The organism is Catellatospora chokoriensis, from assembly GCF_011297315.1.
GTDB lineage: Bacteria > Actinomycetota > Actinomycetes > Mycobacteriales > Micromonosporaceae > Catellatospora > Catellatospora citrea.
This window is the reverse complement of the sequence record NZ_JAAOTI010000010.1, coordinates 225,215-280,573: the sequence shown is the minus strand read 5'-3', so window position 1 is coordinate 280,573 and position 55,359 is coordinate 225,215. Positions and strand designations below refer to the sequence as shown.

58 protein-coding genes, 2 tRNA genes and 1 pseudogene (2 of these 61 only partly in view) are annotated in these 55,359 nt (G+C 71.9%); 19 read left to right on the top strand and 42 right to left on the bottom strand.

Going from position 1 to position 55,359, the window contains the following annotated elements; translation table 11 throughout:
• Window positions 1-446 carry the final stretch of an RNA polymerase sigma factor gene (locus tag HAV39_RS42715; RefSeq protein WP_239120493.1) on the top strand. 988 nt of this gene lie to the left of the window's left edge, so the window shows 446 of its 1,434 coding nt (coding positions 989-1,434); the start codon falls outside the window, past its left edge; its stop codon occupies window positions 444-446.
• Window positions 447-465: 19 nt separating this feature from the next.
• Here HAV39_RS42715 and HAV39_RS17560 read toward each other — a convergent pair whose 3' ends face one another.
• Entirely contained in the window at window positions 466-1,389 is a 924-nt protein-coding gene (locus tag HAV39_RS17560; protein WP_191840252.1) for a hemolysin family protein, read from the bottom strand.
• Between the two features lie 322 nt (window positions 1,390-1,711).
• Between HAV39_RS17560 and galE the strand changes: the two genes are divergently transcribed.
• The 4 genes from galE to HAV39_RS17540 all read left to right on the top strand — a co-directional run bounded on the left by galE (window position 1,712) and on the right by HAV39_RS17540 (window position 5,757).
• Window positions 1,712-2,686: a UDP-glucose 4-epimerase GalE gene (galE, locus tag HAV39_RS17555; protein ID WP_191840251.1), complete on the top strand. Its 975-nt coding sequence runs from the start codon at window positions 1,712-1,714 to the stop codon at window positions 2,684-2,686.
• Window positions 2,683-3,768 (top strand): galactokinase, encoded by a 1,086-nt coding sequence (gene galK, locus HAV39_RS17550; protein WP_239120494.1) that lies wholly within the window; start codon window positions 2,683-2,685, stop codon window positions 3,766-3,768. Before galE ends, galK begins: the two co-directional genes overlap by 4 nt.
• A gap of 172 nt (window positions 3,769-3,940) precedes the next feature.
• Complete coding sequence (locus HAV39_RS17545; protein ID WP_191840250.1) at window positions 3,941-5,317, top strand: SPFH domain-containing protein; 1,377 nt, start codon at window positions 3,941-3,943, stop codon at window positions 5,315-5,317.
• 8 nt (window positions 5,318-5,325) lie between these two features.
• Window positions 5,326-5,757 (top strand): GNAT family N-acetyltransferase, encoded by a 432-nt coding sequence (locus tag HAV39_RS17540; RefSeq protein WP_191840249.1) that lies wholly within the window; start codon window positions 5,326-5,328, stop codon window positions 5,755-5,757.
• Between the two features lie 88 nt (window positions 5,758-5,845).
• Here the strand turns inward: HAV39_RS17540 and cysN are convergent, their stop codons facing one another.
• The 7 genes from cysN to HAV39_RS17505 form a co-directional block, all read right to left on the bottom strand.
• Window positions 5,846-7,144 (bottom strand): sulfate adenylyltransferase subunit CysN, encoded by a 1,299-nt coding sequence (gene cysN / locus HAV39_RS17535; protein ID WP_191840248.1) that lies wholly within the window; start codon window positions 7,142-7,144, stop codon window positions 5,846-5,848.
• Window positions 7,144-8,070 (bottom strand): sulfate adenylyltransferase subunit CysD, encoded by a 927-nt coding sequence (gene cysD / locus HAV39_RS17530; protein ID WP_191840247.1) that lies wholly within the window; start codon window positions 8,068-8,070, stop codon window positions 7,144-7,146. Before cysD ends, cysN begins: the two co-directional genes overlap by 1 nt.
• Before the next feature lie 86 nt (window positions 8,071-8,156).
• On the bottom strand, window positions 8,157-8,936 hold the full coding sequence (locus HAV39_RS17525) for a 3'(2'),5'-bisphosphate nucleotidase CysQ (RefSeq protein ID WP_191840246.1): 780 nt from the start codon (window positions 8,934-8,936) through the stop codon (window positions 8,157-8,159).
• Window positions 8,936-10,579 carry a sugar transferase gene (locus HAV39_RS17520; RefSeq protein ID WP_191840245.1) on the bottom strand — a complete coding sequence of 548 codons (1,644 nt, stop codon included), beginning with the start codon at window positions 10,577-10,579 and terminating at the stop codon, window positions 8,936-8,938. Before HAV39_RS17520 ends, HAV39_RS17525 begins: the two co-directional genes overlap by 1 nt.
• Window positions 10,580-10,699: 120 nt before the next feature.
• A complete protein-coding gene (gene pth / locus HAV39_RS17515; RefSeq protein ID WP_191840297.1) occupies window positions 10,700-11,296 on the bottom strand; it encodes an aminoacyl-tRNA hydrolase in 597 nt (198 codons plus the stop codon).
• A 76-nt stretch (window positions 11,297-11,372) separates the two neighbouring features.
• Complete coding sequence (locus HAV39_RS17510; RefSeq protein ID WP_191840244.1) at window positions 11,373-12,011, bottom strand: 50S ribosomal protein L25/general stress protein Ctc; 639 nt, start codon at window positions 12,009-12,011, stop codon at window positions 11,373-11,375.
• A 381-nt stretch (window positions 12,012-12,392) separates the two neighbouring features.
• Window positions 12,393-13,373, bottom strand: a complete 981-nt coding sequence (locus HAV39_RS17505; RefSeq protein WP_191840243.1) for a ribose-phosphate diphosphokinase — start codon at window positions 13,371-13,373, stop codon at window positions 12,393-12,395.
• Window positions 13,374-13,599: 226 nt separating this feature from the next.
• Here HAV39_RS17505 and HAV39_RS17500 point away from each other — a divergent pair, with 226 nt between their 5' ends.
• Window positions 13,600-13,839 carry a helix-turn-helix domain-containing protein gene (locus tag HAV39_RS17500; RefSeq protein WP_191840242.1) on the top strand — a complete coding sequence of 80 codons (240 nt, stop codon included), beginning with the start codon at window positions 13,600-13,602 and terminating at the stop codon, window positions 13,837-13,839.
• Window positions 13,840-13,895: 56 nt separating this feature from the next.
• On the opposite strand, the gene glmU is transcribed toward HAV39_RS17500, so the two are convergent.
• From glmU to HAV39_RS17485, 3 genes are all read right to left on the bottom strand, one after another.
• Complete coding sequence (glmU, locus tag HAV39_RS17495; RefSeq protein ID WP_308440870.1) at window positions 13,896-15,326, bottom strand: bifunctional UDP-N-acetylglucosamine diphosphorylase/glucosamine-1-phosphate N-acetyltransferase GlmU; 1,431 nt, start codon at window positions 15,324-15,326, stop codon at window positions 13,896-13,898.
• Between the two features lie 34 nt (window positions 15,327-15,360).
• Window positions 15,361-15,432: transfer RNA gene (locus HAV39_RS17490), tRNA-Gln, on the bottom strand.
• 24 nt (window positions 15,433-15,456) lie between these two features.
• Window positions 15,457-16,158, bottom strand: coding sequence for a helix-turn-helix domain-containing protein (locus HAV39_RS17485; RefSeq protein ID WP_191840241.1), 702 nt, complete (start codon window positions 16,156-16,158; stop codon window positions 15,457-15,459).
• 135 nt (window positions 16,159-16,293) lie between these two features.
• Here HAV39_RS17485 and HAV39_RS17480 point away from each other — a divergent pair, with 135 nt between their 5' ends.
• Complete coding sequence (locus HAV39_RS17480; protein WP_120318001.1) at window positions 16,294-17,280, top strand: acyl-CoA desaturase; 987 nt, start codon at window positions 16,294-16,296, stop codon at window positions 17,278-17,280.
• Window positions 17,281-17,474: 194 nt separating this feature from the next.
• Complete coding sequence (locus tag HAV39_RS17475) at window positions 17,475-18,080, top strand: TetR/AcrR family transcriptional regulator (RefSeq protein ID WP_239120511.1); 606 nt, start codon at window positions 17,475-17,477, stop codon at window positions 18,078-18,080.
• A gap of 91 nt (window positions 18,081-18,171) precedes the next feature.
• Here HAV39_RS17475 and HAV39_RS17470 read toward each other — a convergent pair whose 3' ends face one another.
• The 7 genes from HAV39_RS17470 to HAV39_RS17440 form a co-directional block, all read right to left on the bottom strand.
• Entirely contained in the window at window positions 18,172-18,666 is a 495-nt protein-coding gene (locus HAV39_RS17470; RefSeq protein ID WP_191840240.1) for a DUF4383 domain-containing protein, read from the bottom strand.
• Window positions 18,667-18,716: 50 nt separating this feature from the next.
• Window positions 18,717-19,178: a DUF4383 domain-containing protein gene (locus HAV39_RS17465; protein WP_191840239.1), complete on the bottom strand. Its 462-nt coding sequence runs from the start codon at window positions 19,176-19,178 to the stop codon at window positions 18,717-18,719.
• 76 nt (window positions 19,179-19,254) lie between these two features.
• On the bottom strand, window positions 19,255-21,057 hold the full coding sequence (locus HAV39_RS17460; RefSeq protein WP_191840238.1) for an ABC-F family ATP-binding cassette domain-containing protein: 1,803 nt from the start codon (window positions 21,055-21,057) through the stop codon (window positions 19,255-19,257).
• 7 nt (window positions 21,058-21,064) lie between these two features.
• Window positions 21,065-22,021, bottom strand: a complete 957-nt coding sequence (locus HAV39_RS17455) for a 4-(cytidine 5'-diphospho)-2-C-methyl-D-erythritol kinase (protein ID WP_191840237.1) — start codon at window positions 22,019-22,021, stop codon at window positions 21,065-21,067.
• Between the two features lie 178 nt (window positions 22,022-22,199).
• Window positions 22,200-23,057 carry a 16S rRNA (adenine(1518)-N(6)/adenine(1519)-N(6))-dimethyltransferase RsmA gene (rsmA, locus tag HAV39_RS17450; RefSeq protein ID WP_239120496.1) on the bottom strand — a complete coding sequence of 286 codons (858 nt, stop codon included), beginning with the start codon at window positions 23,055-23,057 and terminating at the stop codon, window positions 22,200-22,202.
• A 56-nt stretch (window positions 23,058-23,113) separates the two neighbouring features.
• On the bottom strand, window positions 23,114-24,451 hold the full coding sequence (locus HAV39_RS17445; RefSeq protein ID WP_191840236.1) for a cytochrome P450: 1,338 nt from the start codon (window positions 24,449-24,451) through the stop codon (window positions 23,114-23,116).
• Window positions 24,452-24,481: 30 nt separating this feature from the next.
• A complete protein-coding gene (locus HAV39_RS17440; protein WP_191840235.1) occupies window positions 24,482-25,336 on the bottom strand; it encodes a TatD family hydrolase in 855 nt (284 codons plus the stop codon).
• Window positions 25,337-25,524: 188 nt separating this feature from the next.
• Here HAV39_RS17440 and HAV39_RS17435 point away from each other — a divergent pair, with 188 nt between their 5' ends.
• Window positions 25,525-26,757, top strand: a complete 1,233-nt coding sequence (locus HAV39_RS17435; RefSeq protein ID WP_239120497.1) for a hypothetical protein — start codon at window positions 25,525-25,527, stop codon at window positions 26,755-26,757.
• On the opposite strand, the gene metG is transcribed toward HAV39_RS17435, so the two are convergent.
• Window positions 26,754-28,529 carry a methionine--tRNA ligase gene (metG, locus tag HAV39_RS17430; protein ID WP_191840234.1) on the bottom strand — a complete coding sequence of 592 codons (1,776 nt, stop codon included), beginning with the start codon at window positions 28,527-28,529 and terminating at the stop codon, window positions 26,754-26,756. The two genes, HAV39_RS17435 and metG, sit on opposite strands and share 4 nt — an antisense overlap.
• 112 nt (window positions 28,530-28,641) lie before the next feature.
• Between metG and HAV39_RS17425 the strand changes: the two genes are divergently transcribed.
• Window positions 28,642-30,582, top strand: coding sequence for a hypothetical protein (locus HAV39_RS17425; protein WP_191840233.1), 1,941 nt, complete (start codon window positions 28,642-28,644; stop codon window positions 30,580-30,582).
• Between the two features lie 216 nt (window positions 30,583-30,798).
• On the opposite strand, the gene rsmI is transcribed toward HAV39_RS17425, so the two are convergent.
• Window positions 30,799-31,629: a 16S rRNA (cytidine(1402)-2'-O)-methyltransferase gene (rsmI, locus tag HAV39_RS17420; RefSeq protein WP_191840232.1), complete on the bottom strand. Its 831-nt coding sequence runs from the start codon at window positions 31,627-31,629 to the stop codon at window positions 30,799-30,801.
• An 84-nt stretch (window positions 31,630-31,713) separates the two neighbouring features.
• Here rsmI and HAV39_RS17415 point away from each other — a divergent pair, with 84 nt between their 5' ends.
• Complete coding sequence (locus tag HAV39_RS17415) at window positions 31,714-33,240, top strand: dolichyl-phosphate-mannose--protein mannosyltransferase (RefSeq protein WP_191840231.1); 1,527 nt, start codon at window positions 31,714-31,716, stop codon at window positions 33,238-33,240.
• Window positions 33,241-33,362: 122 nt separating this feature from the next.
• On the opposite strand, the gene HAV39_RS17410 is transcribed toward HAV39_RS17415, so the two are convergent.
• From HAV39_RS17410 to HAV39_RS17385, 6 genes are all read right to left on the bottom strand, one after another.
• A tRNA-Ala gene (locus tag HAV39_RS17410) sits at window positions 33,363-33,439 on the bottom strand.
• A gap of 171 nt (window positions 33,440-33,610) precedes the next feature.
• On the bottom strand, window positions 33,611-34,369 hold the full coding sequence (gene sepX, locus HAV39_RS17405; RefSeq protein WP_191840230.1) for a divisome protein SepX/GlpR: 759 nt from the start codon (window positions 34,367-34,369) through the stop codon (window positions 33,611-33,613).
• 195 nt (window positions 34,370-34,564) lie between these two features.
• On the bottom strand, window positions 34,565-35,191 hold the full coding sequence (locus HAV39_RS17400; protein ID WP_191840229.1) for a GNAT family N-acetyltransferase: 627 nt from the start codon (window positions 35,189-35,191) through the stop codon (window positions 34,565-34,567).
• Between the two features lie 31 nt (window positions 35,192-35,222).
• A complete protein-coding gene (locus tag HAV39_RS17395) occupies window positions 35,223-36,527 on the bottom strand; it encodes a molybdopterin molybdotransferase MoeA (protein ID WP_191840228.1) in 1,305 nt (434 codons plus the stop codon).
• Window position 36,528: 1 nt separating this feature from the next.
• Window positions 36,529-37,479, bottom strand: a complete 951-nt coding sequence (locus HAV39_RS17390) for a UTP--glucose-1-phosphate uridylyltransferase (protein WP_120317986.1) — start codon at window positions 37,477-37,479, stop codon at window positions 36,529-36,531.
• 9 nt (window positions 37,480-37,488) lie between these two features.
• Window positions 37,489-39,978: a GGDEF domain-containing protein gene (locus HAV39_RS17385; protein ID WP_239120498.1), complete on the bottom strand. Its 2,490-nt coding sequence runs from the start codon at window positions 39,976-39,978 to the stop codon at window positions 37,489-37,491.
• Between the two features lie 86 nt (window positions 39,979-40,064).
• Between HAV39_RS17385 and HAV39_RS17380 the strand changes: the two genes are divergently transcribed.
• Window positions 40,065-40,676 (top strand): 5-formyltetrahydrofolate cyclo-ligase, encoded by a 612-nt coding sequence (locus HAV39_RS17380; protein ID WP_191840227.1) that lies wholly within the window; start codon window positions 40,065-40,067, stop codon window positions 40,674-40,676.
• A 154-nt stretch (window positions 40,677-40,830) separates the two neighbouring features.
• Window positions 40,831-40,941: pseudogene (locus HAV39_RS42710) on the top strand (FmdB family zinc ribbon protein); the annotation flags it as partial.
• A gap of 62 nt (window positions 40,942-41,003) precedes the next feature.
• On the opposite strand, the gene HAV39_RS42705 reads toward HAV39_RS42710, so the two are convergent.
• Window positions 41,004-41,165: a hypothetical protein gene (locus HAV39_RS42705; protein ID WP_239120514.1), complete on the bottom strand. Its 162-nt coding sequence runs from the start codon at window positions 41,163-41,165 to the stop codon at window positions 41,004-41,006.
• Between the two features lie 80 nt (window positions 41,166-41,245).
• A complete protein-coding gene (locus tag HAV39_RS17370; protein WP_191840225.1) occupies window positions 41,246-41,419 on the bottom strand; it encodes a hypothetical protein in 174 nt (57 codons plus the stop codon).
• A gap of 122 nt (window positions 41,420-41,541) precedes the next feature.
• On the opposite strand from HAV39_RS17370, the gene HAV39_RS17365 reads away from it, so the two are divergent.
• Window positions 41,542-41,829, top strand: coding sequence for a translation initiation factor 2 (locus tag HAV39_RS17365; protein WP_191840224.1), 288 nt, complete (start codon window positions 41,542-41,544; stop codon window positions 41,827-41,829).
• A 4-nt stretch (window positions 41,830-41,833) separates the two neighbouring features.
• Here HAV39_RS17365 and HAV39_RS17360 read toward each other — a convergent pair whose 3' ends face one another.
• Window positions 41,834-42,319, bottom strand: a complete 486-nt coding sequence (locus HAV39_RS17360; protein ID WP_191840223.1) for a DUF2231 domain-containing protein — start codon at window positions 42,317-42,319, stop codon at window positions 41,834-41,836.
• A gap of 147 nt (window positions 42,320-42,466) precedes the next feature.
• On the opposite strand from HAV39_RS17360, the gene HAV39_RS17355 reads away from it, so the two are divergent.
• Complete coding sequence (locus HAV39_RS17355; protein ID WP_191840222.1) at window positions 42,467-42,931, top strand: Fur family transcriptional regulator; 465 nt, start codon at window positions 42,467-42,469, stop codon at window positions 42,929-42,931.
• Between the two features lie 11 nt (window positions 42,932-42,942).
• Here HAV39_RS17355 and HAV39_RS17350 read toward each other — a convergent pair whose 3' ends face one another.
• Window positions 42,943-43,797 (bottom strand): RecB family exonuclease, encoded by an 855-nt coding sequence (locus tag HAV39_RS17350; RefSeq protein WP_191840292.1) that lies wholly within the window; start codon window positions 43,795-43,797, stop codon window positions 42,943-42,945.
• 143 nt (window positions 43,798-43,940) lie between these two features.
• On the opposite strand from HAV39_RS17350, the gene HAV39_RS17345 reads away from it, so the two are divergent.
• Window positions 43,941-44,177 carry a DUF6191 domain-containing protein gene (locus tag HAV39_RS17345; protein ID WP_191840221.1) on the top strand — a complete coding sequence of 79 codons (237 nt, stop codon included), beginning with the start codon at window positions 43,941-43,943 and terminating at the stop codon, window positions 44,175-44,177.
• A 108-nt stretch (window positions 44,178-44,285) separates the two neighbouring features.
• Here the strand turns inward: HAV39_RS17345 and HAV39_RS17340 are convergent, their stop codons facing one another.
• The 9 genes from HAV39_RS17340 to HAV39_RS17300 all read right to left on the bottom strand — a co-directional run bounded on the left by HAV39_RS17340 (window position 44,286) and on the right by HAV39_RS17300 (window position 51,101).
• The gene (locus HAV39_RS17340) at window positions 44,286-44,903 is read right to left on the bottom strand and encodes a MarC family protein (RefSeq protein ID WP_155388502.1); all 618 of its coding nucleotides are present in this window, start codon (window positions 44,901-44,903) and stop codon (window positions 44,286-44,288) included.
• Window positions 44,904-44,931: 28 nt separating this feature from the next.
• Entirely contained in the window at window positions 44,932-45,798 is an 867-nt protein-coding gene (locus HAV39_RS17335; protein WP_191840220.1) for a PHP domain-containing protein, read from the bottom strand.
• The gene (locus HAV39_RS17330) at window positions 45,795-47,006 is read right to left on the bottom strand and encodes a hypothetical protein (RefSeq protein WP_191840219.1); all 1,212 of its coding nucleotides are present in this window, start codon (window positions 47,004-47,006) and stop codon (window positions 45,795-45,797) included. The genes HAV39_RS17335 and HAV39_RS17330 overlap by 4 nt, the downstream gene beginning before the upstream one ends.
• Window positions 47,007-47,008: 2 nt before the next feature.
• Window positions 47,009-47,716, bottom strand: coding sequence for a SigE family RNA polymerase sigma factor (locus tag HAV39_RS17325; protein ID WP_373311724.1), 708 nt, complete (start codon window positions 47,714-47,716; stop codon window positions 47,009-47,011).
• A 235-nt stretch (window positions 47,717-47,951) separates the two neighbouring features.
• The gene (locus HAV39_RS17320) at window positions 47,952-48,854 is read right to left on the bottom strand and encodes a PH domain-containing protein (RefSeq protein WP_120317976.1); all 903 of its coding nucleotides are present in this window, start codon (window positions 48,852-48,854) and stop codon (window positions 47,952-47,954) included.
• A gap of 5 nt (window positions 48,855-48,859) precedes the next feature.
• Window positions 48,860-49,018, bottom strand: a complete 159-nt coding sequence (locus tag HAV39_RS17315) for a hypothetical protein (protein WP_170213147.1) — start codon at window positions 49,016-49,018, stop codon at window positions 48,860-48,862.
• A gap of 155 nt (window positions 49,019-49,173) precedes the next feature.
• Window positions 49,174-49,830, bottom strand: a complete 657-nt coding sequence (locus tag HAV39_RS17310) for a DUF6758 family protein (RefSeq protein WP_191840218.1) — start codon at window positions 49,828-49,830, stop codon at window positions 49,174-49,176.
• A 63-nt stretch (window positions 49,831-49,893) separates the two neighbouring features.
• A complete protein-coding gene (locus tag HAV39_RS17305; RefSeq protein ID WP_239120512.1) occupies window positions 49,894-50,541 on the bottom strand; it encodes a TrmH family RNA methyltransferase in 648 nt (215 codons plus the stop codon).
• A gap of 26 nt (window positions 50,542-50,567) precedes the next feature.
• Window positions 50,568-51,101, bottom strand: coding sequence for a hypothetical protein (locus tag HAV39_RS17300; RefSeq protein WP_191840217.1), 534 nt, complete (start codon window positions 51,099-51,101; stop codon window positions 50,568-50,570).
• Between the two features lie 218 nt (window positions 51,102-51,319).
• Between HAV39_RS17300 and HAV39_RS17295 the strand changes: the two genes are divergently transcribed.
• The gene (locus HAV39_RS17295) at window positions 51,320-51,787 is read left to right on the top strand and encodes a MaoC family dehydratase (RefSeq protein WP_191840216.1); all 468 of its coding nucleotides are present in this window, start codon (window positions 51,320-51,322) and stop codon (window positions 51,785-51,787) included.
• Window positions 51,788-51,826: 39 nt separating this feature from the next.
• Here the strand turns inward: HAV39_RS17295 and HAV39_RS17290 are convergent, their stop codons facing one another.
• On the bottom strand, window positions 51,827-52,201 hold the full coding sequence (locus HAV39_RS17290; RefSeq protein WP_191840215.1) for a thiol-disulfide oxidoreductase DCC family protein: 375 nt from the start codon (window positions 52,199-52,201) through the stop codon (window positions 51,827-51,829).
• Between the two features lie 150 nt (window positions 52,202-52,351).
• Between HAV39_RS17290 and HAV39_RS17285 the strand changes: the two genes are divergently transcribed.
• Window positions 52,352-52,708, top strand: a complete 357-nt coding sequence (locus tag HAV39_RS17285; RefSeq protein ID WP_191840214.1) for a thioredoxin family protein — start codon at window positions 52,352-52,354, stop codon at window positions 52,706-52,708.
• Between the two features lie 27 nt (window positions 52,709-52,735).
• Entirely contained in the window at window positions 52,736-54,787 is a 2,052-nt protein-coding gene (locus tag HAV39_RS17280) for an intein-containing Rv2578c family radical SAM protein (protein WP_239120499.1), read from the top strand.
• Here the strand turns inward: HAV39_RS17280 and HAV39_RS17275 are convergent.
• Entirely contained in the window at window positions 54,774-55,097 is a 324-nt protein-coding gene (locus HAV39_RS17275; protein ID WP_120317971.1) for a DUF3817 domain-containing protein, read from the bottom strand. The genes HAV39_RS17280 and HAV39_RS17275 overlap by 14 nt on opposite strands.
• Window positions 55,094-55,359, bottom strand: partial view of a hypothetical protein gene (locus HAV39_RS17270; RefSeq protein ID WP_191840213.1) — the 3' portion only. 142 nt of this gene lie beyond the right edge of the window; the window shows 266 of its 408 coding nt (coding positions 143-408); its start codon lies off the right edge, out of view; it ends in the stop codon at window positions 55,094-55,096. Before HAV39_RS17270 ends, HAV39_RS17275 begins: the two co-directional genes overlap by 4 nt.

Here is a 55,359-nt window from a genome sequence, read left to right as displayed (position 1 = left end):
GGCTGGACGGCGGCACGGCCTACCTGGCCTCGGCCGCCGACGGCGCGCAGTGGCAGCGTCACGTGCTGCCGGGCGCGGCGGGCGCGGACCGGGTCACCGCCACCGTGCGCGGCGAGGACGTGCTGGCGTTCGCCCTGAAAGACAACAAGATCATCGGGGTGTACGCGGGCCGCGTGCCCGTACGCGTCTCCGGCGGGGCCGCCTTCGCACCCATCGGCGAGCCGGTCTACCTGCCCGACGGCCGCATCCTGGTGGCCGGTCCGGAGAGCCGGTTCTACGTCAGCGGCGACCTGGGCGCGAGCTTCGTCGAGGCGGGCGGCTCCCTGCCGCCGGTCGGCGAGCTGCGCGCCACGACCGACGGCTACGTCGCGCTCGACCTGTTCCGCGCCGGCTGGACGGCCGTCTCCACGGACGGCCTGACCTGGCACAAGCTGCCCATCCGCTGACCCGGTCGCCGCTCGGCGGTCAGGCCGGGTCGGACAGCGGCGTCGGGTCCACCGGGATCGGGTCCGCCAAGATCGGATCCGCCGGGGCCGGGTCCACCGGGGTCAGGTCCACCGGTGTGAGCCTGACCCGGGCGACCCGGCGGCCGTCCAGGGCGAGCACGGTCAGCCGGTAGGCCTCCAGGGTGGCGCTGTCCCCGGCGGCGGGCAGCCGGCCCAGCGCGCTCATCAGGAAACCGCCCACCGTCTCGTACGGCCCCGCGGGCAGCGTGATGCCAGTGCGCTCGGCGAAGTCGGCGAGGTTGAGCATGCCGTCGACCTCGTCCGGCGCGGGCCCGCCCGGGGCGTGCGCGGCGGGGGTGTCGTCGTACTCGTCGTGGATCTCCCCGACCAGCTCCTCGATCAGGTCCTCCAGCGTCACGATGCCGGCGGTGCCGCCGTACTCGTCGACGACCACGGCGATGGTGTGCCGCTCCCGGCGCATCTCCGAGAGCGCGGCGAGCACCGGCTTGCTGGCGGGCAGCCGCTTGATCTCGCGGGACAGCTCGCGCACCGAGCGGTCCGGCCGCTCGTCCCAGAGCAGGTCGCGCAGGTGGACGAAGCCCACCACGTCGTCGTGACTGCCGTCGGCGATCGGCATGCGGGTGTGCCCGGCCTCGCGGGCCTCGGCGATCGCCTCCGCGACGGTCATGCTCACCGTCAGGAACCACACCTCGGTGCGGGGCACCATCACCTCGCGCAGCGTGGCCGCGGAGCGCGACAGCGCCTTGCTGATGATGTGCCGCTCCTCCGGGTCCAGCGCGGTGTTCACGGCGACCAGCTCGCGCAGCTCAGCCTCGGTGATCTGCTCGCGCCCGGCGGTCGCCTCGACCCCCAGCACGCGGCTCGTCCAGCGGGTCAGCGCGTCGGCGGCCCGTACGATGGCCGGCGCGACGGCACGGGCCATCCGCCCGGGCGGACGTAACCGGGGCTCCCGTCGGCGCGGCTCGCGGCCATGGGCATCCCGCTGACGGGGGGTGTTCTGCCGGGGCACGGACATGGCCGCATATTAGCGTTCCCGGATCGTCCTGCCCGCATGACGAGGGGCACAGGCAGGCCGGGGACGGCGATTTCCCGGAATTCGCGGGTGCCCGGCCGGCCGACCGGCCGCACTCGGAGGCGTTGGAGCCTGTTGTTTTATGTTTGAATATGATCAGATAGCAGCAACGATACGGGTGTCACGGCGCGGGCTAGGCTGGCCCGCACCAGCAGTTGAGGGAGCGTCTTCCATGAAGTTACTGGTCACCGGGGGGGCCGGATACGTCGGCAGTGCCGTGGCGCGGCTGCTCGTCGACGCCGGCCACGAGGTCGTGGTGCTCGACGACCTCTCCCGCAACGACGCCTCCCAGGTGCCCGCGGGCGCACGCCTGGTGCAGGCGCGCATCCACGACGCCGCCACCGTGCTCACCCCCGACGCCGGGTTCGACGCCGTGCTGCACTTCGCCGGCCTGATCGCGGCCGGCGAGTCGATGGCGCAGCCCGAACTGCACTGGGACAACAACACGGTCGGCTCGCTGGCCCTGCTCGACGCGATGCGCGCGGCCGGGGTGAAGCGCCTGGTGTTCTCCTCCACCGCGGCCACCTACGGCGACCCGTCCGAGCTGCCGCTGACCGAGACCGCGATCACCAAGCCCGTCAACACGTACGGCGCGACCAAGCTCGCCGTCGACATGGCCATCGCCTCCGAGGCGCACGCCCACGACCTGGCCGCCGTCAGCCTGCGCTACTTCAACGTCGCCGGCGCGCTGGTGCTGCCGGACGGCTCGACGATCGGCGAGCGGCACGACCCGGAGACCCACCTGATCCCGATCGCGCTGCAGGTCGCGGCCGGGCAGCGGGAGAAGCTCGCCATCTTCGGCGACGACTACCCGACCCCCGACGGCACCTGCATCCGCGACTACATCCACGTCGGCGACCTGGCCCAGGCCCACCTGCTGGCGCTGGAGGCGGCCCGCCCCGGCGAGCACCGGATCTACAACCTCGGCAACGGCACCGGCTTCTCCTGCAAGGAGGTCGTCGACGCGGTGCGCGAGGTCACCGGCCACCCGCTGCCGGTGGAGATGGCCCCGCGCCGCCCCGGGGACCCGGCCGAGCTGGTCGCCTCGTCGGCGAAGGCCCGGGCCGAGCTCGGCTGGACGCCCGCGAAGCCCGACCTGCGCGACATCGTCGCCGACGCCTGGACCTTCTTCCGGAGCGGGCTGTGACCACCACCGACCAGGGCGTATGGGCCGCGCCGGGCCGGATCAACCTGATCGGCGAGCACACCGACTACAACGACGGCTTCGTGCTGCCGTTCGCGCTGCCGCAGCGGACCGTCGTCACCGCGGCGCGCCTCGACCGTCCCGAGTGGACCGTCACTTCGACGCTGACCGGGCAGACGGTCACCTTCGACCTGTCCGAGCCGGTCACCGGCTGGGCCGCATACGTGGCGGCGGTGGTCTGGGTGCTGCGCGAGGCCGGTCACGAGGTGCCCGGCGCGCGGCTGTCCATCGACTCCGACGTGCCGGGCGGGGCGGGGCTGTCCTCGTCCGCGGCCCTCGAATGCGCGGTGCTGTCCGCGCTGGCCGACCTCGGCGGGCTCGACATCCCGCTGGAGCAGCGGCCGCTGCTGGCTCAGCGCGCCGAGAACGTGTACGTCGGCGTGCCCTGCGGGGTGATGGACCAGTCGGCCTCGACGCTGTGCCGCGAGGGCCACGCGCTGTTCCTCGACTGCCGCAGCATGGACACCGAGCACGTCCCGCTCGACCTGGCCGGTCAGGGCCTGGCCGTCCTCGTCGTCGACAGCCGCGCCCCGCACCAGCTGGTCGACGGCGAGTACGCCGCCCGCCGCGCCGCGTGCGAGCGCGCCGCCGCGCTGCTCGGCGTGCCCGCACTGCGCGACGCCACCCTCGACGACCTGGCCCGGCTGGACGACGAACTGCTGTTGCGCCGCGCCCGCCACGTCATCACCGAGAACGCCCGTGTCCTGGACACCATCGCCCTGCTCCGCGAGGGCCGGTTGCGCGAGATCGGCCCGCTGATGACCGCCTCGCACGCCTCGATGCGCGACGACTTCGAGATCACGGTGCCCGAAGTGGACGAAGCCGTCGAGACGGCCCTGGCCGCCGGCGCGTACGGCGCCCGGATGACCGGCGGCGGCTTCGGCGGCTGCGTCCTCGCCCTGGTGGAGGCCGAAAAAGCGGCCACCGTGGCCGAAGCCGTCACCACCGCCTTCGCGGCCCGCGGCTTCAACCCGCCCGCCACCTTCCTCGCCCTCCCCTCCCCCGGCGCCCACCGCCTGTCCTGAGCAAAGGAAGGGCACCTTCACCACGCTCCGCGTTGCAGAAGGTGCCCTTCCTAACAGGTGACCACGGCCGAGCAGGCGGGACGGGTGCGCTGAGCCGCCATCAAGCTTCGGGACGGTGTCCTTCCCGACACCACAGTGGACGGTCTTGCGGGCATGCGGCAGGATGCCGCGCATGGCTTCCGCGGAGCGCAACACCTACCTCGACCAGGTCGTGGCCCAGTCGGCACAACTGGAGCAGGACCTGCGGGTCAAGAAGGCCCCCATGGCCCAGGCCCCGGCTCCCGGCGGTGGCGGCGACACCAGCAACCGGGCCCGGCGCAGCGCCGCCGAGGCGGCGACCACCCCGCCCACGGCCGTCGACGTACGGGTCACCGGCTTCGGCCCGTGGAAGACCGTGCTCGTGCCGCCGAACGCGTTCGTCGTGCACACCCGGCGCGGCCGCGACAAGCCGCTGCACCTGGGACTCGGCACGTCCTTCCGGTACCGGTCGGCCACCGACTCCTACCTCGTGGTGCCCGGCACCATGCAGACCATCCTGCTCAACGCCTTCTGCATCTGCCGCGAGCTGCAGGGCGTGCTCGTCCAGGCGTACGTCCAGTGGATCGTCCAGGACATCGCCACCGCCTACCGCAAGCTCGACTTCGGCGACGCCTCCGACCCGATGCGGCTGGTCAACCTCCAGCTGAAGGAGCAGGCCGAAGCGGCGATCAAGGACAAGGTCGCCACGATGAGCGTGCACGAGGTGCTCAGCGACAAGCAGCCCATCATCGAGGAGCTGACCGCCCGCCTGCGCGGCGTCGCCGAAGGGGCCGGTGACAGCGACACCGGCCTCGGCCTGCGCATCGTCACCGTGCAGATCAAGGAGGCCGTGGTCACCTCGGCCCGGCTCTGGGAGAACCTGCAGAAGCCGTTCCGCTCCGAGCAGGGCCAGCTCGCCCGGCTCGCCGAGCTCGGCGCCCAGGAGATCATCACCGGCCGGGAGCTGGCCTCCCAGCGCCTGGACCAGTTGCAGCGCCTGGAGAACGACCGCGAGCTCGCCGACCTCAAGGCCCGCAACGCCGCCGCCGCGTTCGACCGGGACGCCGCCGAACGGCTGCGCCGGGGCGAGCGCGATCAGGCCGACGCCCGCGCGCTGGCCAGCCAGGCCAGCGAGACGACGTTGCACGAGCTGGAACTGGAGCAGCAGCGGCACGCGCAGGAGACCGAGATGCGCCGGCTGCGCCTGGAGCTGGAGCAGACGCTGCAGCGCCTCACCCTGGACCACGAGCTGGCCGTCGCCCGCGACCGTGCCGAGCAGCTGCATGCCGCCGCGCTGCTGGAGCTGGAGCGCGACCGGGTCAGCCAGGACATCGCCAACGGGCGCTCGCCCGAGGCCGTGCAGGCCGAGCTGATCGCGCGGCTGCCGGAGATCGTCGCCAAGCTGCCCAAGCCGGACGAGCTGCGTACGGTCAACCTGTCCGGCGCCGACGGCGGCAGCCTGGCCGGCATCGTCGCCGAGCTGGCCGCCGCGGTCACCGCGATCCGGTCTGCGGTGGCGTCGCGCGAATGATCGCCTGGGTGAGCCCGTCCGACGCCGCGTTCGGCGCGGTCGCGGGGCTGTTCGACGACTACCGCGCGCACTACGGACAGCAGCGGGGATACGGCGCGACCCGGCAGTGGCTGCAGGAGCAGGCGGGCCCGTCGGGGCTGCGGATCAGTGCCGCCTTCGCCGAGGGACGCCCCTGCGGGCTGCTCACGGCGCTGGTGATGCCCGCGTCCCTGACGCTCGGCACGTTCTGGATGATCCGGGACCTGTACGTGCCCCCGGAGCACCGCGGCAGCGGCCACGCCCGGGCGCTGGTGACCCATGCGGTGGCGGCCGCCCGCGCCGCGCAGGCACGCCGGATCTCCCTGCAGACGGAGCACGACAACACCGCCGCCCGCGCCCTCTACCGCAGCCTCGGCTTCCACGAGGTCGACGGCTACGTCAGCTACGGCATCACCGGCTGACCCGAAGGCGCACGATGGGTGGTGGCATGCGGAACCGCACCTGCCCGGGGCCGGGCGGGTGCGGTTCCGTGGTGCGCTCGCGGCTCGGTCAGGCGGCTTCGATGATCATGCCGGCGGCGACGGTGCGGTTGGTGGCCTCGTCGATGATGATGAACCCGCCGGTGGTGCGGTTGCGGCGGTACTCGTCGGCCATCAGCGGGACCGTGGTGCGCAGCCGGACGCGGCCGATGTCGTTCAACCCGAGCTGCCCGGCGGTCTCGTCGCGGTGCAGGGTGTTGACGTCGAGCCGGTACTGCAGGCCCTTGACGATGGCGCGGGCGGTGCGGGTCGTGTGCTTGACCGTGTACTTGGCCCCGACGGTCAGCGGCTTGTCGTCCATCCAGCAGACGAGCGCCTCGATGTCCTGGGCCGGGGTGGGGGCGTTGTGCGGCCGGCAGATCATGTCCCCGCGGGAGACGTCGATCTCGTCCTCGAGCCGGACGGTCACGCTCATCGGCGGGAACGCCTCGGCGACCGGCCCGTCGGCGGTGTCGATGCCGGCGATCCTCGTGGTCATGCCGGAGGGCAGCACCATGACCTCGTCACCGGGCTTCAGGATGCCCGAGGCGACCTGCCCCGCGTAGCCGCGGTAGTCGGTCACGGTCGTGGACTGCGGGCGGATCACGTACTGGACCGGGAAGCGCACGTCGACGAGGTTGCGGTCCGACGCGATGTGCACGTGCTCCAGGTGGTGCAGCAGGCTCGGGCCCTCGTACCACGGCATGTTCGCCGACCGGGTCGCGATGTTGTCGCCGTTGAGCGCGCTGATCGGGATGATCGCGAGGTCGGTGATGTCGAGTTTCGCGGCGAAGCTGGTGAACTCGTCGACGATCCGGTCGTAGACGGCCTGGTCGAAGTCGACGAGGTCCATCTTGTTGACGCACAGCACGAGGTGCGGGACGCGCAGCAGCGAGCACAGGAAGGCGTGCCGCCGCGACTGCTCCACGATGCCCTTGCGCGCGTCCACCAGGACCAGGGCCAGGTCCGCGGTGGAGGCGCCGGTGACCATGTTGCGGGTGTACTGGATGTGCCCGGGGGTGTCGGCGATGATGAACTTGCGCCGCGGGGTCGCGAAGTAGCGGTAGGCGACGTCGATGGTGATGCCCTGCTCGCGCTCGGCCCGCAGGCCGTCGGTCAGCAGGGCGAGGTTCGTGTACTCGTCACCACGGGCCGCCGACACGGCTTCGACCGCTTCGAGCTGGTCCTCGAACAGGCTCTTGGTGTCGTAGAGCAGCCGGCCGATCAGCGTCGACTTGCCGTCGTCGACCGACCCGGCCGTCGCGAAGCGCAGCAGATCGATCCTGGCCTCCGCACGGGCCGCGGCCACGGGCTCAGCAACAGCGGTCATCAGAAGTACCCCTCACGCTTGCGGTCTTCCATCGCCGCCTCGCTGACCTTGTCATCACCACGGGTCGCACCACGCTCGGTCACCCGGGTGGCGGCGACCTCGGCGATCACCTTCTCCACCGTGTCCGCCTCGGACGCCACCGCGGCGGTCAGCGTGGCGTCACCGACCGTCCGGTAGCGGACGCGGGCCTTGAACACGTTCTCACCCGGCTTGGCCGCGATGAACTCGTTCACCGCGAACAGCATCCCGTCCCGGGACACGACCTCACGCTCGTGGGCGTAGTAGATCGACGGCAGCGGGATCTCCTCCCGCGCGATGTAGTGCCAGATGTCCAACTCGGTCCAGTTCGACAGCGGGAACACCCGGATCGACTCACCGGGGTGGTGCCGGCCGTTGTACAGCGACCACAGCTCGGGGCGTTGATTCTTCGGATCCCACTGCCCGAACTCGTCCCGGAACGAGAACACCCGCTCCTTGGCCCGGGCCTTCTCCTCGTCCCGGCGCGCACCGCCGAACAGCGCGTCGAAGCGGTACTTGTCGACCGCGTCCAGCAGCACCGGGGTCTGGATCCGGTTACGCGAACCGCCGGCGGGCTCCGTCACCAGGCCGCGCGCGAGCGCATCCGGCACCGACGCGACGATCAGCTGCAGGCCGAGCTCCTGCACGCGGCGGTCGCGGTAGGTGAGCACCTCGGGGAAGTTGTGGCCCGTGTCGACGTGCATCACGGGGAAAGGGATCCGGGCCGGAGCGAACGCCTTCTGCGCCAGGCGCAGCATCACGATCGAGTCCTTGCCACCCGAGAACAGCAGCACCGGACGCTCGAACTCCGCCACCACCTCCCGCATCACGAAGAGACTCTCGGCTTCGAGAGCGTCGAGGTGCGAGACCCGGTACGCAGCCGGCTGCTCAGACGCAGGCTGGATCATGTCCAGACCTTTCCTAGTGATTTACTCGGGAATCTAACGTACACGCGGGCGCGCTTGCCGATCAAGAAACGTCGCGCTTACCCGGATCAGGAATGCTGTGACACAGCCGACAGCAGGTCGGTGGCCAGATCCCGGCGGCAGACGAGCAGATCGGGCAGGCTCGCGTCCGACTGGTTGTAGACCAGCGGTGAGCCGTCGATGCGCGAGGTGTGCAGGCCCGCCGCGGCGGCGACGGCGACCGGGGCCGCCGAGTCCCACTCGTACTGGCCGCCGCCGTGGAGGTACGCGTCCACCTCGCCGGTGACCACAGCCGCGATCTTGGCGCCGGCCGAGCCCATCGGCACCAGCTGCGCGCCGACCTGCTCGGCGACCGCGGCGAGGAACGACGGCGGGCGGGTGCGGCTGGTCGCGATCCGGATCGGGCCGCCGGCGGCCACCGACGGGGACAGCGGCGGGTACGGCGCGGCCGGCTCGCTGCCGAGCACGCGCTGCTGCGCGGGCAGGCCGACGGCCCCCGCCGCGAGCACACCCCCGTGCTCGCCGGTGCGCCGCCACAGCGCGACGTGCACCGCCCAGTCGACGCGGCCCGGCTCGCCGAACTCGCGGGTGCCGTCGAGCGGGTCGATGATCCACAGCCGGTTGGCGGTGAGCCGGGCGGGGTCGTCCACGCCCTCCTCGGACAGCACCGCGTCGGCGGGACGCCACCGGGCCAGCTCGGTCATGAGCAGGTCGTGCGACCGCTTGTCACCGGCGGCGCGCAGGCCCGCCGGGTCGTCGAAGCCGAGTTCGTCACGCAGAGCGAGCAGCAGATCGCCGGCCTGTCGGGCCAGCCATACGGCGAACGCGCCGTCTTCCACGGGGGGCATCAATACGCTCCAGAGCTACGGGCGACGGCGGTCAGCGTACGCAGGAGGATGAGCAGGTCCATGGACATCGACCAGTTCTCGACATAGCGGAGATCCAACCGGACCGCCTCCTCCCACGGCAGGTCGGAACGCCCGGAGACCTGCCAGAGTCCCGTCATGCCGGGCTTCACCGCCAGCCTGCGCCGCACGTCGTCGGCGTACGCGGCGACCTCGCAGGGCAGCGGCGGCCGTGGCCCCACCAGCGACATCTGTCCCAGCAGCACGTTCAGCAACTGCGGCAGCTCGTCCAGCGAGTAGCGGCGCATCCAGCGGCCCATCGCGGTCACCCGCGGATCGTCCCGGATCTTGAACAGCACCCCGTCGTGCTCGTTGAGATGCCTCAGCTCGGCCAGCCGCGCTTCGGCGTCGGTATACATGGTACGGAACTTGTAGATGACGAATTCACGGCCGTCCCTGCCGACCCGCACCTGCTTGAACAGCGCCGGTCCGGCGGAGTCGATGCGCAGCGCCATCGCGATCACCAGCAGCAGCGGCGCGGACAGCACCAGCAGCAGCGCCGCCCCGGCCCGGTCCATCAGCTCCTTCACCACCCGGCTGCCGCCGGACAGCCGCGGATGTTCCACGTGCAACATCGGCAGCCCGTCCACCGGGCGGATGGTGGTCCGGCCGCCGGCCACGTCGATCAGGGCACTGGCCACGATCAGGTCGATCTCGTCGCGCTCCAGCTGCCAGGCCATCCGGCGCAGCGCGTGCCCGTCCAGCTCGGGGCAGCTGAGCACGATCACGGTGTCCGCGCCCGCGGCCCGTACGGCCGGCGCGACGTCGTCGAAGGTGCCGTACACGGGCAGGCCGACCCGGCCGTCGCTGCCGCGCGGGACGCACGCGCCGACGACCTCCAGGCCGTGGAAGCGCTCGCGGCACAGCTGCCGGGTCAGGCCGATGATGGCCAGCTCGTGCCCGACCACGATGGTCCGGCGCAGGCAGGAGCCGCGCTCGCGCCGCCGGTGCAGCCGCTTGCGGATCAGGAAGCGGGTCAGCACCAGCGTGCCGGTGGCGGCGGGCAGCGCGATGAGCACGTACGAGCGGGCGGTGGGCAGTTCCAGCGCGTACGAGCCGATCGCCGCGCTCGCGATCAGCCACAGCCCGCCGCGCATGACCCGGTCGTACTCCTGCGTGCCGACGTACAGGTAGCGCTTGTCGTAGGCCCTGGTCAGCGCCAGTGACGCGAGCAGCGCGAACGGCAGGGCCAGCGACAGCAGGACGTAGGTGCTGGTGTACGGGGTGATCGAGGTGCCGAAGCGCAGCATGTAGACGAGCACCCCGGCGGCCGCGCCGACGAGCAGGTCCGAGCCGAGCAGGGTGCGCAGGTAGCGCTGCTCCCAGCCCTTGCGGCGGTCCAGCTCGCGGACCGGGGTGCCGATGTGGGTGCTGCCGCGGTGCAGCGGGCGGCGGCCCGCGGCGGGCCGGTGCTGCGGGGTCTGCGGGCGCACCGCGACGAGGCCGACCGGCGCGGGACTGAACGGCGCCGGACCGGCGGGCGTGGGCGCGGCGGTGTAGGACAGCGCCCCGGAGGCGTCGATGTGCCGGTGGCGTTGCGGGTAGGGCCGCGGGCCGCGCCGATCGTCGTCTCGGCGCTGCTCCATGGAATGCCCCCCGTCACGACCCGGCAACACCTGCGGCCTGCGTAAATCGGGCAGGGAAGGTGCGCCTGACGGTTACAACGCGAGAAAGGGGCAAATGTGACGGCGCTGAACTGCCGGGGATCAGGCCGTGTGGTACGTCAGCTGGGCCGCGGCCAGACCGCTCTTCACGATCGACTCCACCGCGTCCGCCGCCCGGTCCACCAGGAACTCCAGCTCCTTGCGTTCCACCGCGGAGAAGTCCGACAGCACGAAGTCCGCCGGATCCTGGCGGCCGGGCGGGCGGCCCACGCCGAACCGCACCCGCAGGTACTCCTTGGTGGCCAGCGACTTGGTCATCGAGCGCAGCCCGTTGTGGCCGCCCTCGCCGCCGCCGACCTTCAGCCGCAGCTGCCCGTACGGGATGTCCAGCTCGTCGTGCACGGCGATGACCTGCTCCGGCGGCACCTTGTAGAACTGGCTCAGCGCCGCGGCGGGACCGCCGGACAGGTTCATGTAGGTCAGCGGCTTCACCAGGACCAGCCGCGGCGCGTCCACGCCGAACCCGAGCCGGGCCTCGGCCACGTCGGCGACGGCCTTGCGATGCCGGCCGAACTTCACGCCGGTGCGCTCGGCGAGCAGGTCGGCGATGAAGAACCCGACATTGTGCCGGTTGGCGGCGTACTGCGGTCCCGGATTGCCCAGGCCGACGATCAGCCACGGTGCGGCCTGCTCCATCAACACTCCCCTGAATACGCTCGTGGCGTCCTTCACGCTCTCACAGCATGAAGGACGCCACGGTCGAACGCTAAACCGATCAGGCCTCGGCAGCCACGGTCTCGGCAGCCTCGACGGCCTCTTCCTCGGCCGCCTCCGGCGCCTCGGCGGTCTCGCCCTCGAGCTGCTCGGCGGTCGGAGCCACGCTCACGACGGCGACGATGGTATCGGCCTCGGCGACCAGCTGCGCGCCGCGCGGCAGCTTGATGTCACCGGCGGTGACGTGGGAGCCGGCTTCCAGGCCCTCGATCGAGGCCTCGACGAACTCGGGCAGGTGCAGCGCCTCGGCAGCGATGGCGATCTTGTCGTGCTCGGTCATCACCAGGGTGCCCTTGGCGGCCTCGCCGACCAGGTGCACGGGGACCTCGACGGTGACCTGCTCGCCGCGCTTGACGATGATCATGTCGATGTGCTCGAAGGTGTCCTTCAGCGGGTCGCGCTGGATGGCCTTCGGCAGCGCCAGGGTCTTGGTGCCGTCGGGGCCGACCAGCTCGAAGACGGTGTTGATGCCACCGTGACGGATGGCGGCAGCGAACTCACGGGCCGGCACGGCGATGTGGCGCGGGGCCTCACCGTGACCGTAGATGACGGCGGGCACGAGGCCCGCGCGGCGGGTGCGACGCGCGCCGCCCTTGCCGAACTCGGTACGCGGCTCGGCGCTGATCTTAACTTCAGACACGATTCTTCTCCTGCTCAACGGGTCTCTGTCAGGCCGAGCGAACGAGGGCGCGCGGGGTAACCATGACCCGGAGCACCGCGTCGATCACGGCGCCATCAACAGGCTTTTCGACCCGCAGGGCACCCTCGCCGTGGCAACCCGATTACTGTACCCGATCACTTTCGGTGATTCCCGGCGGGGCGGCCCATGTCACCCCAGCTCCGCCCGCATCACCCGGACCCGCCCCCGGGGCAGCGCCGCCCGACTCCGACCGGCCGCACCACGGCCCAGCCAACGATAGACGTTGGCCTATCTGATCGAGAATTTGTAGATCAAACTCGATCTGATAGGCCAACGTCTATCGGAAACGGGGCGGCGCGTAGGGCGGCCGCGGTAAGGCTGTCAGCTGAGGCCGCCGAAGAGGGTGGTGACGGAGCCGTCGTCGAAGACCTCGCGGATCGCGCGGGCCAGCAGCGGGGCGATGGAGAGCACGGTCAGCTTGTCGAACTGCTTGTCGGAACCCAGCGGCAGCGTGTTGGTGACGATGACCTCGCTGATGCGGCTGTTCTTCAGGCGCTCGGTGGCGGGGTCGGAGTGCACGGCGTGGGTGGTCGTCACGATGACGTCCGCGGCGCCGTTGTCGAACAGGATGTCCGCGGCCTTGCAGATCGTGCCCGCGGTGTCGATCATGTCGTCGACCAGGATGCAGGTGCGCCCCGCGACCTCGCCGATGACCCGGTTCGCGACCACCTGGTTGGGCTTGAGCGGGTCGCGGGTCTTGTGGATGAACGCCAGCGGACAGCCGCCCAGGCGGTCGGTCCAGCGCTCGCCGACTCGCACCCGGCCCGAGTCCGGCGACACCACGGTCAGCTCGCGGTGGCCGTAGTTGGCCTGCACGTAGTCGGCGAGGATGTCCATCGCGAACAGGTGGTCCACCGGGCCGTCGAAGAATCCCTGGATCTGCGCGGTGTGCAGGTCGACGGTCAGGATGCGGTTCGCGCCGGCGGTCTTGAGCAGGTCCGCGATGAGGCGGGCGGAGATCGGCTCGCGGCCGCGGTGCTTCTTGTCCTGCCGGGCGTACGGGTAGAACGGCAGGACCACGGTGATGCGCTTGGCCGAGCCGCGCTTCGCCGCGTCGACCATCAGCAGCGTCTCCATGATCCAGTTGTTCACGGGCTGGCTCATGGACTGGACGATGAAGGCGTCCGAACCGCGGACCGACTCCTTGTAACGGACAAACGTCTCACCACTGGCGAAGTCGTATGCCGTCGTCGGGGTCACCCCCACGCCCAGCACCTCGCCGATCTCCTTCGCGAGCTCGGGGTAGGCCCGGCCCGAGAAGAGCATCAGATTCTTGCGGTTCTCAGTGACGATGCTGCCCATCGGCTTGCCGCCCCTTCACGATGGTCTGCGGTCAGTATCACCTTTTCGGTTCATCCTCTCCCGGCGGTTCGCCAACCAGCCAGCAAGGCCGTTCCCGGGTGCGACAGATCACGGACAGACCGCTTGCTCGGAGTTCACGCAGCTGACACCAGGGTGCCTTGCCCGGCCCGGCGGGCGGGCGCTACCTTCGTCACGTACCAGTGTCCGTACAGAAAGGCTCCGCTCGATGGCCCGGGACCGGTCCGGAGAACCGACGCTCGTTCAGCGCCGGATCCTCCTGCTGCTCGCCGCAGGCTTCACCGTGCAGACCATCACCAAACTGGTCTTCCTCAGCGAGCGCGCCGTGCACGACCACATCGCCAGCCTGAAGCAGGCCACGGGCGCGAAGAACCAGTTCTCCCTCGGGGCCGAGGCCGCCAAGCGCGGCTGGCTCGAGGGCGAGGACGAGCAGCCCGACCGCCGCTGACCCGGCCCGCACACGAAAAAGGCGCGACCCACCCGGGCCGCGCCATTCGCCGTTGTTCAGCCCTCTTCGGAGCTCGCCTGCTCGGCCCGCTCGGCCGCCTCGGCCGCCGCGCTGCCCGGACGGGACCGGCGCACCCAGCCCTCGATGTTGCGCTGGTGCGCCCGTGCCACCGCGAGCGCGCCCGGCGGCACGTCCTTGTCGATCACCGAACCGGCCGCCGTGTAGGCCCCGTCACCGATCCGCACCGGCGCCACGAACGTGGTGTCGCAGCTCGTCTTCACGTGCGAGCCGATCACGGTGTGGCTCTTGGTGCTGCCGCTGTAGTTCGCGAACAGGTTGCCCGCGCCGATGTTGGTCTGCTCGCCGATCGTCGCGTCGCCCACGTAGGTCAGGTGCGGCACCTTGGTGCCCTCGCCCAGCGACGCGTTCTTGATCTCGACGAACGTGCCGACCTTGCCCTTGCGGCCGATCCGCGCCCCGGGACGCAGGTACGCGTACGGCCCCACGGACACGTTCGGGCCGATCTCGGCCTGCACCGCGTGCGCGCGCACCACCTGGGCCTGCTCGCCCACCACCGTGTCGATCAGCGTCACGTCCGGGCCCACCACCGCGCCCTCGCCCACGCTCGTCGCCCCGCGCAGCTGCACGTTCGGCTCCAGCAGGGCGTCACGCTCCACCGTCACGGTCGCGTCGACCCAGGTCGTGGCCGGGTCGACGATGGTCACGCCGGACCGCATCAGCTCCAGGTTGATCCGGTCGCGCAGCAGCGCCCGCAGCGATGCCAGCTCGGCCCGGTCATTGCAGCCCAGCGTCTCGGACGCGTCGGCGGCCAGGTGCACGCGCACCGGCGAGCCCTGCGTCACGAACAGCTCGAAGACGTCGGTGAGGTACTCCTCGCCCTGGTCGTTGTCGGTGGTCAGCTTCGCCAGCGCGGTCCGCAGCGCGGCCGCGTCGAAGGCGTAGATGCCCGCGTTGATCTCGCGGATCGCCCGCTGCTCCGGCGTCGCGTCGCGCTCCTCGACGATGCGGGCCAGCCCGCCGTCGGCGTCGCGGACCAGCCGGCCCAGGCCGGTCGGATCGGGCACCGCCGCGCCCAGCACGGTCGCCGCGGCGCCCGCCGACTCGTGCGCCTCGACCAGTTCCAGCAGCGTCTGCGGCCGCAGCAGCGGCACGTCGCCGTTGAGCACCACCACGGTGCCGTCCAGCTCGCCGAGCGCCTCGACGGCGATGCGGACCGCGTGGCCGGTGCCGTTCTGCTGCGCCTGCAGGGCGGTGCTCACGTCCGGCGCGATCTCGGACAGGTGCGTGGTGACCTGGTCGGCGCGGTTGCCGACGACGGCCAGGGTGCGCTCCGCGCCCAGCGGGGCGGCGGCGGCGAGCACGTGGCCCACCAGGGAGCGGCCGAGCAGCGGATGCAGCATCTTCGGCAGATCCGACTTCATCCGCTTACCCTCGCCCGCAGCGAGGACGATCACCGTACGAGTCACGAGCTGCCTAACGTCGATCCGAACACGTTGCTAGCTCGGCTGCCAGGGCTCGAACCTGGAAAGCGCGCTCCAAAGGCGCGAGTGTTGCCAATTACACCACAGCCGATCGGGTCGCCTGACAGCTTAGCGCCTACCCCGCCGCCTCCGGTCGCCCACTTCTGGCCAGCCCTTCCAGCAGACCCTCGATGTGCCAGTAGAGCTCACGGCCCCGCGGAACGGTGACCACGAGGCAGCCTCTGTACTCGACGCCCTGGTTGTGGCGACCGGTCGACGGCGTATGCCGTTTCAGCGTGACGGAGCCGACGGTCCCCTCGACGAGGCGCCGTTTCTCTGCCCACCAGGCCTGCACAGCGGGCACGTCCGCCGACTCGTGGACGCTGAGCCGGTAGCGAAGATCATGGCGCGACCGGCCCGTCGACTCGACGAACCTCAAGAACAGCTCCACCAGGACGGGGTCGCTGTTGGTGAAGGTGACCTGCCAATCCGTGGGTCGCCATGGTTTGTGCTTGGCGCCCTCGCTCCAGTAGAGCACCGCGCCCACCAGCCGCAGCTCGCGTTCGGTAAGCCGCCCGACCCGCACGGCAGCTGTGCCGACAACCTTCCGATGACGTTGGTCGCGCTCCAGTCGGTGCCTGGACCACTGCGCGTCCGTCATGCGTTTCGAGTGCTCGCGCCGACGGGCCGCCCGTTCGCCTGTGTCCCGTAGCGGCACATGGCGAACCCACGTGAATGCCGTCGAGCGGGCCACGCCCAGCCGCGCCGCGATGTCGGGCACCGAGCATCCTGCCTCGCGCAACGCCACTGCCTGTGCACGTAGTTCCGCCTTGGCCACGCCGTGAATTTAGGACGTGCGTACGACAACTCCAGGGAATTTCTCAGGAGCTGCCACTGTCAAACTACGGACCCGTAGGTTACGGTGTCGTAGGTATCCCAAACCGTGCCTTCCACCCAGCTCCAGCGAGGTGCCATGACCACGACAGCCATCGACACGCCTACCGGCACCGCGACTGCTCGCGGACAGAAGCCGCTGACCGAGGGAGCCCAGTCGAAGGGCACCTTGATCGGGCTCTGGGCCTTCGTGGTCCTGCCGTTCCTGGCGCTGTTCGCGGTCGTGCCGGTCGCCTGGGGCGGCTGGCTGAACGTCACCGACGTGGTCATCTTCGCGGTGATGTACGTGGTGACCGGCCTGGGCATCACCGTCGGCTACCACCGCTACCTGACGCACAGCTCCTTCAAGGCGACGCGCTGGCTGCGCGTGACGCTGGCGGTCGCGGGCGCGATGGCCGTGCAGGGCTCGCCGACCCAGTGGGTCGCCGACCACCGCCGCCACCACCAGTACTCCGACCTCGAGGACGACCCGCACTCGCCGTGGCGGTTCGGCAACTCCTTCAAGGGCCTGACCAAGGGCATGTTCCACGCCCACGTGGGCTGGCTGTTCGCCCGCGAGCTGTCCAACCGCACCCGGTTCGCGCCGGACCTGCTGGCCGACAAGGACATCGCCAAGGTCGACAAGCTGTTCGGCCTGCTGTCCCTGACCACCGCGTTCGCGCCGGCCGTCGTCGGCGGCCTGGTGACCTGGTCGTGGCAGGGCGCGCTGACCGCGTTCTTCTGGGCCGGCCTGATCCGCATCGGCCTGCTGCACCACGTCACCTGGGCCATCAACTCGGTGTGCCACGTCTACGGCGAGCGCCCGTTCGAGATGCGCGAGGGCGACAAGGCCTCCAACTTCTGGCCGCTGGCGATCCTGTCCTTCGGCGAGAGCTGGCACAACCTGCACCACTCGGACCCGACCTGTGCCCGGCACGGCGTCATGCGCGGCCAGATCGACATCTCGGCCCGGGTGATCTGGTTCTTCGAGAAGTTCGGCTGGGCCACGAACGTCAAGTGGCCCAAGGCCGACCGGCTCCAGGCGAAGATGCTCGACCGGGACGCCGAGCTCAAGCTGGCCCGGTGACGACGGTCGACACGACCGGCGACTCCCTTCCGCTGGCGGCTCGTCCCGGAGGTTCGCCGTCCAGGCGAACCTCCGAGGACTCCCCACCAGCGCCGCCCTCATCCTCCTGGCAGGATGGGGGCGTGGCAGACGACTCCCGTGACGCCCGGCCGGCCCGGCAGGCTGCCGCCCCGAAGACCGGCTCACGGGTGCGGATGAGCTTCTCCCAGCGCCGCGAGCAGCTGATCTCCGTAGGACGGCAGCTGTTCGCCGAGCGCGGTTTCGACGCGACCTCGATCGAGGAGATCGCCTCCCGCGCCAAGGTCTCCAAGCCGGTGGTCTACGAGCACTTCGGCGGCAAGGAAGGCCTGTACGCCGTCGTGGTGGACCGCGAGGTCACCTCGCTGCTGACCCGGGTCACCTCCGCGCTGACCGCGGGGCACCCGCGCGAGCTGCTGGAGCAGGCGGCGCTGGCGCTGCTGGACTACATCGAGGAGGAGACCAACGGCTTCCGCGTGCTGGTGCGCGAGTCGCCGGTGATGTCCTCGTCGGGCAACTTCTCCTCGGTGCTCAACGACGTCGCGCACCAGGTCGAGCACATCCTCGGCGCGGAGTTCAAGACGCGCGGCTACGACCCGAAGCTGGCCGAGCTGTACTCGCAGGCGCTGGTGGGCATGGTCGCGCTGGCCGGCCGCTGGTGGCTGGAGGTGCGCAAGCCACGCAAGGAGACGGTGGCCGCGCACCTGGTCAACCTGTGCTGGAACGGTCTGTCGCATCTGGAGCCCAAGCCCGCCCTGCTGACCCGCAAGGGCGTCAAGTAGTCGCCTGCGGTGGCGGCCGCTCGGTGTCATCCGGAGCGAAGCGCAGGATGGCATCGATCAAGGCCGCGGTAGCCGGCGAGCATGACACGGCCTACTTGTTGGCGTGGGGTTTGACGGCGAACTTGTCGCCGGGGCGGGTGCTGTGGCGCAGGACCTCTTCGGCGATGGACTCGGCCGGTGTGCCGACCTTGCCGTACATCCCGGCGATCAGCATGATCGTGCCGAGGATGAACGAGACCACGCAGGTGGAGATCTCGAAGTTGAGTTTGTTCGCCGAGGTCTGCATGACGGTCAGCATGACGAGACCGGCCAGCATGAAGATGCCGCCGGCCCAGATGTTGATGAAGTGGTCGATGTTGCGGCCGATGATGGCGCCGCCGAGCACGACCACGCCGACGATGATCGACAGCCAGGCGAACGCGGGGTTGGTCTTCAGGCCGAGCGCCTCGGTGTCGCCGCGGGAGAAGAACGGTTCACCGGCGGTGCGGATGGCGCCGACGATGCCGAACACCAGCAGGTACGCACCCGACAGTCCCGCCAGGAAGCGCCACTGGGGCCTTAGTCGGTGATTGACCGGTAGATGCATAGGCCCAGTGTCCCGCCGGGAGTGTCCCGGCGGGACCGATTCGCGGCAAATCAGGCCGCGCCGACGCGGTGCTTCTCCTCAGCGGCGGCCTTGGCGGCCGAGCCGACCTTGACGTACATCCCGGCGGTGAACAGGACCGAGCCGATGAGGTACGAGACGATGCAGGTCGCCATCGTGAAGTTCAGCACGTTCGAGTCGGTGTGCATGAGTGCCAGCATCGCGGTGCCGACGAGCATGAAGCCGACGCCGACCCACATGTCGACGAATCGGTCCAGGTTGCGGCCGACCAGCGTGGCCAGCAGGACCGCGGCACCGGCCGCGATGCTCGCGTACGAGAAGGCGGGGTTGGTCTTCAGGCCGAGCGCGCTGGCGTCGCCCTGGTGGAGCAGCGGCTCGCCCTGGCTGTCGAGGTAGCCGAGCACCCCGAACGCCAGCACGAACAGCCCGGCGAGCAGGGCGAGCCCGCGGTACAGCGGGCGCAGGGAGTGGTTGACGGGCATGTGGGAAGCCATGTCGCAGCTCCGGCGGGTGCGAGGGGTCAGGGGCGGCGTGAGGTTATCAGGCCTCCCCTGACCCGCTTCATGCCAGCTATTCGGAGATCAGCTCCGCGAGGTTGAGCCACTCGTCCTCGAGCAGCCCGCGCTCGTCCTGCAGCGCCTTGAGGGTGGCGTCCAGCTCGGCGATCTTCGCGAAGTCGGTGGCGTGCTCGGCCATCTGCGCGTGCACCTTCGCCACCCGCTGGTCGAGCTTGTCGATCTGCCGCTCGACCCGCGAGACCTCCTTCTTCGCCGCCCGCACCTCGGCCGCGCTCGGACCGCCGGTGCGTTCGGCCTTCGGCTGTCCGGCCGCCGCGGCCGTGGCCCCGCCCGCCCGCGCCGCCTCGTGGTCAACGCGCTGGAGGTACTCGTCGACACCGCCCGGCAGGTGCCGGATCTTGGCGTCGCCGAACAGGCCGTACACCTTGTCGCAGACGCGCTCGACCAGGTAGCGGTCGTGGCTGGCCACGATCATCGTGCCAGGCCAGGTGTCGAGCAGGTCCTCCAGCGAGGCCAGGGTGTCGGTGTCCAGGTCGTTGGTGGGCTCGTCGAGGATCAGCACGTTCGGCTCGCCCGCGAGCAGGCGCAGCATCTGCAGCCGGCGGCGCTCGCCGCCGGACAGGTCCGCCACCGGGGTCCACACCCGGCGGTCGGTGAAGCCGAACACCTCGGCCAGCTGCGACGCCGACAGCTCCCGGTCGCCGAGCTTGACCCGCCGGGCCACCTGCTCGACGGCCTCCAGCAGCCGCAGCTCGCCGGGCAGCTCCGCGAGCTCCTGGGACAGGAACGCGGGGCGCACCGTCTGGCCGGCCCGGAAGCCGGCCGCCTCGGTGACCCCGGCCAGCAGCCGCAGCAGCGTCGACTTGCCCGCGCCGTTCGCGCCGAGCAGGGCGATCCGGTCGCCGGGGCCGACGTGCCAGGTGACGTCGTCCAGGATCAGCTTCGGACCCGCGTACAGGGTGACGTTCTCCAGGTCGTACACCTGGCGGCCCAGCCGGGCGGTGGCCAGCTTGGCCAGGGTGACCTGGTCGCGGGCCTCGGGCACGTCGGCGATGAGCGCGTTGGCGGCGTCGATGCGGAACTTCGGCTTCGAGGTGCGGGCCGGCGGCCCGCGGCGCAGCCAGGCGATCTCCTTGCGGAGCAGGTTCTGGCGGCGGGACTCGGTCACCGCGGCGACCCGTTCCCGCTCGGCGCGGGCCAGGATCCACGCGGCGAAGCCGCCGTCGTACGCCCGCACCTGCTGGTCGGCGACCTCCCAGATGTGGTTGCAGACCGCGTCCAGGAACCACCGGTCGTGGGTGACCACGACCAGCGCGCCGCGCAGGCTCTCGTTGAGGTAGCGGGCCAGCCAGTTGACGCCCGCGATGTCGAGGTGGTTGGTGGGCTCGTCGAGGATCAGCAGGTCGGTCGGGCGCACCAGCAGCGCGGCGAGCGCGATGCGCCGCCGCTCGCCGCCGGACATCGGCCCGACGGGCTGGTCCAGCCCGAGGCCGGGCATGCCCAGGCCGTCGAGGATGTTGCGGACCCCGGAGTCGCCGGCCCACTCGTGCTCGGCCTCGAACGCGGCGGGCAGCCAGGCGTCGCCGAGCACGACGTCGCGTACGGTCAGGTCCGGGGCCAGGTCCAGCGCCTGCGGCAGCGCGGACACGCGCAGGTCGCGGCGGTGGGTGACGCGCCCGGAGTCGGGGTCCTCGGCCTTGGTCAGCATCCGCAGCAGGGTCGACTTGCCCGCGCCGTTGAGGCCGACCACGCCGATCCGGTCGGCGTCGTCGAGCCCTAGGGAGACGTCGGTGAGCAGGGGACCGGTCGGGCCGTAGCCCTTGCCGACCCGGTCCAGATTGATGATATTGGCCATGGTGAGGTCAGCCTATCCGGGCGCCGTGCACGGCTCCGTACGCCTGCTGCACCCCGCGGCACAGGCCCGACTCGCGCAGCGCCTGGGCCAGGTCGGCCCCGTGTGCCTCGTCACGTGCCAGGAAGACGCAGGTCGGGCCGCTGCCGGAGACCAGGCTGGCGAGCGCGCCGGCCTTGTCGCCCACGTCGAGCGTGTCGGCCAGCGCGGGCCGCAGGGACAGCGCGGCCGCCTGCAGGTCGTTGCCCAGCGCCGCGCCGAGCACCGCCGGGTCCCGCTGGCGCAGCGCGCTGAGCAGGTCGTCGCTGCTGTTCAGCGGGGCCGGCGCGGTGCCCGCGGCGCGCATCCGGTCCAGCTCGCCGTACACCTGCGGAGTGGACAGGCCGCCGTCGGCGAACGCCACCACCCAGTGCCACCGGTTGGCGCGGGCCAGCACCGGGCTGACCGCCTCGCCGTGGCCGGTGCCCAGCGCGGTGCCGCCGTAGAGCAGGAACGGCACGTCGGAGCCGAGCGTGGCGGCGACCCGGGCCAGCTCGTCGCGGCCCAGCCCGGTGCCCCACAGCGCGTCCAGCGCGACCAGGGTCGCGGCGGCGTCGGCGGAGCCGCCGGCCAGGCCGCCCGCGAGCGGGATCGTCTTGCGCAGGTGCAGCCGGGCGTGGGCGGGCACCTTGGCGGTCGCGGCCAGCGCGTGCGCGGCCCGGATCACCAGGTTGCTGTCGTCGAGTTCCAGCTCGCCGACGCCCTCGCCCTGCATGGTCAGGCTGAGCGTGTCCCCGGCGCGCGCGGTGACCTCGTCGTACACGGAGATGGCGTGGTACACCGTGTGCAGCTCGTGGTAGCCGTCGGACCGCAGCGGGCCGACCCCGAGGTGCAGGTTGATCTTCGCGGGCACTCTCACCCGGACCGGTCCTGACAAGGCTCCCGCCAGGTCATCGTCGTCGCCGCCGAGCGTCCACGCCTCTGTCACGCCGACCAGCGTACTGGCCCCGCCGCAATCACCCGGCGGCGCAGCACCCCGCTCCCACACCCCCCGCTTCTCGCTCCGTGGGGCGGCCCCCCGACCTCCCCTTATGTAGACGTTGGCCTATCTGATCGAGTTTTCGTAGAGCAAAACTCGATCAGATAGGCCAACATCTATCAGCAAGTCAGAGTTTCGCGGCGGCCAGGGCCGCGAAGGCGTGCACGTCGAGCTGCTCGCCCCGGGTGGACGGGTCGATGCCGGCCTTGCGGAGCAGGGCCTCGGCCGCCGGTGCGCTGCCCGCCCAGCCGGCCAGCGCGGCCCGCAGCGTCTTGCGGCGCTGCGCGAACGCGGCGTCGACGACCGCGAACACCGCGTCGCGGGGCACGTCGTCGCGGGGCGGCTCGCGCCGGGTGAACGAGACCAGGCCCGAGTCCACGTTGGGCACCGGCCAGAACACCGCCGGCGGCACCTTGCCCGCCTGCCGGGACGAGGCGTACCAGGCCAGCTTCACCGACGGGATGCCGTAGATCTTGCTGCCGGGCGCGGCGGTGAGCCGGTCGGCGACCTCCTTCTGCACCATGACCAGCCCGTGCCGGATGCCCGGCAGCTCGGCCAGCAGGTGCAGCACCACCGGCACCGCGACGTTGTACGGCAGGTTCGCCACCAGCGCCGTGGGCGGCGGGTCGAACTCGGCCGCGGTGATCCGCATGGCGTCGCCATTGTGGATGGTCAGCCGGTCGGCCAGGGCGGGAGCGCGCTCGGCGGCGGTCGTGCCGAGCGCCGCCGCCAGCGGCGGGTCGATCTCGACCGCGTGCACGTGCGCCGCGAACGGGAGCAGGCCCAGCGTCAGCGAGCCCAGGCCGGGGCCGACCTCGACGGCGACGTCGGCCGGGTCCAGCTCGGCGGCGGCCACGATCCGCCGGATGGTGTTGGGGTCGTGCAGGAAGTTCTGCCCGAGCTTCTTGGTCGGCGCGACGCCGAGCCGCGCGGCCAGCTCCCGGATCTCCGCCGGGCCGAGCAGTCTTGCCTGTTCAACGGTCACGACATCAGGCTATCGGCCGCGCCCGGCCGCGGCGCGGCGCGTGCGTCCGCCGGCCGTCACCCGCCCTGGCGGCGCGTGCGCACCGTCAGCCGCAGGCCGCCCTTGGGCCGGATCGTCGCCTGCCCGGACAGTTGCACCGGCTGGTCGGAGACCGGCTCCAGGGTGACCCGGGGCACCAGGGTCGCCAGCACCAGCGCGATCTCGGCCTCGGCGAAGCGGTTGCCGACGCAGATCCGCGGGCCGTCGCCGAACGGCAGGTACGCCTCGCGCGGGATCTCCGCCCCGGGCGCGAACCGCTCGGGCCGGAACTCCTCCGGATCGGGCCAGTACGCCGGGTCGGTGTGGATCACGTAGGGGCTGAAGAACAGGATCTGGCCCGCCTTGACGGTGTGCCCGCCGAGACGGGTGTCGGCGACCGGGGTGCGGTCGAACAGCCAGCCCGGCGGCCAGCGGCGCAGCGTCTCCTTCACGACCTGGCCCAGGTAGGGCAGGTGCGGCAGGTCGGCCATGGTGGCGGGGCGCTCGCCCAGCACCTCGGCGACCTCGGCGCGCAGCCGGTCGGCGATCTCGGGGTGCCGGCCCAGCTCGTAGCACGCCCAGGTCAACGCCGTCGCGCTGGTCTCGTGTCCGGCGAAGAACATGGTCAGCAGCTCGTCGCGGATCTCGGTGTCGGTCAGCGCCGGGCCGCCCTCGGGGTCCTTCGCGCTGATCAGCATCGACAGCAGGTCGCCGCCGTCGCCGCCGCGTTCACGGCGGCGGCGGATCAGCTCGTACGACAGCCGGTCCATGCGGGCCACGCTGGCCTTGCGCCACCGGTGGGTCTTCGTCGGCAGCCAGCCGGGCAGCAGCCCGAAGGACAGCAGGTATGCGTTGAGCGAGTTGACGAAGTCGTGCACCGCGGCGAAGACCTCGTCGCCGTCGTCGTCCACGGTGAACAGCGACATCCCGACGATGCGCAGCGTCAACCGCGTCATCTCCTCGACGACCTCGATGCGCTGCCCGTCGGCCCAGGAGCCGAGCAGGCGCAACGACTCGCCGACCATGATCTCGCCGTAGCGCGCGATGCGCTGGGTGTGCAGGCTCGGCAGCACCAGCCGGCGGTGCCGGCGGTTCTCGACGCCCTCGCGGGTGAGCAGGCCGTCGCCGACGTGGCCCTGCAGCAGCCGGGTGGTGCGCCACGACTTGGCGAACTCCTGCGGTCGCTTGACCAGCATCTCGTGCACCAGCAGCGGATCGGCGACGAGCACCATGGACAGCGGGCCCATCCGCACCCGGCTCACCGGCCCGGTGGTGCGGGCCGTGCGCTGCAGGAAGCCCGGCATGTCGCGATTCATCTCGCGCAGGTTGCCGAGCAGCGGCAGGCCGGGCGGGGAGGGGATGGTCTCCGTCGTCACATCGACGAGGTTAGACGCGCCCGGGGACACTCACCAGGGGCCGAAGACCCGGTTCCCGGTGTCGGAGATCGCGTGGCACATCTCGGCCAGCGGCATGCCCTTGGCCTCGGCGAGCGCCCGCACGGTCAGCGGGATCAGGTAGGAGGCGTTGGGTCGCCCGCGGTGCGGCATCGGGGTCAGGTAGGGCGCGTCCGTCTCGACCAGGATCTGCTCCGGCGGGGTCAGCGCGGCCGCCGCGCGCAGCTGCGGCGCGTTCTTGAAGGTCACCGTACCGGCGAAGGACAGCACGAAGCCGCGCCGCACGCACTCGGCGGCGAACACCTCGTCGCCGGAGAAGCAGTGCATCACCACCGTCTCGGGCGCGCCCTCGTCGTCGAGCACGCGCAGGATGTCGGCGTGGGCGTCGCGGTCGTGGATGACCAGCGGCTTGCCGACCCGCTTGGCCAGTGCGATGTGGGCGCGGAAGCTGCGCTCCTGCGGTTTCAACCCTTCTTCCCCGGTACGGAAGAAGTCCAGGCCCGTCTCGCCGATGCCGCGCACCCGCGGGTCCTGCGCCAGCGCCGCGATCTCGGCCAGCGCGGCGTCCAGGTCGGACAGCCGGGGGGCCTCGTTCGGGTGCAGCGCCACGGTGGCGACGACAGCCGCATGGTCGGTGGCGCAGGCCACGCCCCAGCGCGAGGAGGCCACGTCGACGCCCACCTGCACCAGCCGGTCCACGCCGACCTTCGCGGCCGCGTCGATCTGGGTGGCCGGGTCGCCGCCGTCCTGGGCGACGATGTCGAGGTGGGTGTGGCTGTCCAGCACGGGATGGGGCAGTGCCTCCGGAGCGGGCGGGAAGGACTCCCAGCGGCGTTCGGCGGCCCGCGCGGCGCGATCGTTCGTCACCTGCTCATGATCCCACCCGCCCGGCACCGGTCAGGCCGCCGGTGCGCTGCCATGACCTGGCCGTCTGACCACTGCCACCGGAACCGGCCCCCGGCCACCGCTCCTGCGAGGTCGATCACCCTCCGCGCGGCCTTCTGTTCAGGCGGTGTTCACCTGGGTGGCACGCGCGGAGATTAGCGTCAGAGCCCGTGACGACCGTCAATGACACCGACCGCGGCACGGTTCTCGTGGACGGCCGCGCCTACGCCGCGGACGCGATCGCCGGTGGCGCCGCCTACGAGCTGTTCAGCGAGACGCCCGCGCCGGGCTTCCTGCGCATGGACAACCCGGGCCGGTGGGCATACCACCGGTTCGTGCCGGCCGCCGAGGTCGCCGCGGGCGCGCTGGAGCTGGCCGCGACGCACCCGGAGTCACCGCTGTGCGCGCCGCTGTCGCGTGCCGTGAGCTGGGAGCACGTGCACCGGCTGAGCCAGCGCCCGCCGCGTGACCGGCAGGCTGCCGAGCTGGTCGGCACGGTGCGGGCCAGCGCCACCGTGCGCCGGGGCACCCGGATGGTCATGCCGCTGAACCCCACCAGTGTGACCGCGCTGCTGCGCGGGCGCCTGCCGCACGGCTTCTGCTACCGCGAGTGGGACCTCGCCCACCTGCGCACCCCCGCCGAGCTGGCGGTGCTGGGCGCGGGCGGCACCGGCGCCCAGGATCCGGCCGACGAGGTCGCCTACCTGCTGCGCTGGCGGGCCGTCGACCCGCGCGACTACATGCCGTCGGCCGGGGACGCGGTGGCCGGGCTGGTGGCCATGCCGCCGCACGACCGGGTCGGCGCGGCGGTGCTCGGCACCGGGTTCGCGCCGAGCAGCAGCGAGCTGATCCCCGAGTGGATCACCGCGGACTTCGCCGACCTGCCCCTGCCCGCGCACGCGGCGCTGGTCGCGTACGTGCCGGACGGCACCGAGATCGTGCTCTACACCTTCCAGCCCGAGCAGCGCGGCTGGCTGCGCCTGGTCGGCCCGCAGTGGCGGCGGCTGCTGCACCCGCTCCGCGAGATCAGCGCGGACCAGGAGTACCTGCCGATCCCGCGCACCGAGACGGTGTTCAGCCGGCTGATCGGCACGTTCCGCGGCGAGGAGTACGAGGCCGTCGCCGACCCGCCGGAGGAGTTCCGGGTGCTGGCGATGAGCCGGGCCGCCCGCTACCCGGTCGAGTCGCTGCTGCGGCGCACCCGCTACGCGCACTGGCGCGGCGCGCCCTGCACCGTGCTCGGGGCCGACAGCACCTGGGTCCGGCTGCGCCTGTGCCGCCCCGACCCGACCAACGTGGCCGCGCTCGGCGCGCAGTGCTACGAACGGGGCGTGTACGAGGCGTGGGCGCCGGCGACCGAGGTCACCGACGCCCAGGACGTCGACATCCGCTACCCGCTCTAGCTCTCCAGCCGGGCCAGCTCCTCGTCCACAATGGACGGGTCCAGCTTCTTGAACACCGGCGTCGGCGCGCTCAGCGGCGTGCCGGCGCGCAGCTCCCGCGGCTCCCACCTGGCCCCGACGGTGTAGTCGCCGGTCAGCACGGGGTAGCCGGGGCCGCCGTCGAGATCGGACACCTCGACGATCTCGGGCATCGGCGCGTGCACGCCCTCGCCGCCGAGCAGCAGGTGGATCTTCTGCGCGGCGTGCGGCAGGAACGGCGTCAGCAGCGTGTTGCAGTCGGTGATCGCCTGCAGTGCGGTGTGCAGGATGGTGGCCAGCCGGGGCCGGTCCTCCTCCGCCTTGATCTTCCACGGCGACTGGTCGGACAGGTACTTGTTGGCCTCGCCGACGATGCGCATCGCCTCGTTGATCGCGGCCTTCTGCTTGTGGTTCTCCAGCAGGCCGCCGACCGTCGCGAAGCCGCCGCGCACCGTCTCCAGCAGCGCGGTGTCCTCCGGCGTGAGGTTGCCGGCCATCGGCACCGCGCCGAAGTTCTTCACCGCCATCGAGACGGTCCGGTTGACCAGGTTGCCCCAGCCCGCGACCAGCTCGTCGTTGTTGCGGCGCAGGAACTCGGCCCAGGTGAAGTCGGTGTCGGTGGTCTCCGGCCCGGCCACCGCGATGTAGTAGCGCAGCGCGTCGGCGTCGTAGCGCTCCAGGAAGTCGCGCACGTAGATGACGACCCGGCGCGAGGAGGAGAACTTGCGGCCCTCCATGGTCAGGTACTCGCTGGACACCACCTCGGTGGGCAGGCCCAGCTCGCCGAGCTCGCCCGGCTTGCCGCCCTTGTCGCCCTTGCCGTCGTAACCGAGCAGGATCGCCGGCCAGATCAGCGAGTGGAAGACGATGTTGTCCTTGCCCATGAAGTAGTACGAGCGGCCGTCCTCGGACTGCCACCACTTGCGCCACGCCTCCGGGTCGCCGGAGCGGCGGGCCCACTCGATCGAGGCCGACAGGTAGCCGATGACCGCGTCGAACCAGACGTAGAAGCGCTTGGTGTCCCAGCCCTCCTTCGGGATGGGCACACCCCAGTCCAGGTCCCGGGTGATCGCGCGGGGCCGCAGGTCGGCCACCAGGTTCTTGGAGAAGCGCAGCACGTTGGGCCGCCAGCCCTCGCGGGTGTCGAGCCACGAGCCCAGCGCGTCGGCGAACGCGGACAGGTCCAGGAAGTAGTGCTCCGAGTCGACGAACACCGGCGTCTCGCCGTTGATCTTCGACTTGGGGTTGATCAGGTCGATCGGGTCCAGCTGGTTGCCGCAGTTGTCGCACTGGTCACCGCGGGCGCTGGTGTAGCCGCAGATCGGGCAGGTGCCCTCGATGTACCGGTCGGGCAGGCCGCGGCCGGTCGACGGGGAGATCGCGGCCTGGGTGGTCTTCGCGATCACGTACCCGTTGTCGAACAGGGCGGTGAACAGCTCCTGCACCACGGCGTAGTGGTTGCGGGTGGTGGTCCGGGTGAACAGGTCGTAGGCGAGGCCCAGCCCGTGCAGATCCTCGACGATCATGCGGTTGTACTTGTCGACCGCCTCGCGGGGCGTGATGCCCTCGGCGTCGGCCTGCACCTGGATCGGCGTGCCGTGCTCGTCGGTGCCCGACACCATGAGCACGTCGTGGCCTGCCATGCGCATGTACCGGCTGAAGACGTCGGAGGGCACTCCGAAACCGGAGACATGACCGATGTGGCGGGGGCCGTTCGCATAAGGCCAGGCGACCGCGGCGAGAACGTGACTCATGACTAACCAGCGTAGTGAAGGCCGCCGCTGGTCCATGCACCGGTTGTCACCTCTTACGACACGCCCGGCAAATCCCCTTGTCAGGTGTCCGACTGGAGTGAAATGACCAGGTATGAGGGATAACGTGGACAGCCTCGCGCACGATGAACCCAACCAGCGGGTCGAGCCCGGTGCGGCCCCCGCCCGCGACGAGGCCCACCCCTTCCGGCCCGTCCGGCCCGGCACGCTGGTCGCCCCGCCGCCGCCCGGCCTGGTGGCGCTGTCCGCACCCGCCGACACCGACACCCCGTGGCGCCGCCCCGACGACCAGGCGTCCGCACCGCGTGTGGTGAACGCCCACCCGTCGCCGCAGCCCGTCGCGGTCGCGCCGGCATCACCCCAGCCAGTCGCCGGCGTACCGGCGTCGCCGCAGGTCGTCGCGGGCGTACCCATGTCACCGCAGCCCGTCGCGAACGCGCCCGTGTCACCGCGCATCGTGGCGGGTGTGCCGGCGTCGCCGCCGGCCGCGCCGGAGGACCTCGGGGCAAGGCCGGTCGTGCCCGAACCGCCCGACGCCCGCCAGACCGAACCCCACGAGCACCCCGTACACGAATCCGCAGCGCCCCAGCCCGCGGCACCGGACGCGGCACCGGACGCGGCGATGCCGCAGCAGGTCGAGCCCGACCCGGCGCAGGCGCGCGCCGCCGAACCGGACACGGCACCGCCGCCCGCGGAGTCCGACCCCGCGCCCGACCGCATGCCCCTGCCGGACGGCGTCGCACCATCGCCGCAGGCCGAATCCTGGCCGCAGGCCGAAGCCTCGCCGCAGACCGGGGCATCGCCGCAGGCTGAATCCTGGCCACAGACCGGAGCCTGGCCACAGGCCGAAGCCTCGCCGCAGACCGGGGCATCGCCGCAGGCCGAATCCTGGCCACAGACCGCAGCCTCGCCTCAAACAGGGGCATCGCCGCAGGCCGGCGACCCCGTCACAGTGGGCTTCGGCGAGGACCCGGCCGCCGACCCGGAAGCCGAGCACACGTCGGGGCGCGCGAATCCCGCCTGGCTCGGCGAGCCGACCGGTGGCTTCGACCTCGACCTGCCGGAGCTCGGTGGCCGGAACCCGTCCTGGCTAGGCGAGCCCACGCGCCGCCCCGACCCCGACGAACCGTTCGACCAGTACGCCCTGCCCGACGACGCGCCCTCAGCCGCCCTGGCGGCGCCCCCGGTGCCCGAGCGGCCCGCGGCGGCGCCCGGCCAGCTGCGCGGAGCACGCAACGCCGTCACGGTGGACCTGGCGAACCCGGAGGACGGTCACGCCGAACTGCCGGACAGCGACAGCGGACTGCCCGCTCCCGGTGCCGCTGCCGCCTCCGTTTCTGCGCTCGCGCCGCTGGCCGCGGGGCACCGGCCGACGGCGGCGGGAGTGCCGCACACCCAGGCTTCCGGGACCTCCGCACCGACCGAGGCGTTCACCATGCCCGTGCAGGAGGTCCCGCGGGAGAGCTGGATCGACCCCCGGCTGCACGGCGGCCGCCGTCGGCAGGAGGCCGCCCCGGCGCGCAAACGGGCGAAGCGGCCCCGCCCACCGCGGCGGGCCGGTGTCGCGATGCCGCTGCTGATCCTGTTCGGGCTGGTCGCCGCGTTCTTCAGCTGGGTCAGCGCGGAGCCGCTGTGGCTCGCGGTGGGTCACGGCAAGACCGGCACGCTGACGGTCACCAGCTGCGCCGGCAGCGGGCTCCTGCAGCGCTGCGTCGGCGAGTTCGCCACTCCGGCCCGGGACTTCACCGCCGACTCGGTCAGCGTGCTCGGCCCGCCCGGACAGGCCGAGGGGCTGAGCGCACCGGCCCGCATGGTCGGGGCCGGCAGCCACCGGGCGTACGTCACCAACGGCACCGGCGGTCTGCACCTGCGCTGGATGGTGGGGCTGTCGATCGTGCTGTTCTGCTCGATATGCATCGTCTTCGCCACGGGCGCCCTGCGCCTGCCCGGGCGCCACGAACGCCTCGCCGCCGTCGGCCTCTCCTTCGCCGGCCCCCTCCTCATCACCATCGGCTTCCTCGCCGCCACCTTCTGACCCCACCGCAGCACACCGAGCGTCCCACGCACACCGCTTTCCATAGACGCTGGCCTATTACGTCGAGTATTTGTAGATCAAACTCGACGTAATAGGCCAACGTCTATGGGCGCGGGCGCGGGTCGCGGGGCGGGCGGCGCGGGGGAGGCGGGCGAGGCGAGCGAGGCGAGCGAGGCGAGCGAGGCGGGGCCGGGGTGTGGCGGGGCTGCGGGGCGGTCAGCGGCGGGTGGAGAGGTCGTACACGTCGCGCTTGGGGAGGTGGTGGGCGGCGGCCACGGCGGCGGCGGCGTCCCGGCGGGACGAGCCCGCGGCCACGTGCGCGGCGACCTCGGCGATCAGCTGCTCGTCGGTGGGGCGCTCGGTGTTCGGCACGGCCCCGGCGACGACCAGGGTGATCTCGCCACGGACCTCCGCCAGCTCCGCGAGCTCGGCCAGCGGCGCGCGGCGTACCTCCTCGTAGGTCTTGGTCAGCTCGCGGCACAGGGCGGCGGCCCGGTCGCCGCCGAAGGCCGCCACGAGGTCGGCGAGGGTGTCCTTGACCCGGTGCGTGGACTCGAAGAAGACCAGGGTGCGCTCCTCGGCCGCGAGTGCGGCCAGCCGGGCGCGGCGCTCACCGCCCTTGCGGGGCAGGAAGCCCTCGAAGCAGAACCGGTCGCAGGGCAGCCCGGACAGCGCCAGCGCCGTGGTGACGGCACTGGGGCCGGGGGCGCAGGTGACCGGCAGCCCGGCCGTCAGGGCCGCGGCGACGAGCCGGTAGCCGGGGTCGCTGACGCTGGGCATGCCGCCGTCGGTCACCAGCGCCACCGACTGCCCGTCGCGCATCGCGTCGACCAGCTCGGGGGTACGCCGCTCCTCGTTGCCCTCGAAGTACGAAACGATCTTGCCGGGTATGACGACGTCGAGGTCGCGGGCCAGCCGGAGCAGCCGGCGGGTGTCCTCGGCGGCGACCAGGTCCACCTCGGTGAGCACCTGGCGCAGCCGCGCCGAGGCGTCCGCGGGGTTGCCCAGCGGCGCGCCGCACAGCACCAACCCGGTGACTTCCGCCATCTGTCCCCTGCCTTCGATACGTTTTTGCCGATCACCGTGAACTCAGGCGACGGTTTCCGAGTTTTTCAGCCTACGATCCTTGGCGTGACCCAGACGGCGACGGCGCCCCCGCAGGCGCCCATCACTTCCGAGCCGCACGTGCTCAATGTCGTTCGGCGCCGCCTGCTGCCCTTTGAGCAGCGGCTGAGCCCGTACGCGTGGCTGGCCGCGCTGGCGGTCACCTTTCTGGCGGGCGTGCTGCGCCTGTACAACCTGGCGAAGCCGCCGGGCAAGATCTTCGACGAGACCTACTACGCCACCGACGCCCACTGGCTGTGGGAGAAGGGGTTCGAGTGGGACGAGAAGAACGCCACGGCCGGTTACGTGGTGCATCCCCCGCTCGGCAAGTGGATCATCGGGCTGGGTGAGCAGGTCCTCGGGTACAACGAGGCGGGCTGGCGGCTGTCCGCGGCGGTGTTCGGCACCATCTCGGTGCTGATGTTCACCCGCATCGCCATGCGTTTGTTCGGCTCGGTGGTGCTGGGCGGCGCGGCGGGCCTGCTGATGGCCTTCGACGGCATGCACTTCGTGCTGTCGCGCACCGCCCTGCTCGATCTGTTCCTCATGTTCTTCCTGCTGGCCGCGTTCGGCGCGCTGGTCCTCGACCGTGATCAGCGCCGCCTGCGGTGGCTGCGCTTCGTCGAGGGCGGCGGCGACCCGCACGGGAAGGGCCGCAGCAGTCGCCCGGCGTTCGCGGTGCCGTGGTGGCGGCTGGCCACGGCGGTGCTGCTGGGCTGCGCCCTGGCCGTCAAGTGGTCGGCGCTGGCCTTCCTGCCGGTGTTCGCGCTGCTGGTGATCTGGTGGGAGGTGGGCGCCCGGCGCAGTGCCGGGGTGCGCCACCCGATCCGCGACGCCATCCTCGACGAAGGCCTGTGGGTGCTGGCCTGCATCCCGATCGTGCTGGGCGTCTACCTGGCGAGCTGGAGCGGCTGGATCCTCACCGACGGCGGTTACTACCGCAACTGGTCACCGAACTGGTTCAGCAGCCTGTTGCACTACCACCAGGAGGCGCTGCGCTTCCACGAAGGCCTCAGCTCCGAGCACACGTACCAGTCGGCGGGCCCGTGGGCGCCGATCCAGTGGCTGCTGCTGGGGCGTCCGGTGGCCTTCTACTGGTCCGGGGACCCCGGCTGCGGGGTGGAGCAGTGCGCGGCCGAGGTGCTGCTGCTGGGCACGCCGCTGCTGTGGTGGAGTTTCCTGCCCGCGCTGGGCGCGACCCTGTGGTTCGGCTTCGCCCGCCGCGACTGGCGCGCCGGGGCCATCCTGGCGATGGCGGGTGCCGCGCTGATCCCGTGGTTCTTCTTCCCGAACCGCACGATGTTCTACTTCTACGCCATGCCGGCCGAGCCGTTCCTGATCCTGGCCGTGGTGTTCGTCTTCGGCGCGATCATGACCTCGCCGCCGGGACTGCCGCAGAACGAGAACAGGCAGTTCATCGGCACGGTCGCGCTGGGCCTGTTCGTGCTGCTCGTCGTAATCATGTTCGCGCTCTTCTACCCGATCTACACGGGCGAGTCGATCCCCTACGTGGACTGGCAGCGACGCATGCTCCTCGGCAACAACTGGATCTGATCGCCGACCGCACGAAGGCCCGTGGCACGCCGCCACGGGCCTTCGCCGTCTCCGCCTGGCGGGACCGGGGTGTTCCGGGAAACGAAGAGGCCGTCTCTCCTAGGAGAGACGGCCTCTGACTCTGGTGGAGACGAGGGGATTCGAACCCCTGACCCCCTCGATGCGAACGAGGTGCGCTACCGGGCTGCGCCACGTCCCCGAGTCGGTCCGCGTAACGGACCGGCCAAGGTTAGCAGGTCCGCGGAACGATCGCGAATCCATACCCGGTGCGTCGTGGGTCACGTCCGGAGATCGGTGTTTCGGGTCGGAACCTGCGGCCCCACCACACCTTCCGACCCGAAACGGCGAGCTCGACGCGCCGGGGAAGGGGTCAGGCGGCCGGGCCGGCGTGGTACGGCTTGCCGCGTACCCCGGCCTGGCGGCCGCGGTAGGAGATGGTGGCCACCCGGGGCGGCGGAGGCGCCTCGGCTGCCAGGGTCTCGGCCTGGGCCTGCAGGGCGGCCAGCTGCTCCTGGGCCCGCAGCAGCTCCTCCTGGAGCAGCCGGGCGGCCTCGCGGCGGGCCAGGGCGCGGCGGCGCTGGGCGAGGCGGACCTGCGCCTGCTGCTCGGCGAGCCACTGTGCCTGGCGCTCCTCGGCGCGGCGGCGGCGGGCCAGCCGCAGCGCCTGGCCGCGCAGGTGGGCGACGTACAGCAGCAGGGCCGAGCCGGTCACCGACACGCTGATCAGGAACCCGGGGCTGACCAGCGCGACACCGGCCAGCTGCACCAGGTTCAGCAGCACCAGCCCGGCGAGCAGCCGCCGGCGGCGGTACACGGCCGGGCGGTGCCGCCGACGCGGCTTGGCCTTGGCCCGCTCGGCCTGGCCGACCAGGCGCAGCGGGGTGCGGGACGGGCCATTGCCGGACGCCGGTGGCGCGGAGACGGGGGCGGTGCACAGTGCCCGTGGCGGGCGGATCGGCCGCCGGCCGGGCACGGTGCGGCGGCGCCGCCGGCGCGACAGCACGCGCGCGGTTGAGATCGCCCGCTCGGCCACCAGCCGCTCGGTGGCGTCGTACCGGCGCACCAGCGCCGGAGCGAGAGCGAGCAGGCCCGCAGCAGCGAGGACGGCGAGGAGCACCGAGGTCGGCACCCTCTCCCCTCCCTGCGCCGACGACTCCTCCCCGCAGCCCGCCGGTCGGCGGACCGCCGTGGACTGGCCACCGGCGTCACCCTTGGTACGGCGGCCGGCCTATCGATCGGTCACCGTAAGACTTCCAGTGAGGGGAGCCTACGTTCGTGATCACGTGATCGCGTAACGCCACACCGTACGAAGGTGAAGTCCGGTTCAGCCGCGCCGACGCCGCCAGCGGGCCAGCAGGCCACCGTCGGAGGCCACGTCCTCCCAGGTCAGCGCGTATCCGATGTGATCACGCCAAGCGCCGTCGATGAACATGTAGTGCGGGTGGTAGCCCTCCTCGCGGAAGCCGAGCTTCTCCACCACGCGACGGCTGGGCTTGTTCTCCGGCCGGATGTTGACCTCCACGCGGTGCAGCCGGCCCGGCCCGAACGCGTGGTCGACGACGAGCGCGAGCGCCGTGGGCATGATGCCGCGCCCGGCGACCCGCGAGTCGATCCAGTAGCCGCAGTACGCCGAGGAGAACGCCCGGCGCACGATGCTGCCCAGGTTGATGTGCCCGACCAGGCGCTCCCGGCCGCGGTCGCGCAGGCAGATCGCGAACGGCATCGACTCGCCCTCGCGGGCGCCGCGGCGCATGGCTCGCCGGATCATGTGGAACGCGGCGGTCGAGTTCAGCTCGGACCAGGCCGCGGGCGGTGTGGCCTCCCATTGCCGCAGCCAGGCCTCGTTGTAGGTGCGCACCTCGACCCACGAGCCGGCGTCGCCCCGCCGGTACGGCCGCAGCACGATGTCCCCGTCGGTGAGCACCGCGGGATAACCCACCGCGCCGCTCATGCCCTCTCCTCGCTGTGCTCGCTTCGCCCCGTCATCGCCGGCGGTCCAGCAGCAGCACGTCCACGGTGGAGCCCGCGGCCGCGCTGGTCACCCGCTCACCCAGCACCAGTAGTCCGTTAGCCTCGGCCATACCGGCCAGGGTACGGGCACCGCCCGGCAGCGGCTGCACCGTGTATCCGCCACCGCGGCGCTCGGCCACCAGCGCCGGGCGGAACTCGCGCAGCCCGCCGGGCGACGCGACGGTCTCCAGCAGGTGGCCGCGCACCGACGGCCGGAACACCGGCTCGGCCCCGGCCAGCACCTGGATCACGGGCCGGGCCAGCACCTCGAAGCCGATCAGCGCGGCTCCGGGCTCGCCGGGCAGGCAGACGATCGGCACCTCCTCGGCGCTGCCGACGGTGCCGAAGCCGAGGGTGCCGCACGGGTAGAGCGACACGTCGGTGAAGGTCACCATGCCCGCCCGGCTGCCGTCGCGGCGCGACAGGATGCGCCGCACCATGTCGCCCGGCCCGGTGCCGGAACCGCCGGTGGTGATGATCAGATCCGCGCGCAGCGTCTGGTCCTCCAGCAGCGCGCGCAGCGCCTCCGGGTCGTCGTCGCAGATCCCGACGCGGTACGCGTGCGCGCCGGCCTCCGCGGTGGCCGCGGTGAGCGCGTGCGAGTTGACGTCGACGACCTGGCCGGGCTGCGAGACCCGGCCCGCCTCGACGAGTTCGTCGCCGGTGGACACGATCACGACGCGCGGGCTGGGCCGCACGATCACGTGCCCGATCCCGCTGGCGGCCAGCGCCCCGACCAGGGCCGGGGTCACCGAGGTGCCCGCTCGCGCCAGCACCATGCCCTCGGTGACGATCTCGCCGGCGCGGCGTACGCCGTAGCCGCGCTTGGCGGGGTGGTGCACCTCGACCGAGGCCATGCCCTGGTCGGTCCAGCGGATCGGCACCACCACGTCGGCGGCCTGCGGCAGCGCCGCTCCGGCGGCCACCGAGAAGCAGGTGCCGGGCGTGAGCCGGGCCGGCCGCCAGCTGGACGCGGCGAGGTCGCCCACCACGTTCAGCCGCGCGGGCCGCCCGGCCGCCGCCGCGGCGATGTCCTCGGACCGCGCCGCGTACCCGTCGATCGCGGCCTGGTCGAAGGCCGGGTACGGGTGGGTCGCCAGCACGTTGTCGGCCAGCACGTTGCCGTGCGCCTGGGTCAGGTCCAGATCCAACGCCGGCAGCGCCCGCAGCCTGCGCAGCACGCTGCCCAGGTAGTCGGCGAGTGGCGTCAGCTCGCCCGCGGCCGCTGCCGCGTCGAGATGGACGGGGTCCGGAGTGGACCTGACCGTGGCGGTCATGTCAGGCGGCCTTCCCCGCATTGCCGTCGAGGCCCGCGACGAAGGACTTCAGCCACTCCGTGAAGGCGGGGCCGAGGTCGTCGCGCTCGCTGGCCAGCTGTACGACAGCCTGCAGGTAACCCAGCGGCATGCCGGTGTCGTAGCGGTGCCCGCGGTACACGATGCCGTGCACCGGGGTGCCCTCGGCGAGCAGCAGCGCCATCGCGTCGGTCAGCTGGATCTCGCCGCCGCTGCCCGGCTTGGTGCGCCGGATCGCGTCGAAGATGGTGCCGGGCAGCACGTAGCGGCCGACGACGGCCAGGTTGCTCGGGGCCTGTCCGCGGGCCGGCTTCTCGACCAGGCCGGTGACCCGCACGACGTTCTCGACGTCGGCGTACTCGGGACCGGCGTCGGACACCGAGGCGATGCCGTACCGGTTGACCTGGTCCTCGGGGATCTCGATGAACGCCAGCACGATGCCGCCGGTGCGCGACTGCAGGTCGATCATCTGCGGCAGCAGCGGCTGCGACTCCTCGGTGAACTCGTCACCGAGCAGCACCGCGAACGGGGCGTCGCCCACGTGGGACTCCGCGTAGGAGACCGCGTGGCCCAGGCCGAGCGGCTCGCCCTGGCGGCAGGTGTAGATCTCGGCCAGTTCTGAGGTGCCGCGGACCGCAGCCAGGCGCTCCAGGTCGCCCTTGGCCTCCAGCCGCGCCTCCAGGTAGGGCTGGCGGTCGAAGTGGTCGACCATGCTGGTCTTGCCACGACCCGTGATGAGCAGGACGTCGTTGATGCCTGAGCGCGACGCCTCCTCCACGATGTACTGGAGAACGGGCCGGTCTACGACGGGTAGCAGCTCCTTGGGCACCGCTTTGGTGGCCGGGAGGAACCGGGTCGCCAGTCCGGCCGCGGGAATGACCGCCTTGGTGGCCCGCTGACCGTGCGCTTGTGCGTGGGGGGTGTGAGCCGACATGTCGCGAGACTAACGGCCCCGAGCCTGTCGAGGGGCCTGTGGGCTGCTCGACGCGCCGCCGGATGGGCACAGGACGCCGCCGGGCAGCGCTACCTGGAACGTGTCCCGCCCGGCCGCCTTGGCGGCATACAGGGCCTCGTCGGCGGCCTGGAGCACCCCGGCGCCCTGCTGCCCGTGGTCGGGCAGCACGGCGAGTCCGATGGAGACCGTGATGTTGACGTACAGGTCCGGTCCGCCGTCGCGGGCCGGCACGATGATCGGCTCGCGGCGCACCGACTCGCACAGCCGTTCGGCCACGGCGACGCCGCCCACCTCGTCGGTCTCCGGCAGCAGCACCACGAACTCCTCGCCGCCGTGCCGGAAGGCCACGTCGACCTCGCGGATCTCGTACCGGATGCGCTGGGCGAACTCGGCCAGCACGGCGTCCCCGGCGGCGTGGCCGTAGGTGTCGTTGATCTCCTTGAACCGGTCCAGGTCCAGGGCGAGCACGCACAGCCGGCGGCCGAAGCGGACGGCCCGCTCGGACTCCCGCCGCAGCGACTCGCGCAGCGAGCGGTAGTTGAACAGCCCGGTGAGCGGGTCGGTCACCGACAGCCGCTGCGCCTCCTCGTGCACCCGCACGTTGTCCACGGCGACCGCGGCCTGCCCGGCGAACGTGCGCAGGGTGACCAGATCGGAGTCGTCGAACTCGTCGCGGCCCAGCCGGTCGTAGAGGGCCAGCACGCCGCGCGCCGCGGGCAGCGCCCCGGGCTGCGGGAACGAGTTGGCCTCGCCCAGCCCCGGCGCCGAGAAGGGCACCACCATGTACGTACGGCAGTCCGGTTCGCCCGGGTCCAGCCGCGGCCCGTCCCGCTCGACACGGCCCAGCCGGGGCACGCCGGTGGCCGCGACCAGGCCGGTCAGCCCCAGCCCGTACGGCACCCGCAGGGTGCCCCGCTCGCCGGTGGTCCACTGCTCGGGCAGGCCCTCGGTGCACTGGCCGACCAGCGCGCCGGTGGCCGGGTCGGCCAGCAGCACCATGCCGGCCGACGCGCCGGTGGCGTGCCGGGCGGTCTGCAGGATGACGCGCAGGATGCGGTCCAGGTCGTGGGTGCTGGACAGGGTGTCGCCGAGCACGCCCAGGTGCCCGCGCAACTGGTCCCGGCTGGCCGTCAGCGCCGCCACGTAGGTGTGCAGCTCGCGGGTCATGTGGTTGAACGCGGTGGCCATCCGGGCGATCTCGTCGTTGCCGCGTACCGGCACCCGGGCGTCCAGGTCGCCCCCGGCGACCCGGTCGGCGGCCGCGGCCAGCTCCACCACGGGCTCGGTGGCGGTCTTCGCCAGCCACCAGGCGACCGTCACGGCCACCCCGGCGGTGATCAGGACGACGAGGGTGAGCAGCAGGTAGAGGCCGGTCGGCGGCCTTGCGGGCAGTGAGACCGCGAGCGGCAGCGGCTCCCCGGCGACAGGACCGACCCGTGCCACGAGGTGCCCGTTGTCGGCCGAGCCGGTCGCGCCGTCGCCCAGCTTGCCCCCGTACGCGCTGATGGTCGCCGCGTCCGCGCCGAGCATCGTGGTGTGCACCGGCCCGCCGCCGCCCGGCTCCTCGGGCGCGGGCGCGAGGTCGACCTCCTGGCCGAACTCCTCGCCGACCGACCCGCCGGCCGCCGGCTCGTGCGGTCCGGCCGCGACGACCTCGTTCGTGCCGGGGCCGTCGGCGGTCGGGTCGACGGGCAGTGCGCCGCCGGTGAGGTCGCCGGGCTGCCCCGCCGCCGGGCCGGGCTGCGCGCCGATGCCGCCGGGCACGGCGCCGGGCATCCCGCCGATGCCGCCCGCCCCGTCCTCCGCGTCGCCGCCGGTGAGGTCGCCGTCGGTGGCATCGCCGTCGAGGGCGTCACCGGCCCCTGGCTCGCCCAGGCCGCCGTCCGCGTCGGTCGCCAGGTCCGGGTCGGTGGCCGCGTCCGGATCCGCCGCCGCGCCCGCCGGGACACCGGTGCCGGGCAGCAGGGTCAGCTGGGCGCCGCTGGCCTGGGCCAGCCGGCGGATCAGGTCGCCGTCCACGGTGAGGGCGGCCGAGACGGTGCCGGTCGGCTCGCCGTTCGGGCCGGCCAGCGGCACCCGGGCCGACAGCGCCTCGAATCCGGCCACCGCGTCCGGGCGCACCTGCGGGTCCGGGCCCGCACAGTCGGCCCACGGCGGGGCCGGGGCCTGGGCGGTGGTGGCGCCGTCGACGCCGGTGTCGATGTGCACGCCGCCCGCGAGGCCCGCGGCGACCATGCGCTCGGCGGTGGCCAGGCGCTGGTCGGTGGGTGCGGCGGCGACGCCCTCGGCGACGGCGCGCAGCTGGCCGCAGAGCGCGCCGACCGACGTGCGCACCGAGCCGGCGGCCACGGCCAGCCGCTCGGTGGCACGTTCGTGGGACAGCTTGCTGACCATGGTGCCGACGAAGAAGGCGCCGAGCAGAACGGGGCTGAGGACCACCGCCAGGAAGGCGGTGGTGAGCCGTGCGCGCAGTGTCACACTTTCCCCCTCGGCGGCGGTGAAGTCATCGGAGTCAACGGCCAACGCCGCGCTAGGATGCGACGCTTGTACAACCTGGGGACGTTATGAGTGAATATTCCGTTTCTTCAGTGACGTCCGCGTCGGCCAAGCGCGCGGTCCGCGCCGCGGTTCTGGCGGCCCGCCGCGCGCTGACTCCGGCGGCCGTCGCCAGGGCGGATGCCGCGCTGGCGGGGTCGCTGCCGGAACTGATCGCGCCGGACGCGGCGCTGACGGTGTGCGCGTACGTGCCGATGACCGGCGAACCCGGCGGCCCGGACCTGCCGGACCGGCTCGCGGCCACGCCCGGCGTGGCCCGGGTGCTGCTGCCGGTGCTGCGGCCCGACCGCGATCTCGACTGGGCCGAGTACACCGGGCCGGGCTCGCTCGCGCCAGCGACGATGGGCCTGCGCGAGCCGACCGGCCCGCGCACCGGCGTGACCGGCATCACCATGGCTGATCTGGTGCTGGTCCCCGCGGTCGCGGTGGACCGGCGCGGCGCGCGGCTGGGCCGCGGCGGCGGCAGCTACGACCGGGCGCTGGCCAGGGTCGCCCCGGGCACACCGGTGATCGCCCTGCTGTACGACGGCGAGCTGCTCGACGAGGTGCCCGCCGAGGGGCACGACCAGCGGGTGGGCGGCGCGCTCACGCCGAGCGGTCTGCGGCGCATTCCCGGCTGACACGTGAGCGAGCGAAGCGAACGAATTAGCGGTTTGTGATGCCGCCGACGAGCGCAGCGAGGAGAAGGCATGGAAAGTGTGATCGGCGACAGCTACTTGGCACCCCGTAGGGCGGTCAGGCACTATTAGCACTCGGTATACCCGAGTGCCAGTAATGATCATGGAGGGGAACGTGCCCACCTACCAGTACGCCTGCACCGCTTGCGGTCACCAGCTGGAGGCCGTGCAGTCCTTCGCGGACGAGCCGCTGACCGAGTGCCCGACGTGCGAGGGCACTCTGCGCAAGCTGTTCTCCTCGGTCGGCGTGGTCTTCAAGGGCTCCGGCTTCTACCGCACCGACTCGCGTGGCAGCGGCACCGGCACGGCTCCGGCGGCGTCCGGCAGCTCCTCGACCTCCGCGTCGAGCAGCTCCACCAGCGGCGGCAGCTCCTCGTCGAGCAGCAGCACGCCGGCGAAGAGCACCTCGTCGTCGACCGCGAGCAGCAGCACTTCCTGAGCTTCGCCCGCAATGTCCGTTTCCGCGCTATAGTACGGCGGTGCGCCAGCCCCGCCCCCGCTGTAGCCGGCGGTCAGTCCCAGTGCGGCGGGCGCTCGTCGCGCAGCCGGTCGTCGTTGCTCCACGACCGCTCGCCCCAGCCCCGGTCCGTGTCCTCACGGGTCTGGTCGGGCAGCACGGGCGCGTCGTCCTCGAGCTCCACCACCCGGTCGTCGTCGCGCCCGCCGAAGTCAGCCTCAGTGCTCACCCCAGCAGCATAGGACCAGGCTCGCCGCGTCCGGCGGCCCGCCTCCACGGCCTCGACCACGCGAGCTCCGCCCCCGCCGGACGGCACGGGCGGGGCTCGCGCCGCTTCCGGGGCCGGTCGTCGTGAACCGGCCCGCCGACGATCAGTGGCGCAGGCCCGCGCCGTCCGCCGGCGGAGCCGACGCCGAGCATGCCGCCGCCGCGTATCCGGGGCCGCCGCCCGCAGTGCCGCCCCCGCCGGGCTGGCATCCGGAGGTCACCCCGCGCACCGTCGTCCCGCGACGGCTGCCCGAGCTGGACCACGACGCGATCGACCTCGCCGAGGAGCGCGCGGACCGCTTCACCAACGCGCTCGGCATCGCCGCAGGCGTCGTGCTGATCCTCATCGCCTGCGTGCAGTGGCGGACCTGACCGGTCAGATGGTGCTCCAGACCGCGTGGGCGCCGGTGTCGCCGGTCTTGAAGACGTAGTAGCCGGTGGCCCCGGCGGCGAGCAGGTTCAACGCGATCAGGGCCCAGCCCGTGGCGCGGGAGCCGCTGGTCGACGGCTTCTTCGCGGCCGAGTGGGTGAAGAGCACCAGCGCGATCGCCAGGACGCCCAGCAGGGTGCCCGCCCAGGCCGCCGCGTCGCCGTAGTCCTTGTGCAGGTCCACCTGGGCGAGGATCTGCGGCGGGTAGCCCTTCTCGACCAGCGTCGTGAACAGCGCCTCGCCGCTCTGGCGCGCGAACCACAGCGCGATGGGCGCGCCCACGCCGAGCAGCAGCACGGCCCAGCCGATGTAGCGGCGCACCGCCGGGGCGAACGAATAGACCACCACGCCGACGATCAGCAGTGGGGCGAACACGACTGCGGCGTGCACGAGCAGGGGGTGAGCCGGCAGGCCGAGCAGTTCGGAGAACACTGTGCCTCCACATGGATTCCGGGGTGCGTACCCAAGGTCAAGGTGAGCCTAGACCCGCCCACGTCGATGGGACAGAGCGGGATTTGGCCGTGTCGCAGACCACGTATATCGGACCTTTTCTTGAGCAGATCCAAGTTAGCTGCTGAAATGGTGTTCATGCACGGCGACATCGAGCCTCAGGCTCTCCTCCGCGCGCGGGGCCTGCGGGTGACCCGGCCGCGCCTCGCCGTGCTCGACATCCTCGGGCAGGGCGGCCACCTCGAGGTCGAGGAGATCACCCGGCAGGCCCGGCAGCGCCTCGACTCGGTGTCGACCCAGGCCGTCTACGACGTGCTCGGCGCGCTGGCCCGCGCGGGCCTGGCCCGGCGCATCGAGCCGGCCGGCTCCCCCGCCCGCTACGAGGCCCGCAGCGGCGACAACCACCACCACATCGTCTGCCGCGGCTGCGGTGCGATCGCCGACGTCGACTGCGCCACCGGCGCCGCGCCCTGCCTCGACCCGAGCCAGACCCACGGCTTCGCCCTCGACGAGGCCGAGGTCACCTACTGGGGCCTCTGCCCGGCCTGCCAGCGGCTGGCCGCCGAGGACCGGACACCCGAAGCGGCATCCTGACCCCGTCCGGCTTACGAAACGGCCGGCGAGGCGTCCTCGGCCGGCGGCACGGCCGGCGCCAGTGCTTCGACCGCCGCCCAGGTCTCCTTCACCGGCGCTTCCGCGCCCGCCGGGCACACCCGGCGGAAGTCGCACCAGCTGCACAGGCTGCCCGGCCGGGTCGGGAACGCCTCGTCGGGCGGCGTCCCGTCGGCGAGTGCCCGTTCCGCCGCGATGATGTCGCGCGCGGTGTCCTCGGCCCGCCCCACGTGCCGGGCGATGGACTCCGGGGTGTGCTCGTGCCGGGCGACCGTGCCGGTCGGCAGGTGGTGCAGCTCGACCGTGCGGCAGGGACGGCGGAACACCCGCTCGGCGGCGAACGCGTACAGCGCCAGCGCCAGCGAGCCCCGGGCGTCGTCGGCGTCCAGGCCGGTCCGGCCCGTCTTGTAGTCGACGATCACCGCCTCGCCGCCCCGGGCGTCGATGCGGTCGGCCCGGCCGCTCAGCGCCAGCACCGCCGTCTTCGCCGCCACCGTGCGCTCCACGCCCAGCAGGTCCAGGTCGGGATCCAGACCTTCGGTGTACGCCTCCAGCCAGCTCAGTGCCCGCTCGTAGACCGCCCGCTCCTGCTCGTCGTCGCGGTAGCCCTCGCGCACCCAGGTGGCCCGCAGCAGGCGCGGCAGGGCCGTGCTCGTGCGCCGCTCCTCGGGCAGATCCCACCAGTTGCGCAGCGCCGTGTGCACGCTCGCGCCGAGCGAGTTGTGCGCCCACGCGGGCCCCTTCTGCGGCGCGGGCCGATCCAGGTAGGTGTGCCGGTAGCGGCGCGGGCAGTCGGCGTATGACGCGAGCTTGCTCGGGGTGCACACGAACAGGCGCTCGGGCATCATGTCGAAGCCGAGCTGCTCCGGGACGTCCTTGCCGCGGCGGGGGTGGGGGGTTCGGCTCACTGGCAGATCGTGCCAGTCCGGTGGGACACTGGCCAGGCGACCCGCCCGGCCGGGCCGGTCGGGCGAGGTCAGGAGTGTGTGCGGTGGGACTGCTGCGCTGGCTGCGGGGCGGCGACGACAAGAGCGGCGCCACCGCGATGATGTCCGCGGGCATGGCCGAGATCGACGGCCTGTTCCGCCCCACCAAGCACAAGCAGACCGAGCACATCCAGGAAGCCGCCCGCCGGCGCGTCGACGTCGCCAACGGCACCGGCATCGACCTGGACAACGGCCTCGCCGTCATCCGCCGCACCGCCCCCGCGCCGGAACCCGCGCCCTGACCGGATTTTTATAGACGTTGGCCTATCTGATCGATTATTCGAAGATCGAACTCGATCAGATAGGCCAACGTCTATGACAAGTGGGGCACGGGAACTGTCCGGACCGCGCTACGGGTGCGCGGTGGTGAACATCTCGACGAAGGCGCCGATGGAGTCGGCCATCAGCTGGACCGCGATCGCGGCCAGCAGCAGACCGGCGATGCGGGTGAGCACCTCGATGCCGCCGGGCCGCAGCACCTTCACGATGAACCCGGAGTAGCGCAGGACCAGCCACACCGCGACCATGACCGCGATGATGCCCAGCCCGATCGCCAGGTACTGCCCGCCGCTGTCGGCCCGCTGCACGAACAGCATCGTCGCCACGATCGCACCGGGACCCGCCAGCAGCGGCGTGCCGAGCGGCACCAGGGCGATGTTCGAGGTCGACTGCTGGTCCGGGTCGTCGGCCTTGCCGGTGAGCAGTTCCAGCGCGACCAGGACCAGCAGCAGGCCGCCCGCGCCCTGCAGCGCCGGCAGCTGGATGTGCAGGTAGTCCAGGATGGTCTGGCCGGCCACCGCGAAGACCGCGATGACGCCCAGGGCCAGCGCGACCGCGTGCGTGGCGGCCTTGTGCCGGTCCCGGGCGGGCAGCGCACCGGTCAGCGCGAGAAAGATGGGCACCATTCCCGGCGGGTCGGTGATGACGAGCAGGGTGACGAAGACCTCGCCGAAGAACTTCCAATCCACACGGGATGCATAGCACGCCGGGCAAGGGTTATCGGCCGACTCCCGTGACGGGGGTGGCGCCGGTCGCACCGGCGACGATCCGCTCGAGCGCCTCGGGCGCCGTGGTGAACTCGCCGATGCGCACCTTCTTGTGCGTGCCGTGGAAGTCCGAGCTGCCGGTGACGAACAGGCCGAGCCCGGCGGCGATGCGGCGCACCTCGGCGCGCTCGGCCGGGCTGTGGTCGTGGTGGTCGGCCTCCAGTCCGTCCAGGCCGGCGGCCGCGAGCTGTGCGAACAGCTCCTCCGGCACGACCCGCCCGCGCACCCGGGCACGCGGGTGGGCGAACACGGTCACTCCGCCCGCTGCCTGCACCAGGCGCAGCGCCTCGAACACGTCGAGGTCGTCCTTGGGCAGCCGGTACGGGCTGCCGTTGCCGATCCAGCGCGGGCTGAACGCCTCCTGGGTGTCGGCGACGAGCCCGGCCCGGATCAGCGCGGCGGCCAGGTGCGGCCGGCCCACGGTGCCGCCGCCGGCATGGGCCAGGATGTCGTCCCAGTCCACGTCGATGCCGTCGGCCCGCATCAGCGCGACCATGCGTTCGGCGCGGCCCAGCCGCGACTCGCGGACCCGGGCCAGCGCCGCGACCAGGTGCTCGTCGGCGGGGTCGAACAGGTAGGCCAGCATGTGCAGCGGGATGGACTCGCCCTCGCCGTGCCAGCGGCAGCTCAGCTCCGCGCCCCGGATGAGGGTGAGGCCGGGCGGCAGCGCCTGTGTGGCGGCCGCCCAGCCGGCGGTGGTGTCGTGGTCGGTGAGCGCGACCACCCCGAGTCCGGCCGCGCCGGCCAGGCGCATCAGCTCCTCGGGGGGTGTGGTGCCGTCACTCGCAGTGGAGTGCAGGTGCAGGTCGATCGTCACTTGCCGGCGCCGTACGAAGGGATCATCGTCCAGCCGGGCTGGACGTCGGGCGGCAACGTGACCTGGAGCTTGGTGCCGTCGTTCCGGCAGGCGAAGATGCCGTCGGCGTCGGTCTGCGCCAGCACCGTCCGGTTGTCCGACCACACCACCGCGTCCACCGCGGCGATCGGGCAGTCCGCCTGCAGCACCAGGGCCTCGACCTGCGCCTGCTCCTTGTCCTTGCTCGCTGCGGCGTTGATGCGCGACTTGTCCAGGTCGATCATCTGCAGGCCGCTCGGCGTGGCCACGGCGAGCAGCCCGCCGTCGGGGGAGAGCGCCGCATGGAGCTTGACCAGCGCCCGGCCCACGAGATCGCCGCAGCCCAGCCTCGCGCCGATCTTCAGACCCTTGTTGACCGCGGTGACGTCGACCAGGCACAGCAGGTCGCCCTCGCCGCGCACGATGCCGATCGCCACGTTGGCGCCCAGACTGCCGAACACGGCGAGCAGATCCGCGTTCCAGGTCTCGGTGTACTTCGAGGGCGCCTGGGCGCTCCAGTAGTCGAAGCCCTTCTCGCTGGAGACGACGACCCGCTCGCCGAAGAAGGTCACCGGCGCGGCGGTCTCGGGCTTCACCGGTGAGGACGCGACCGTCTTGCCCCGGTCGCCGCCGCTCACCTTGGTGACCGCCATGGTCCCCTGGTCGTTGGTGGCCACCCGGCTGCCGTCGTGGCTGACCGCCCACTCCGCCTGGCCGGACAGCCGCAGCGGCTCGCTGGCGCTGTTGGGCAGCAGGCGCACCGTGTTGGCGTCGGAGTACACCCAGCCGTCGGGCACCTTCGCGATCATGGCGACGTCGCCCTCGTGGACCAGGTCCACCCGCTGGCCGTCGGTGGTCCACAGCTGCTGGCCGACCAGCAGGTCGACCGGCAGCTCCATGGTCGGCAGCTGGGTCTGGCGGGCGGCGACCGGCTGGTCGGCGCCGTAGAGGTTCTGGAAGGTGACCCGGTTCGGATCGGTTGCCGCCGTCGTCGCGGCGCCGAGCCCCTGGGCCGCGACGGCGCCACCGAGCACGGTCGCGAAGGCGAACACCGTCATCGTGCCCGTCGCCGTCCGCCGCCGCCGCGTCGTCCGGCGCGCCGTGCGAATGGCGCGGCCGGCCGGATCGGCGGCGGCAGGAAGGGTCTGCGCGCGAGCCGCGAACATCTCACGCAGCTCGTCCTCAAGCATGGTCACCGCCCAGGTTGGCCGACCGGCACGCGGGCCGGTCGAACAGCTTCCCTCCGAGGCGACGGCACCGCGGGTGCGGTGACCGGGGTGGGCTCGGCCGTCAGGATGACCTCGCCTGCGGGCAGGTCGAGCGACTCCGTGACGACCCTGCCCGCCCGCTGCTTCGGGACCGCCGGCTCCGCCGCCGCCTTCGCGGCCGGCAGCCTGCCGGTGACTCCCTCGGCAGCCAGCCGCTGCCGCAGCGTGCCCAGTGCCCGTGAGGTCTGGCTCTTCACGGTCCCGGGCGAGATCTGCAGCATCGCGGCTGTCTGCGCCTCAGACATGTCCTCGTAGAAACGCAGGACCAGCACGGCGCGTTGTCGTGCCGGCAGAGCTTTGACATGTTTCCACATCACATCGCGCTCGAGCTGTTCTTCGAGATTGTCCGGCGCTGCCCGTTCCGGTAGGAATTCGGTGGGGCGCTCGCCGTGCCAGCGTCGCCGCCACCAGCTGGTCGCGGTGTTGACGAGCACCCGGCGGGCGTACGGCTCCACCGCCTCGATCTGGCCCAGGCGCTTCCACGCCAGGTACGTCTTGGTGAGCGCCGTCTGCAGCAGGTCCTCCGCGGTGGCCCAGTCACCGGCCAGCAGGTATGCCGTGCGCAGCAGGGCAGCCGAACGTGCGGTCACGAACTCGCGGAACTCGTCCTCCATGGCCGACCGGTGGCTCACAGACGCACCTCCCATCGCAGGCGTTCGTCTCGGACGCCTGACCGAGGCGCGTCGAACGCGCCCATCACCCCGTGTAAGAGGCTGCCGCACGCCGTTTGGTTCCCGGTATCGGTTGGATACCCCGTATGCGTCGCCTCAACGGACAGACTGGCATACTCGCGCTAGCGGATCTAGATCTGGCAGTGAACTTTCCAGTCCACCGATCGGCCCTTTCGGCAGAGGCCGAATAGCCCGACTACTCTTCTTCCGCCTCACGCCCGAGCCGCGCCTCCACTGCCGCGGGCTCGTACATCTCCTCGACGATGCGCAGGTAGAGCTCGTTCGGGTTGGGCATGTGGTCGACCTTGCTGAGCGCCTGATCCTGACCGGCGGACTCGAGCACGAACGTGCCGTAGTTGAGCATGCGGCCCAGCGGCGACTGCTCGTACTTCATGTCGGTGACCTTCAGCAGTGGCATCATCGCCACCTTGCGAGTGATGAGCCCGTTGACGAGCATCAGCCGCTTGTTGGTCAGGATGAAGCGGTCGAAGTACCAGTCGGCGACGGTCCAGGCGACCCAGCTCATCACCAGCGCCCAGATCACCACCGCCACCACCCACATGCCGGCGACGTCCTGCTTGGCCAGAAAGCCCGACAGGTAACCCAGCGCGAAGGTGGCGAAGACGCCGATCAGCAGCGGATTGGTGAGGTGCACCCAGTGCCGCTTCCACTCCCCGCGATAACGCTCGGTGGGGAACAGGTAGCGCGCGACCATGGCGCTCGGCTCGTCTTCGAGCGGAAGCACCCGGCGCGGCCCCAGCGGCACCCCGGATGCGTCGAACCGCAGCCCGGCGAGCTCCTCCTCGGTGAAGTTCGGAAGCTCGTCACCGAGGGGCGCCGTGGTGGCGTTGTCACCGGGGGGCCTGCCTCCGGAGCCGCCCGAAGCGGCACCGGCGGTCGCCCCCACGGTGGCCTTGCCGATGAAGTGTGCGTGGTCGCCCGGATCGGCGTGCAGATCGTCCTCAGCAGGCGGCTGGGATTCTGCTCGGGTCCGTGGAATCGGCTCCGTGTCGCGTTCACGGCGACCGGACCACTCCGGACCGTCAGGACCCGGAGTGCGCTCTTCGCTTGGCTCGTCCGGCCCGAGACCGCCGATCATATGAGCTAAGCGACCAGGCTGCCGAAGAAGTCACCGAAACCCTGGGCGATGTCCATGACAGTGCCGCCCAGCGTCTTCACGACGTTCGCCGCAGAATCGGGCCGGAACGCCACGAAGAAGATCAAAAAGGCGATGCCGCCCCACGTAAGGATCTTCTTGAGCATGTCGGGCTATCCCCCTCCGCCTGGCCGTGTCCACTCGACAACTGGTGGCCGTGGCGAGACTCAGCGTATCAGTAACGGTGCCTGCCGAGAATCATTAGCGCATATCCGTGCCAGCCCGTTGACCAGCGTCCGATGAGGAAAGTAAGGAAGTCGACTCAGCGGGTGGGACGCAGCCGCGGCGACAGGGCCCCGAACACCAGTTCCGGTGGCATCCAGTCGCTCAGGTCCTGCAGGACGACGTCCTCGGACAGCAGGTAGCCGGCCTGCGCGGGCCAGGTCACGGCGTACAGCCAGCGGCCCCGGGCCTCCCCCGCGTACGCGCTGCGGTCCTCCGGCGTCGACACCGCCCACAGTGGAGTCGGGTGCCCGTCGGCCTTCACCTTCGCGTGCGCGCCGTGCCCGCCTTCCCGGTCGAGCAGGGCCGGGCCGGGGTCCGGGCCGGACAGCCCGGCGAAGTGGGCGCCGAGCCCGGTGCCCGGCTCCTCGGCGACCAGCAGGACGTCGGCGGGGCCGTCGCTGAACGGGGTCGGCCCGCTGCACGCCAGCGCGGTGGCCGACACGCCGGACCGGTCGTCGCCCGCCCACGCCACACCGGTGACGGTCCACCCCGTCGGCAGCGGCCAGGGGCACCACAGGGGCACTCCGGACTCGGCCGCGCGCTTGGTCACGCAGGCGAAGACGTCGTGGTTGACATGCTGGGCGGTGTGCAGCGGCGGCACCGGCCCGTCGCGCTCACAGACCCAGTCGGAGTGTGCAAGACCGGGCGGCCGCAGATCGCCACCGCACCGCGGACATGACACCGCGAGCCCCATGACCACCACTGTCCGCCCCGTGATCGGAGCACGTCAAGCCACTCGCCAAGATCGGCGGGCGGGTCAGGCCGGGGGCGGGCCGGCGTACGCGCGGATCCAGGCGTGCATGGCCACCGCCGAGGCCACCCCGGCGTTGACCGAGCGGGTCGACCCGTACTGGGCGATCGAGTACATCTGGTCGCACGCCGCCCGGGCCGCGTCGGACAGCCCCGGGCCCTCCTGACCGAACAGGAGCACGCAGTGCCGCGGCAGGGTGGTCGTCTCCAGCGGGCGGCTGCCGGGCAGGTTGTCGATGCCGATGACGGCCAGCCCCGCGCCCTGCGCCCAGGCGGCGAACACCTCGATCGAGTCGTGGTGGCGTACGTGCTGGTAGCGATCGGTCACCATGGCGCCGCGCCGGTTCCAGCGGCGCCGGCCCACGATGTGCACCTCGGCGGCGAGGAACGCGTTCGCGGTGCGCACCACCGTGCCGATGTTGAAGTCGTGCTGCCAGTTCTCGATGGCGACGTGGAAATCGTGCCGGCGGGTGTCCAGGTCCGCCACGATCGCCTCGTGCCGCCAGTAGCGGTAGCGGTCCACCACGTTGCGCCGGTCGCCGGCGGCCAGCAGCGCGTGGTCGTAGTGGTCGCCGGCCGGCCATGAACCCGGCCACGGACCGACGCCGACCGCCAGCTCGTCCTCGGCGGTCGGGCCGTCCACATCCCGTTCGATGGTCACAAGTGAAGGATTTTAGCTGGTCACACGTTGCGCAGCGCGTCCAGCAGGTCGGCCAGGAAACGCTGCTCGGCCGGGCTGCGGGTGGTCCCGCCGATGCCCAGCAGGCCACCGGACCGGGCCGCCCCGCAGACCTGGTCCGCGATGGCCGCCAGCCAGTGGCGGTATGCCTGCCCGTCGGACGGCGTGGCCCGGGCGTCCAGCACGATCGCCGCCGCGCGACAGCTCACCAGCACCTCGGTGATGGCGGCGTGCGGGTCGCGGAACTGCTCCGCGGCGGGCGGATCGGGGTCCGCCTCGGCGTAGATCGCGCCGACGATGGCTTTCACCAGCTCGGAGTCCACGTCGGCTCCGGCGGCGATGGCGTTGATGCCGGCCAGGCCCTCGTCGACCGTACGGCGGTCGCTGTCGGGTTCGGCGGAGGTGGCGGCGATCATGACACGGGCCGGGAGCCGGGTCAGCAGCTCCCACTCGTGCGGTTCGAAGGTGAGGGGAGCGATCTCCCGCCGATACAGCTGGCGCGAGATCAGGTGATCCGCTGCGGAATTACTCGGCATGGCGACCTCCTGCCGCCAGCATATGCCGCGACCCCGGACGCTTGCCGCGAAGCGTGCCAATCACCCCGGCGGCTGGGGACCGTTGTCTGTGATGTAGTTCTCGGCGCGGCCTATGTACTCGTCGGTAACGCTCGTGCAGACTCCTTTTCACAAGCGCGGGCGGCGGGTGCCGGGGAGGGCCCCGCCGTTCGCTGCATCCAGGGGCAGGAGGCGGGACCATGCAGTTCGGGCGCTACTTCGAGGAGTTCGAGGTCGGGGCGATCTACAAGCACTGGCCCGGCAAGACGGTCACGGAGTACGACGACCACCTGTTCTGCCTGCTGACGATGAACCACCACCCGCTGCACCTGGACGCCCACTACGCGGCGACGCAGACCGAGTTCAAGCGCAACGTGGTGGTCGGCAACTACATCTACTCGCTGCTGCTCGGCATGTCGGTGCCCGACGTCAGCGGCAAGGCCATCGCCAACCTCGAGGTCGAGAGCCTGCGCCACGTCGCGCCGACCTTCCACGGCGACACCATCTACGGCGAGACCACGGTGCTGGACAAGCGCGAGTCCGGTTCCAAGCCCGACCGCGGCGTGGTCAGCGTCGAGACCCGCGGCTACAACCAGGACGGCACCCTGGTCTGCATCTTCAAGCGCAAGGTCATGGTCCCCAAGCGCCCCGAGGCCACCCCCGAGTAGTCCGCAGCCCCGCCACACCCGGATTTTCATAGACGCTGGTCAAGGACGAGACGGGGGTACGGCGCAGGCTGCGGTGCCGCCGGGGAGTCGGTGGCGGTGGCGGGCGATCCAGCGGTACACCGGCCACGAGACGAACCCGATGCCCGGTAGGCCGAGCGCGCTGCCCAGCGGACGCCACGCCGAGCGGCTCGCGCGCAGGAGCGCGGCGATCGCGTCGGGGCCGGCGAGCGCGGGGCCGCCGGGCTGCACGTACTGCACCGCGGCCAGGCACTGCTCCCGGGTCAGCCCCAGGGCGGGCAGGTCGGCGCGGTGCCATGGCACGATCATGGCGTCGGTCGGCACGTGACGGCGGATGAACTCGACACACCGGGTGCAGAAGGCGCAGTCGCCGTCGTAGACGAAGGTCGCGGGCACGTCTTCATGGTCCTCCGCGGCGCGCCCGTTGTATCGCGTGCCGCCCTGTGCGTCACGTCACCGTCTGTACCGTGGACAGGTCGGGAATGAGCCAAGTGGCGCAGTGGTTTACATGGACGCTGGTCACTCGAAGAAATGAGGAGCACGACGATGGGCACCGTGGAGTTCACCACCGAAAACTTCGGCGAGAAGACGAGCGGCGACGGCATCACGTTCGTCGACTTCTGGGCGAGCTGGTGTGGCCCGTGTGTCCGTTTCGCGCCGGTCTACGAGCGGGCGGCCGAGGCGAACCCGGACGTCACCTTCGGCAAGGTCGACACCGAGGCGCAGCAGGAGCTGGCCATGCACTTCAACATCCAGTCGATCCCCACGATCATGGCCATCCGCGACGGCGTGATCGTGTACTCGCAGCCGGGCGCCCTGCCCGAGGCCGCCTTCCTGGACCTGCTCCAGAAGGTGCGCGAGCTCGACATGGAGCAGGTGAAGGCGGACGCGACGACTGCCTAGTGTTCGAACATATGTTCTAATAGCGGGGTGCGCTGGAGCCATCTGACCGAGAGCATCCCGCCGGACGCGACCGCGCCGGTGCAGCAGCCGCTGCCCGGCGCGGTCGTGCGTACGTTCGACACGCCCGGCTTCGCCGGCATGACGTTCTACGAGGTACGCGCCAAGTCGCTGATCAACAAGGTGGCCGGCGAGCCGCGCGGGGTGCCGTTCGAATACACGATCAACCCCTATCGCGGCTGCACCCACGCCTGCTCGTACTGCCTGGCCGGGGACACTCCCGTGCTGATGGCCGACGGGCGCACCAAGCCGATCGCCGAGCTGCGCGTCGGGGACGCGATCGTCGGCACCGTCCGCGAGGGCTCCTACCGGCGGTATGCGGTGACCCACGTGCGCGACAAGTGGTCCACGGTGAAGCCCGCCTACCGGGTGACCCTGCGCGACGGCACCGAGCTGGTGGCCAGCGGCGACCACCGCTTCCTCACCGACCGGGGCTGGAAGCACGTCACCGGGGCCCGCTCGGGAGCCGCGCAGCGGCCGCACCTGACCACGGGTAACAAGCTGATGGGCACCGGCCGCTTCGCCGAGCAGCCCAAGGAGTCCCCGGAATACCGGCGCGGCTACCTGCACGCGGTGCTGCGCCCGGAGCCGGAGGCCGGCTACCGCGACCCGTACGGCACCGTGCCGCGCTTCCGGCTGGCCTGTGCCGAACCGCAGGTGCTCAGCCGCACGATCGGCTACCTGCGCGAGTCCGGTGTGCACACCGCCGAGTACACGCCGCTGGGCCAGCGCACCGGGCTGCGCACGTACGCGCGGCGGGATCTCGATCTGATCGGCCTGCTGCTGCAGCGGCCGGAGGAACGCGACGCCGAGTGGGACAAGGGCTTCCTGGCCGGGGTCTTCGACGCCGAGGGCAGCCACACCCAGGGCCTGTGGCGCATCGTGCACACCGACCCGGAGCTGGTCGAGCCCACCCGGGCGGCGCTGCGCGCGTTCGGGTTCGACTTCGTCGTCGAGGACCGGCGCGACCCGATCGGGCTGCTGAGTCTGCGGCTGCTCGGCGGCCTGCCGGAGAAGCTGCGTTTCTTCCACCTGACCGATCCGGCGGTGACCCGGCGGCGCACGGTGCAGGGGGTCGCGATCAAGGGCACCGTGCCGCTGCACGTGGCGTCGATCGAGCCGCTGGGCCTGGAGCTGCCGCTGTGGGACATCACCACCGGCACCGGCGACTTCATCGCCAACGGCGTGGTCAGCCACAACTGCTTCGCCCGCAACACGCACAGCTATCTCGACCTGGACACCGGGCACGACTTCGACTCGAAGATCGTGGTGAAGGTGAACGCGCCCGAGCTGCTGCGCCGCGAGCTGGCCTCGCCCCGCTGGGAAGGCCGGCCGATCGCGATGGGCACCAACGTCGACTGCTACCAGCGCGCGGAAGGGCGCTACCAGCTGATGCCGGGCATCATCGGGGCGCTGTCGGACTGGTCGAACCCGTTCTCGATCCTCACCAAGGGCACCCTGATCCTGCGGGACCTGCCGCTGCTGCAGCGGGCCGCGCAGCGGACCCGGGTGTCGGTGGCGTTCTCGATCGGCTTCCTCGACGAGGCGCTGTGGCGCAGCGTCGAGTCGGGCACGCCGAGCCCGTCCCGGCGGCTCGACGCGGTGCGCCGGATGAGCGACGCGGGGCTGCGGGTCGGCGTGCTGATGGCGCCGATCCTGCCGGGCCTGTCCGACAGCGAGGAGCAGCTCGACGCGACGGTCGGGGCGCTGGTCGCGGCGGGGGCGGCGAGCATCACGCCGCTGGTGCTGCACCTGCGGCCCGGTGCCCGGGAGTGGTATCTGGGCTGGCTCGCCGCGAACCACCCCGAGCTGGTGCCGTTCTACCAGCGGCTCTACGCCGGCAACCGGGCCTACGTGAGCGCCGACTACCAGCGGCTGGTCACCGCGAAGGTGCGCCGGGCCTGCCGGCGGCACGGGCTGCCGGCCCGGGAGACGCCTGCCCGGGACCTGGTGCTGACCGGGGACGAGACGGAGCCGCCCGCCGCCGGCGAGGCGGCGGGCGTCCAGCTCACGCTTCTGTGAACGAGGGCTGCCGGTCGGTGCCCTGGATCCAGCCGACCACGCGGCGCTCCATCACGAACGACAGGAACGGGATGGTGCCGGCCAGCGCCACCAGCAGGATGCGGGTGACCGGCCACTGCACCCGGCGGGCCAGGTCGCCGACGGCGGCCAGGTAGACCACGAACAGCCAGCCGTGCACCGGGGCGACGATCAGCACGCCCGTGTTGTTGTCGGCGAAGTACTTCATCGGCATGGCGACGAGGGTCAGCGCCAGTAGCAGCACGCCCACGATCCAGGCGATGATGCGGTACCGGGTCAGTGCGCCGTTCATCGATACTCCTTAGCGGGATAGTCGCTGGGTCGTGCCTCGGGGTTCTCGTTCAGCCAGGCCAGGTAACGGTTGTACTCGGCCAGCTGCGGATCGCCGGAGTCGTCGCCCGCGGCAGTGGGCTGGTTCACCCGCCGCGTGATGACCGGCCGCGGCCGGTCCACCGGGTCAACGGCCGGGGCCGGGGACTCGGCACGGCCCTTGCGGAGGGTGAGCCGGATCTCCCGGACCCAGATCACCACCACGAAGATCGCGAAGATCGGCC

Excerpts from the sequence above, each read along its gene's own strand:
- rsmI (WP_191840232.1), bottom strand. The coding sequence starts at position 31,629 with ATGGCGGAAGTCACCGGGTTGGTGCTGTGCGGCGCGCCGCTGGGCAAC.
- HAV39_RS17560 (WP_191840252.1), bottom strand. The coding sequence starts at position 1,389 with ATGGCCCGTGCCGTCGCGCCGGCCATCGTACGGGCCGCCGACGCGCTG.
- HAV39_RS17395 (WP_191840228.1), bottom strand. The coding sequence starts at position 36,527 with ATGACCGCCACGGTCAGGTCCACTCCGGACCCCGTCCATCTCGACGCG.
- HAV39_RS17465 (WP_191840239.1), bottom strand. The coding sequence starts at position 19,178 with ATGGCTTCCCACATGCCCGTCAACCACTCCCTGCGCCCGCTGTACCGC.
- HAV39_RS17425 (WP_191840233.1), top strand. The coding sequence starts at position 28,642 with ATGAGGGATAACGTGGACAGCCTCGCGCACGATGAACCCAACCAGCGG.
- HAV39_RS17460 (WP_191840238.1), bottom strand. The coding sequence starts at position 21,057 with ATGGCCAATATCATCAATCTGGACCGGGTCGGCAAGGGCTACGGCCCG.
- HAV39_RS17380 (WP_191840227.1), top strand. The coding sequence starts at position 40,065 with ATGAGTGAATATTCCGTTTCTTCAGTGACGTCCGCGTCGGCCAAGCGC.
- HAV39_RS17310 (WP_191840218.1), bottom strand. The coding sequence starts at position 49,830 with ATGGGGCTCGCGGTGTCATGTCCGCGGTGCGGTGGCGATCTGCGGCCG.
- HAV39_RS17285 (WP_191840214.1), top strand. The coding sequence starts at position 52,352 with ATGGGCACCGTGGAGTTCACCACCGAAAACTTCGGCGAGAAGACGAGC.
- HAV39_RS17500 (WP_191840242.1), top strand. The coding sequence starts at position 13,600 with ATGGCCCGGGACCGGTCCGGAGAACCGACGCTCGTTCAGCGCCGGATC.
- HAV39_RS17275 (WP_120317971.1), bottom strand. The coding sequence starts at position 55,097 with ATGAACGGCGCACTGACCCGGTACCGCATCATCGCCTGGATCGTGGGC.
- HAV39_RS17300 (WP_191840217.1), bottom strand. The coding sequence starts at position 51,101 with ATGCCGAGTAATTCCGCAGCGGATCACCTGATCTCGCGCCAGCTGTAT.
- HAV39_RS17520 (WP_191840245.1), bottom strand. The coding sequence starts at position 10,579 with ATGGAGCAGCGCCGAGACGACGATCGGCGCGGCCCGCGGCCCTACCCG.
- HAV39_RS17390 (WP_120317986.1), bottom strand. The coding sequence starts at position 37,479 with ATGTCGGCTCACACCCCCCACGCACAAGCGCACGGTCAGCGGGCCACC.
- cysN (WP_191840248.1), bottom strand. The coding sequence starts at position 7,144 with ATGACCGCTGTTGCTGAGCCCGTGGCCGCGGCCCGTGCGGAGGCCAGG.
- HAV39_RS17470 (WP_191840240.1), bottom strand. The coding sequence starts at position 18,666 with ATGCATCTACCGGTCAATCACCGACTAAGGCCCCAGTGGCGCTTCCTG.
- HAV39_RS17480 (WP_120318001.1), top strand. The coding sequence starts at position 16,294 with ATGACCACGACAGCCATCGACACGCCTACCGGCACCGCGACTGCTCGC.
- HAV39_RS17295 (WP_191840216.1), top strand. The coding sequence starts at position 51,320 with ATGCAGTTCGGGCGCTACTTCGAGGAGTTCGAGGTCGGGGCGATCTAC.
- HAV39_RS17315 (WP_170213147.1), bottom strand. The coding sequence starts at position 49,018 with ATGCTCAAGAAGATCCTTACGTGGGGCGGCATCGCCTTTTTGATCTTC.
- HAV39_RS17400 (WP_191840229.1), bottom strand. The coding sequence starts at position 35,191 with ATGAGCGGCGCGGTGGGTTATCCCGCGGTGCTCACCGACGGGGACATC.
- galE (WP_191840251.1), top strand. The coding sequence starts at position 1,712 with ATGAAGTTACTGGTCACCGGGGGGGCCGGATACGTCGGCAGTGCCGTG.
- HAV39_RS17350 (WP_191840292.1), bottom strand. The coding sequence starts at position 43,797 with ATGATGCCCGAGCGCCTGTTCGTGTGCACCCCGAGCAAGCTCGCGTCA.
- cysD (WP_191840247.1), bottom strand. The coding sequence starts at position 8,070 with ATGATCCAGCCTGCGTCTGAGCAGCCGGCTGCGTACCGGGTCTCGCAC.
- metG (WP_191840234.1), bottom strand. The coding sequence starts at position 28,529 with ATGAGTCACGTTCTCGCCGCGGTCGCCTGGCCTTATGCGAACGGCCCC.
- HAV39_RS17330 (WP_191840219.1), bottom strand. The coding sequence starts at position 47,006 with ATGCTTGAGGACGAGCTGCGTGAGATGTTCGCGGCTCGCGCGCAGACC.
- HAV39_RS17505 (WP_191840243.1), bottom strand. The coding sequence starts at position 13,373 with ATGGGCAGCATCGTCACTGAGAACCGCAAGAATCTGATGCTCTTCTCG.
- HAV39_RS17545 (WP_191840250.1), top strand. The coding sequence starts at position 3,941 with ATGGCTTCCGCGGAGCGCAACACCTACCTCGACCAGGTCGTGGCCCAG.
- HAV39_RS17475 (WP_239120511.1), top strand. The coding sequence starts at position 17,475 with ATGAGCTTCTCCCAGCGCCGCGAGCAGCTGATCTCCGTAGGACGGCAG.
- HAV39_RS17320 (WP_120317976.1), bottom strand. The coding sequence starts at position 48,854 with ATGATCGGCGGTCTCGGGCCGGACGAGCCAAGCGAAGAGCGCACTCCG.
- HAV39_RS17355 (WP_191840222.1), top strand. The coding sequence starts at position 42,467 with ATGGTGTTCATGCACGGCGACATCGAGCCTCAGGCTCTCCTCCGCGCG.
- HAV39_RS17525 (WP_191840246.1), bottom strand. The coding sequence starts at position 8,936 with ATGCCCCCCGTGGAAGACGGCGCGTTCGCCGTATGGCTGGCCCGACAG.